The sequence below is a fragment of the Vibrio sp. T11.5 genome (genome assembly GCF_027587155.1).
GTDB classification, from domain to species: domain Bacteria; phylum Pseudomonadota; class Gammaproteobacteria; order Enterobacterales; family Vibrionaceae; genus Vibrio; species Vibrio neptunius.
Window position 1 is genome coordinate 115343 of sequence record NZ_JAPPTP010000009.1, and the last position, 57671, is coordinate 173013.

Genomic DNA, 57671 nt, shown 5'->3' on the forward strand with positions numbered 1-57671 from the left:
CTAGAAAATCGTGATGCGATAGCACTGCACGTTGATACTCGCATTTCTGAATTAGAAGTCATGTTGTACGCGTTGAGATAATGCCAATGGACTATTTAGACGAAGAAACACTGGTTTGGGACACAAATAAATCTGACTTCACCGACAAAAACAGCGACGAAAGTACCACGAGCTGGGCGTCGGTCAACGCCAGTAAAAATCATCATGAATTTCTGAATTATTTCGATAAAGCAGAGAATCAATTGATCAACATCAGTAGCGAATTACTGGCGACTACCCTGAAAGTCTCAACGTTGCCCGAACCCGAAGACGTCACAACGCTGCGCCATCAGCTTGTTAGTAACATCAATGATATTAAGGCCAAAGGTGCCGAGTTAGCTTATCCCGTTGCGGTGATCGATAAACTCTGTTTTTTGTACGCGGTTGTTCTAGACGAGCTCATTATCTACAGTGAATGGGGTGAAAAGCGAGGTTGGGAGAATAAAACCTTGCTGAGTGAATTGTTTGGTATGCGTAACGGTGGTGAGCTGTTTTTTACTGTCGCAGAAAAAGCAACACGACAGCCTCACAAACTTATTGATTTGCTTGAAGTAATCTACATTTTTCTCAATATTGGCTTCAAAGGTCAGTACAGAGAAACGGGTAGCGAGCAATTGAAAGCCTTCATTCACCAGCTCGAGCAAGTTATCAGCCAATACCGTCAAAGCAACAGCATTCATTGTCGCACACGGGTGAAGCAACCTAAAGCACGCAAGCCGACACGAAGAAAACGCTACTTATTAACCACACTGTTTTTTAGTACTTTGATTGCTTTAAGCATATTCTTAACCGACTTCTGGTACGACAAAACAATGCCCCAAAGGGCTCGTGATTTCAGCTTTTTACCCGACTTCAGCGAACGTTACATCTTATCTGGAGAAGTCAATGACATCGTTTTTATCAGTAATGATGAAGATTTGGTCAGCCCACCTCAAAGAGCAAGCAAAGTCGAAATGGTGGACGCAACACCGCCTCCTTCGATGATCACAAGCAAGTCGACATGGTTAGTACAGCTAGCAACATTTTCATCACAGAAGAATGCTGACGCTTTTATTAGTACACTATCGCCTTCAGCATACACGCCTTCAGTAGAACAATTTCACTCCTATTTTCGTGTCATTGTACACAGTGAGTCGGCTCAGCAAGCTCGTGAGATAAAGGCTTGGTATTTGGAGAAAGACGCTATCAAAGCCATCGTTGTGCAGAACAGAAAAACAACAAAAGACACTAAGAAAACATCAGAGGCTCCATAACAATGGCAGAATCAACTTCATCTAAACCCGCGAACCATAGACGAAGCAGCATACTTTGGACTCTGCTGTGTTTGGTTGTTATTTTTGTCATAGGTGGCGTTTTGACTTGGAAGTTCGCCTACCCTGCGCATACCTTAGTCGGTGTTTTGTCAACGCTGCTCGTCGCGATCATTTTAGGCGCGTTTTGCTACTGGTTACTCTCTAAGCGAAAAAGTAAGTCACGAGCACCAAGTCAGGATAGGGCCCTAATAAACAAACGTTGTAAGCTGCTGGCACAACATTTCAAGTTGATGCTCAATGTTCAGAAACGCAAAAAGCGCTTAATGAGCCGTTATGACCTCCCAATCTACCTCCTCCTCAGTGATGATCCACGAAAGGATAAAAGTATCATCACTCAAATGGGGTACGAGGCATACAAAGTCGACGATTTCGGCAACGACATAGAGTTCCCAATTCTTTTCTGGTTAAGTGAACATTCCATTCTGATTTCAGTGAGTCTTGGTGAAGATCAGAATCCCGCCTATATTAAAACATTATGTAATAGCTTGAATAAATGGCGCCCTCGCCAAGCACTTAACGGCCTGATCCTTACCACTGATGTCCGCCAACTACTCAATACAACTGAAGTGTTGACGCAAAAGGCAGATCAAATAAAGTCGGAAATTCAAAGCTTTAATCGCACATTCGGTTTAAACCTTCCCGTCTATAACATTGTCACTCAGATGGGTCAGATAAACGACTTCTGTCAGTTTTTTTCCGCATTTGATGAAACCAAACGCAACGAAGTATTCGGTGCGACCTCACCAATTCAAAAACATGGTGGGATTGATGGTGATTGGTTTAATGAAGAGTACGACAGCCTCATTAGTCAGTTGATCGCCAATATGAGTACGGCATTGGCTTCTCAGCTCAATCAAGACTACCGCAATGCTATCTGTGCGGCGCCATATCAGTTTGGACTGCTCAAACAGAGCTTGTGGCAGTTCCTGAATCGCTTGTATCGAGGTGACCAACTCCAAGATGGTCTAAATTTCCGCGGATTCTACTTTACCCATAGCGGTTCAGTTCAAAGCCAATTTGACGTATTAGCCAATGTTGTCAACCAATCCTTAGGCCACGAGCAATTCCAACAACACCAACAGATACCTGTACAGCAAACTCTGTTTGCGCAGCACTTGGTGAGCCATACCATAATCAATGAGCATGACCTAGTCGGAGTAAACCGTCGTAAGGAGAACATACTTCTCGCTATGCAAACTGCCTATACGCTGTTTTGGCTAGGTCTGTTTGTCAGTGTTTTACTTGTGATCAAACTGGATTTTGACTATCAAAGTCAGCGTGAAGCTCGGGCCGATAACATGGTTGAGCGCTACAAGGAAGCGATTGCAGCTCAACCTTATGACATAGAAAACATGTCGGATAACATACCGAACCTGTACTCTCTGAATAGAATCTATTCTCTCTACCTTGAGCCAAAACCTTGGTACACCCTACCCTTCATGCCAAGTTCTAGCATCATGAGCGAAGTACAAAACGCTTACTTTAGTGAGTTGCAACGCGTACTCATTCCTTCGATGGAAAACACGCTAGAAAAGGACTTGTTTGTCTACGTCAACCTTGAAGATCAATCTAAGACTTTGTCACTGCTAAACAACTATCGTCTCTTATTTAATGCAGATCGCACCAATATTGGCGAGCTCAAGAACTACTTTGTCACGACCTTAGAAGAACAGGGCGAAGCTGACAGTGTTAAATTGGCTCAGCTCAAAGTGCTGCTAGACGATGTGTTCGCTCAAGATTTAGTGCCAATCAAACCAAACTTCGACTTAGAAAGTTTAGCTAAGAAAGTGATTAACCAAACCGGTATTGAAACACTGCTTTATGAGCATATTGTCAATTCTCCAAAATACTCGAAGCGTATTGATGTCCGTCAAGAGCTCGGTAGCAATTTTGGTCAACTGCTGTCTTTTTCACCCGACTATGTCGGCTATCTAGTGCCTTACTTGTTCACGCCAGCAGGCTTTAGCGACATCGACTTGTCTGTTGATTCACCAGTACTGAAAGATGCACTTAAAGCGTATGAAGGTGTCGCGGGTTCCTCTCCAAGTGCATTAGAAATGTATCGTATCAGTCGCGATCTCAAACAAATGTACCAAGGTGATTACATTAACTACTGGCGTGATTTCGCATCACACATCGAGGTTAAAAGCTTAACCAATGCCGATGAGCTTAAACAAACGCTATCAGTACTCACAACAGCATCAAACAACCCGTTAGCTCAACTGTATAACACGATGAGTAAATACACGTCGGTTGAACTTGTTCAGCCAGAGACGACTAAGGAGGGAGAACAACCTCCTGAGCAAGATATCGATAAAAAAGAGTCTGCGCGACAGATCTCCATTGCATTCAACCAGTACCACAAACAGGTATCCGCTGATGAGCAAGGAACAAAGCCCATCGACTCTTTGCTAGGACAGTTTACCGATGCTGAAACTTGGTTAGGCAAGTTCTACGAAGCAGAAGATCCTCAGAAAGTCGCTTATCAAGCCCTGACTGCTGAAATTAAAACCAGCAATCCGGTTTCTCTACTTGCTCAGCAAGAGGCTTCACAACCTAGTATTTCTCGTCAAATATTGTCTCAGGTAACGCAGCAAGCCAATGATTTGGTCATGGGCCTAGCCCACGCCTACCTAAACAGCACTTGGAAAGTAGAAGTCTATCAACCTTATGAAACGACGATTGCTGCTTATTATCCGTTTAACAAGACAGCAAGCTTAGATGCAAGTACCGCAGACGTTGCGGCATTCTTTAAAGTCAACGGTACCATCGATCAGTTTTATCAAACTAAGTTAAAGAGTTTCTCCATTGAAGAGCGCTCACCTTATCTCTACGGTTTGTTACCAAACACGGGGTTCGCACTAGACCCAACTGTATGGCAAATGATCGAGAAGGCACGTGATATCCGCAGTGCGTTATTCTTAGCTGATCCGCAGAACATGTCTTTACAGTTCCAACTCAAAGCCAAAGAAATGAGTTCTGACGTTACAGAGTTTATTATTCGCGGTGAAAAACCCTTATTTACTTACCAGCATGGTCCACGGCTATGGAGTAAACAAAGTTGGAATTCATCATCTATCGAGCAAGATAGCTTAGGGTTCCAGATCATGGCCCAAGCGAACGCCATTGCCAACGAAAAGTTTGAAGGTAATTGGGCTTGGTTTAAGCTTATTGAGCCAAGAGTCGCCTCAACGACATCCCAACAAACTGAAGTCGCCATTAAATACGGAGAGAGTCAGGTTCAATTGAGTATCAAAACTCAGGGGCAAAACAACCCGTTTGTGCCGAACTTCTTCTCAGCATTCTCACTACCTTCGAGTATCTAAATGTGAACATGAACAACGAAGCAGGCCACAAAATAGAATCTTGTTTTAGAGTACTGGGCATCACCCAGTACTCACTGCTTCGTAATGCAACCTATCTTGCTACTCATCCTCAGTTTGGTTCAACCGTTGTAAAGTTCGCTCAAACTGTACCAGCAAAACAACAGCTCAAAACCGAAGCTGAATTCCTGCATCATCATTCTTCTCCCTACTGGCCCAAGTTTCTCGACTATGGATCCGACATGGGGATGGACTGGCTGATGCTGGAATTTTTTGAGTCTCTGTCAATCGATTATTCACAGTTAGACCTATGTCTAAAAAAAGAAATTACCAGTAGCGCTGAACAAGCTCTCATTGCCTTGCATGGCACAGGATACATTCATGGTGATATCAAACCTTCTAATCTTATAGTCACCCCATGCTACCGAACCCTATTGGTCGACATGGGGAGCATACTCCCCATAGGGTCCAACTACGAACACCAAACACACTCTTCTCTCTCTCCTATGTTTTCTGCTTTAAACCCCAATCTACGAACTGGCAAAATCTCCCCTCAGAATGATTTCTTTTCACTCGCCATTTCACTGCAGACAATGTGGGAACATCACCCTTTTTCAGAGCAGTCTTTAATCGAGTTTATAAAAACAGAAAGGCCCCCCAAATTGGGGAGCCTTTCGAGTTGTTATCAAATCCTCATTGCCCAACAAGTTAAACGGGCTAAGCAACTTGCTCCGGCCTCAAATACTGACTGATATCCACTTTATCGTTCTGGCTTTTAGGCAAAAACTTGTTGGCATACTCAAGATAAGCACCGCTTTGTAAAAACAATAAGAACAGATCCATATCGACATGTTTATCCAACGCCATTTTATAGAGGATATCTACCGCTACACTCACTGGCTTGGCTTTTTTGTACGGCCTATCGGCTGCGGTAAGCGCTTCAAAAATATCCGCTATGACCAGAATTCGTTCTGGTACCGACAAGTCTTCCGCCGTGAGTTTACGTGGGTAACCCGTCCCTTTTAGGGTTTCATGATGCGTTGATGCATAGCGTGGGACGCGGCTAAGCTCGGGAGGGAATGGTAACGCTTCCAGCATTTTGATACCGCTAATCATATGCTCATTAATTTTGAATCGGTCTTCCGCCGTTAGTGTACCCTTTGAGATCGACAAGTTGTACACTTCCCCAAGGTTGTACTGGTATTGCGGCACATCCATCTTGATGCCAAATTTGGGTTCAAACTCCAACGGTCTAATCCGATGCTGTATGTGTTCTGGTTTGTCATCAAGTAGCTTCTCTGTTGCTGGCAGAGTTCTTTGACACACTGGCTTATTCAGTTCTTCAAAGGGTGATAAACCTAAACGATCATCAAAATGACGCTGCCAAGTCATTTGACTTATCGATTTAATTCTATCTACTTGGTCTTTGCCAAAGAACTCTCCGCCTACATTCGATTTCGCGACAAATTCGAAATCCTCTTTCAGTTTGGCTTTCTTTGCACGCAATATCTGTAGGGCTTGCGCTTTCTCATCCTTTCCAACTAACTGAGATTGTAGAAATTCGATTTCAGCATCTCGCCAAAGTACTTCAAAGCGCATTCTTACTTCATGAATACGATTGTAGTTGGCTTCAAGTTTAGTGCCTTTATCAACGATGTGTTCAGGTGTCGTGATCTTGCCGCAATCATGTAGCCAAGCTGCGATTCGGAACTCCCGACGCTCCTGATTATTGGCAAACGAAAAGTCTTTCAGCGTGCCCGAATCACATTTCTCAGCCGCTTGAGCAAGTAACATCCCAAGCTCAGGAACTCGATTACAGTGACCTGCGGTATAAGGCGATTTGTCATCGATGGCTTGCGCAATCAACTTAATAAATGATTCGACAAACGCTTCCTGTTGCTGTTCATACCGTTTAATTTCGCGTGCCATATCATGAATCGAATGTGATAACGCCCAGACTTCCTTAATATTAGAGTCCACTATCTTTACATCATCAAACTTGCGGCATTTGATCTTCTTTGTTTCTTTCTGCAGTTGGCTAATGGGGTTCACAATCGGGTTACCAAATACCCAAGCCACTGGGAGTAACAGGCCTAAGACCACCACCGTGCCACCAATAGAGGTATACAACCTTTCCACTACCTGCGCCATTACCACACCTTCAGGCACGATCACCGCGAGGAACTCTTCGTTACTTTGAGCATTTTTCCCCAATACCTCTACATAAAAGAACTTACTACTGCCATTCACTTCACGTTTGTGGATTGTTCCTGAACCCGCCAAAGCGTCTAAGTCTTCGTAAGGCACTCGATGCTCTTTAACCTGACTAAACCAAGTATCACTTAGTGCTGTCAGCTCATCGGGTGTAATACTGTCAATAGCGCGAGCTAATAGTGGTTTGAGGGAGTGATACTTCTCACTAAGGGTTAGATAAAAAGGTGCCGATGCCTCAATCGTCAAGAATTGGAATTTGACACTACTATTTTGGCCTAAATATTCCAGAGTCTTCCGCGTGTCGAGCAAAAGCTGAATATCCCCTGTGATTAACGCCTGATACGCCTCTTCCCCGTCACTAAACACTATCGGGCTGATTTTTCCCATAACAGAACCTGTGGGAAAGCGATGGCCATTAATCACCCCAACTTTACTTGAGAACCAGTCAGGTGCTGTTTCCCCCAAATAAGCAAATGCTAGAGGTTCTTTAAATAAGAGTATCTGAGAGTATTCAGCATTCACATCAAGTTCCGGAAGCGAATGCACAATATCCAGCTGTTTTTGACCTAACTTACGATTTAACTCATCACTCGAAAACCCATTAATAAACTCAAAATGGAGGCCCGTCTTTTTTGCAAGTAGATTGAGTAGCGCGATAGAGTAACCCTGTGGTTCTCCGGCGAGAGCGTAGTCATATGGTCGCCAACCCAGTTGATTCGATACCAACAAAGATGGAGTTGTATCCACCAGTTCTTGTTCACTCTGGCTTAATGTTAGCGGCCTGATTAAAGATGGCATCTCGCTCACTCCATGCAGATTGGAAGCGATGATTTCACCCGTACGATGAAAAACAAAGGACTCTACACCAGCATCGGCTGGCAACCCCATCGCAGCGGCGGTAATTCTTGAACTGATCGAAGACAGAACGATATCAATACCCAATACCGCTTGCCGTGTCTTCAGTGAATAAGTCTGCCCAGTAATTTTCAAGTGCTTAAAGAGATAGGGTTCCGTTTTGTACACCTCATCTGCTGAAGCAGCCTGATACCAAGGTCGTTGTGTGGGGAGATAATTACTTTTTTTGGTACGGACACTGGTTTGTTCGAAATCAGATGTGTAATAAATCGTCTGGCGTATACGATTATGCTCCTGACCATTGATTTTTATCACCACCCACCTGTCATCTGGTCGAGCTTCAATACGCTGTCTGACGATGGGATCGGATTCTAAATTGATAATCTGGTAGAAATCCTCTTGGTCATTACCAAAATAAATGCTGTAGAACAGTGGGTTATCATTGAGAACTTGAATTAGTATGGCGCGAATTTCTTCTTCACTGAAATCATGATCGATCGTTTTTGAAATACTGCTGAGAAGACGAGCGCTACTTTTGGCGTTCAGATCGACCTCTTGAATATGTTCACTGACGCCAGCTGCCACTCTAGTCAGCTTGCTTAATACATGCTCTTCGGACATCTGACGAGTAAAAAAATACTGTAAGCTAATAGCAAACATGGATGTGACGACTGTAGCAATGATGAACATGGTTCCGACGGTAAAGCGTATCGAGTATGTGTGCTTCTTCAATTCGTCCAACTGCATGCCCTCCATGGCGAAAACTTCTAAACTTTGATGTGAACTCAACCAACAACTTATTAGTGTAGTAATTGCATATAAAGCAGAGGCCTATTTGTTAGGAGAATTTCGATTATTCGCGCTACGTCAACAATTTAGCTAGAGAACAGTGCTGATTATAACAATTATTCAGAGCTAGACCTTCGCCATGAACTTTATGAACAAAATCGTCACAATGCTCAATATTGTTTTTATCTACGTATTAGCGACAACTATTTAACACTCCATTAACCTTAATCGCATCTATTGACGAGTTTCCCTGCCTTGTTAATGGAAAACTGATAACGATAAGTGCAATCTCAATGAAGATGCACCTGAACATAAGGAACGTGAATCATGTTTAAGGTACTCAAGCCAACACTGGCAGCTTCAATCATCGCTGCGTCTTTTTCTTTCAACACTTTTGCAGCTGATCTTGAAAAAATACACTTCCTAATCCCCGGAGGTGCTGGTGGAGGCTGGGATATGACAGCACGTGGTACAGGAGATGTACTCGTCAAGTCAGATATTGTCGATAACGTATCATTCCAAAACTTATCCGGAGGTGGTGGTGGTAAAGCCATCGCTCACCTAATTGAAACCGCTAAGCGTCAAGAAGATACGCTAATGGTGAACTCAACTCCGATCGTAGTACGCTCACTGACAGGCATTTTCCCTCAGTCATTCCGTGACTTAACGCCTGTTGCAGCCACTATTGCCGATTATGGCGCCATCGTGACCTCTGTTGATTCCAAGTACAACACATGGGAGGACGTGGTTAAAGATTTCGAATCTAACCCTCGCAAGGTCAAAATTGCCGGCGGATCCGCTCGTGGCAGTATGGATCACCTAGTCGTAGCAGCGGCCTTCAAGGGCGAAGGTTTCGATGCGCGAAAAGTGCGCTATATCGCTTATGATGCAGGCGGCAAAGCCATGGCGGCTCTACTCTCTGGCGAAACGCAACTGCTCTCAACAGGTCTCGGCGAAGTACTTGAAATGTCAAAATCTGGGCAAGTTAAGATCCTCGCGGTCACAGCGCCTAAGCGCCTAGAAGCAGCACCAAATATTCCAACTCTGACTGAGTACGGAAACCAAACCGTTTTTGCTAACTGGCGTGGGTTCTTTGCCGCTCCAGGTACAAGCCAACAAAAACTGGATGAGTGGAACACTGCACTTAAGAAAATGTATAACACTGACGAGTGGCAAGTGGTTCGAGATCGCAACGGCTGGATTGACAACTACAAGGCAGATAAAGAGTTTTACGCTTTCCTTGAAGATCAAGAAAAGCAAATGGGTGACCTAATGCGCGAATTGGGCTTTCTTAAGTAATCCTGTCGAGGGCAAACTTGCACTTGCCCTCTTTTCCTTTTGCCGTACCTGAGATAACGACACAATCTCCTCTGTTTAGAAATAAACAGCTAAGCCGATTTGACTAGCAGCAAGTGGCTTATTGGTTAGTGATGTATGCTCATTAATCCCTCTTGTACGGCTTTTTTCTTCCTTCAATGTGAATGCAAATGGAGTTGGATATGTCGGACTTGCCAACGAATTCTTTCAACAAAGGTCAATTTTTCTCAAAAGAGAATTTGCTTTGTCGCGATCGCGTCGGCGCTATGATCTTTCTTTTAGTATGCCTTTGTTATGGCTACCAAACATCACAAATTCCTCTTTTTCCCGGTGACGAATATGAACCCTTCACGGCTCGCACCTTGCCCACACTACTGACCTTTATCGGTATTGGTTTATCTCTGATTCTTCTGGTAACAGGTCAAGCGGATAAACTAAGCGGCGCAGTAGTGGATTTTAACTGGAAACTGCTGATCGCTTTTCTTGCGTTAATGGCGTTTTACGGTTTAGGGCTGACTTACATTGGGTTTGTACTCGCAACGGGATTATTTCTACTCGCAGGTTTTTACCTGCTGGGTGAACGTCGGAAAAAAGTCTTGTTGGGAGCCTCTTTCCCTTTTGTCATCGCATTTTATCTGCTGCTCACCCAAGGACTGGATATTTATCTAGAACCGGGCGTCATTTTCACCATGTGGTCGTAAACAGTAAGGAATAGCAAATGTTAGATGGAATCTTACAAGGTCTTTCGACCGCAGTGATGCCGATGAACATCATGATGGTGATCGTCGGTTGTTTCGTTGGTACTTTCATCGGTATGTTGCCTGGCCTTGGCCCAATTTCAGCCATTGCTTTGATGATACCCATTACGTACGGCTTAGATCCTTCATCAGGTCTAATTTTGATGGCTGGTGTGTATTACGGTGCCGTGTTTGGCGGCTCGACCTCTTCTATTCTGATCAACGCTCCGGGTTGTTCTTCTACCGTTGTGACCGCTTTTGATGGCTACCCAATGGCACAGAAAGGTCAGGCAGGTAAAGCGCTGGCACTGGCTGCCTACTCGTCATTCACGGGTGGTACTCTATCCGCGATTATGCTGCTTGTCGCGGCGCCTGCTCTCGCAAGCGTGTCACTTAGCTTCCAGTCATCTGACTATTTCGCACTGATGCTATTAGGCCTATCAGCCGTTGCGGCCTTTGCTGGTAAGGGTCAGGTCATCAAAGCTTGGATGATGACCATTCTAGGACTGATGCTGTCCACGGTAGGTATCGACAAAGGCGTTGGTGTTGAGCGCTTCACGTTTGGACTGACAGACTTAATGGATGGATTCAGCTTCCTGCTGTTGGCTATGGCGACTTTTGCATTAGGCGAGACCTTAATGGGCATCCTTAAACCAGAAAAAGACACTCGCAACGAAGAACAAAGCAAAATGAGTGACATTGGCAGCATGAAAGTCACCAAAGAGGAAATCAAAGAGGTCGCGCCTGTTTCGATTCGTTCTTCCATATTGGGCTTCTTTACCGGCGTGTTGCCAGGCGCTGGTGCAACTATCGCAGCCTTTCTGAGCTATGGTATGGAACGTAACCTAGCACCTAAAGATAAAAAAGAACAATTTGGTAAAGGCAGCATCCGCGGGTTGGTTGCTCCAGAGTCAGCGAACAATGCAGCATCAAGTGGCTCATTTGTACCGCTTTTAACCTTGGGTATTCCGGGTTCAGGCACAACAGCGATCATGTTAGGCGCACTGATTGCTTATGGTATCCAACCGGGCCCACGTCTGTTTGTCGAGCATCCTGACGTCTTCTGGTCAGTTATCATTTCGATGTACTTCGGTAACATTGTTTTAGTGATTCTCAACTTGCCACTGATTCCTTATATTTCCAAGTTGTTGGCAGTCCCTAGAACCGTGCTATTACCAATGATTTTGTTCTTCTCTATTACTGGTGTTTACCTAGTGTCATTCAACACTATGGATGTCTTCATCATGTTGTTGATTGCGATGGGTGCCATTGCACTGAGGCTAGCTAATTTCCCTCTCGCTCCACTGTTGCTTGGTTTTATCCTTGGCGGATTGATGGAGGAGAACTTACGTCGGGCATTAATGATCAGTGACGGAGAACTCAGCTTCCTATGGGAAAGACCTATTTCAATGACCTTTACCGTGTTAGCCGTATTGGTATTGTTTAGCCCTATTATCGTTAAGCTGTTTCAAAGACTAAAACCTAGTCCTGTTAAAGCGGAGCAATAAACACCCATTCTAAGGAGGCAATTTAGCCTCCTTTGTTACCTCTATTTGCCAACAATATCAGTTAGAGTTTATACTCTAATTTTTACAAGTAGAGTTCATTGTATGTCGCTGCGTCCTATTGCCTTGATAATTGGCTGCCTTAGCTCATTCCCGTTTGCAGCCCATTCTGCGGCAATCAGTTTTAGTGAAGCTTGGCAACTATTGCAAAACGAAAACAATTCGTTAGCTGCACAAAGAGCGAATGTTGACCGATATCAACACTTAGAAAATGCAACGGCTAACCTGAACCTACCATCAGTAACGATTGGGGCAAACTACACGCGCTTAGATACCGATGTCACTCTATCGGGCAACCAATTGATTGAAAGTACGAATGGCACCTTACCCAGTGTTGGTAGTCTCTCACTCCCTCCGTCATTACTTTCAGGTCTCGGTCAACTGTTTACCGATCTAGGCAATACAACGTCTACGATTACCGAAAGGGACATTTTTACGTCTTCTATCAGAGCCATTTGGCCTATTTTTACTGGTGGTCGAATTACTGCAGCACAATCAGCCGCACAAGGTAAATCAGAGGAAGCGCAAAGCCAACTCGCTATGGAGACTCAAGCGCGATACGAAGACTTAAGCAAATACTATTTTAGTGTCTTGCTAGCGAAAGAAGTGGTCGAGACACGCCAGTTGGTGGAGAGCGGCTTAAAAACACACAGGAATAACGCACTTAAATTAGAGCAGCAGGGACAAATTGCTCGAGTTGAACGCCTTCAAGCGGAATCCGCTCTCGATCAAGCGACCATTGAGCGCAAGAAGGCACAAAAGAATCTTGATATCGCACAGACAGCGCTGACTCAAATACTCAGCCAATCTTCAACGGTTGAGCCACGCGACCATCTGTTTATCAACGACACACTCCCCCCAATGGACGCATTCATTAGCCAAACTCTCATCACCTACCCGGGTTTGTCGTTGCTTGATGCAAAAGAGAAGCAGGCTCGGAGTCTGATCAAAGCAGAAAAAGGGAAATATTACCCTGAAGTCTACCTGTATGGTGATTACAGCCTGCATGAAGACGACTCACTCGCTAGTCAGATGAAACCAGATTGGCTGATTGGCGTTGGCGTCAGTATTCCACTCATTGAGTCAACCGGTCGCTCGGATCAAGTTAAAGCGGCTCATAGTGCTGTATCTCAAGTGCAGTACCTCAAAGCACAAGCCAAACAAGATTTAACCGTGCTAGTGCAAAAGACTTATCTAGAAGCACAGCAAGCTCAGGAAGAAGTGCTCGGACTTAACTCCAGCATTGAGCTGGCTGAAGAAAACATCAAACTACGAGAGAAAGCTTTTTCTCAAGGCCTTTCTACCTCGACGGATGTCGTTGATGCTCAGCTTTACTTAGCCAGTGTCCAGACACAGAAATCAGCTGCAAGCTTTAACTACCTAATATCATTATCAAAGCTTCTTGCCTTATCGAGCGAAATGAACACATTTCAGCAATATCAGCAAACCTCTATCAACACTTCAAACCTTTAGGATACCAAGATGAAAAAAGCCAAACCAATTGTCCTGACTGTTGCCGCTTTAGCCATATCGTCTTGGATTGGGTACAGCTTCTATCAAGCCTATCAACCAAAGCCAGTACGCTTGCAGGGGCAGATTGAGTCGCAACAATACAGTATTTCTTCCAAGGTACCGGGCCGTATCGACAAGGTGCTGGTTCGCAAAGGTGACAAAGTAGAAAAAGGCGAGTTGATCTTCACTCTCCATAGCCCAGAAATAGAGGCTAAACTGGAACAAGCCATTGCTGGTCAGAAGGCCGCAGGCGCACTCGCTCAAGAAGCAGAAAAAGGCGCAAGAATACAGCAAATTCAAGCGGCAAAAGATCAATGGCAGAAAGCCAAAGCCGCCTCTCAATTAATGGAGAAGACCTACCTTCGAGTTAACAATCTCTACAAAGATGGCGTTGTCGCTGAACAAAAGCGCGATGAAGCCAAAACCCAATGGGATGCAGCAAAATATACCGAAAGTGCCGCCTATCAAATGTACCAGATGGCTCATGAAGGCGCTCGCGACGAAACCAAGGTTGCAGCTGCAGAAAAAGCACGTATGGCAGCAGGCGCCGTTGCCGAAGTCGAAGCTTATGCACAAGACACACAAATCGAAAGCTGGTTTGAAGGAGAAGTCTCACAAGTACTATTACAAAGTGGTGAGCTGGCTCCTCAAGGTTTTCCTGTCGTAACCGTCATTGATACGAACGACTCCTGGGCAGTACTGAATGTCCGCGAGGATCAGCTTCGTCATTTTACTAAAGGTCAGCGATTCAATGCTTATTTACCCGCACTTGGCCATTCACTGGAATTTGAAGTGACGCATATCGCCGTCATGGGTGACTTTGCCACTTGGCGTTCAACCGATGCCTCACAAGGCTTCGACTTACGCACATTTGAGGTCGAGGCTCGCCCATTGGCGCACAAGGATACCCTGCGCATGGGTATGAGTCTGGTTGTTGAGTTGTAAAATGGCTGATTTATTCGCCACGCAGTGGCGCATACTGCAACGAGACCGATGGCTGCTCTCGTGTCTGACATGGATACCGCTTGTTTTGGTCGTATCAATCTGGGCGATATTCTCTCAAGGTATCGCAAGAGACCTCCCCATTGGCATTGTCGATTTATCCCACAGTCAACTTTCAAGACAGCTTAGCCGCAACTATGATGCGACCTCCACGTTGTCTGTCGCTCATCAATTTACTGACATTTCCCAAGCAAAGCATGCATTGGTTTCAAGCCAAGTGTATGCATACGTGATTATTCCGAATAATTTTGACAAAGACATCTATCGCGGCCTGCCTCCAAAGGTGAGTGCATTCTACAACAGCCAAACGATATTGATTGGTAAGCTCATCAGCTCAGCGTTATTGCAAGCCCACACGACATTCAATGCGCACATTGATGCATCAAAAGCGCTTACCAAAGGAAACCATACCTTTGGCTCTGCAGTAGGCAATGCACTTCCAGTGCAAACGCAAATTACACCTCTGTTTAACAAAAACACCAACTACGCTCAATTCTTAGTCTCTGCCGTTGTTCCAGCGTTGTGGCAAATCATCATCGTGGTTTCAACCATATTAGTGTTGACCGCCAATCACAGAGACAGAGGTTTGGCTCATTGGTTAAACAGAGCCCCAACCACACAGTGGTTTTACACATTGCTGCCTTATTTCCCCGTATTTATGGCGCAAGGTTTCACTTTTCTTTGCTGGTTTTATCTGGGTTTTGATTGGCCAATGAATGGCAGTTTACTGGTGCTGATGTTTGCTCAAGGGTTGACAGTGATAGCCTGTATGATCATGGGCAGTTTTTTCTTTTTTTTGACACTCGACCCTGCGCGCGCAATGAGTTTTGCAGGTGCATTTACTGCGCCCAGTTTTGCTTTTATGGGCATCACTTTTCCAGTCACTGACATGAACCCAATCGCACAGTTCTGGCGAAGTTTGCTCCCTATCAGCCATTACATCGAGGCTCAAGTAAGCCAAGTCAGCTATGGGCAACTTGGGGTTACCACGGCGCTACATCTGCTACCAATGTTAGGGTACCTGTTGCCCGCATTACTATCGGTATTTTTGATCAACAAGCATCTATCTCACCATCACAGCCTCAATATAAAGGGGGCCAAATGACATTCAAAGAAGTGTTCTACGCTGAATTCAAAGCGCTTCTAACAAACCCGGTTGTAATGCTCACGGTATTTGGAGGTGTTGTGTTTTATTCTTTCCTCTACCCGCTCCCGTATAGCCAACAAACACCGAGAGAGCAAAAAATCAGCATTGTTAACCTTGATCAAAGCCAAATAAGCTTCAAACTGGAACGCATGGTGGATGCAACACCACAAGCCAAGGTTGTTCAACGAGATTACACCATCGAATCTGCGCACCAAGCTTTTCTAAGCGGTGAGGTCAGTGGTTTTTTAATCATTCCTGAACATTTCTATAAAGATTTGTTGTTAGGAAAAAGCCCAACGCTTTCTTTCGCCGGAGATGCTTCCTATTTTTTGGTTTACGGCACCATCGTTGAGGGATTGGCCCAAGCTGGTGGAACGCTGGCCGCGCAAACTAAGGTCTCTCGTTTGCTCTTGGACGGCACCCCTATGGCATTGGCGAGTGAGCAATATGCTGTAACCACACTCAATCTGAAACCGACATTTAATCCGCGTCTCGGTTATATCGATTACGTCGTTCCCGCGGTGTTTGTTCTCATTCTGCAGCAGACAATGGCGATGGCTTCTGGCTTGATGACAGGCAGCCAAAAAAACGGGACAGGTTATTGGAGCTCAACCCAACCCATCACATTGCTTCTGGTTAGATTCAGCCTGCTTATCGGTATTTACTATCTCCTGAGCATGTTCTACTTCGGGGAAAGTTTCTCGATGTATGGCGTCAACCAACTCGCCAATATCACTCAGCTAGCGGCGTTATTATTCCTATTTCTTTTTGCATCCTGCGCCATCGGCATCTGGCTCGGTACAATCGTTCCAAGACGAGAGCTCGTCACCTTGGTGGTACTCATTAGCTCTATGCCTTTAATTTTCAGTGCAGGCTTTATCTGGCCATTAGAAAGTATCCCAACACCGATAATCTGGATATCACAACTTTTCCCTAGCACTCCCGCTATTCAGGGGTTTCTCGCATTGAATCAAATGGGGGCCACTTGGGATCAGATTTCCTCCCAATGGACTTTACTCTGTCTCCAGTGCGTTTTATGGGGGGGACTCGCCTTAGTTAGCTATCGGAAATGGCGTTAACAAAGGTTTAAGTCATGTCAGCCCTCACTGCATGTGCAATAATAAACTCTGGCCGACATCAGATTTTGGTTAGTTAGCCATAAAATCGAACAGCTGATGCAAATGGCAGGTTATAATCTATGATCGGTTCTATATACTAGAATCCAATTAAGCCTCATCACAAGCAATATCCAATATGAATAAAACAGCACCTTTGCTCAATTTAACTTTTGAAACCAAATCACTGCTTGCTTATGTATTGATACCGCTTGTCATTGTCTTCCCTGCCTCACTTTATCTCGCCTATCAGGGAATTAACGACAGTCTAAAAAACATCGCTGTGACATTTCAAGAAAGAATAGAAGATGTCATCACTGAACTAAAAGACGAGAACGCTCAGGCTATGAGGTACCCTGAACGTTGTAAATCCATTCAAGAAGACCTTCTGTTTGAAAGCTACCTAAGAGAGTTAATTATTGTTCAGGATGGCATTGCAATATGCTCCTCTAAACGTGGCGAGCTTCACTTAGATTTAACAGGTGTCTTTCAGCGCAAAGAAGCGGCATCCGGCGTTTTTCTCTTCGATATTAAGGGGGATCCGCGTCAAAGAACAATGGTCGTTGTGACCGCACAAGATAACAGTGATAACAGTGGCGCCTTTGCCATTGTTGACAAAAACTATCTGGTCGAAAGACTGGGTAAGGTAGAGGATGATAAACTCAGTTTTATTACAGCTCGATTTGGCCAAAAAGTGTATCCTGCAGATAGAGTTTTTGTGTCAGATACGCTTCATTACATATCAACATCACCTCTTTATGGCTTCTCTCTTTTGGTCGAAGCAAGCCCTACATTCATCAAAAGACGGGCGATTTTTTATGGACTCAGCAGTCTCCCTCTTTCACTACTGATTTCAATCACTCTATTCGCGGTCATGTCTCATATACGAAATAGAGATAGTCTGGCCGATGATTTAAAGAAAGGATTAAAAAGAAAAGAACTGTTTCTCACCTATCAGCCCATTGTAGAGAGTCAAACAGAAACTCTGACAGGCCTTGAAGCACTTATTCGATGGCAGCACCCTACATTAGGATTAATCAGACCCGATGTTTTTATACCGCTAGCCGAGCGCCAACAGCTTATAAATAATATCACTGATTATGTACTAGAGCGGTCATTAGCTGATCTTCAGAGCATAGCGAATTTCAAGGGTATACATTTAGGAATTAATGTTCCTCCTTCCTATCTGCATGAAGACAGACATCTTACTAGCCTACAAAATTATGCTAGGCAATTCAGGCATATTGGGATTCAGTTAACCGTAGAAGTGACAGAACGTGAAATACTTGACGATAAAGGTCGCTCTGCGCTCGTTCAACTGCGTAAAAGCGGTATTCTCATCTCAATTGACGACTTTGGTACTGGTCATACCGCTCTTTCCGTCATTCAGAAGACCCAATTTGACTACTTAAAAATTGATAAATGTTTTGTCGATACTATTGGTGTAGAGACGGTTAATTCGGCTGTGTTGAACACTATTATTGATTTAGGTCATCGCCTCGATGTGAAAATGATCGCCGAGGGCGTCGAAACAGAGCAACAAGTTCAGTATCTCGGCGCAATGAAGGTTTCCTATCTGCAAGGTTACTATTTTTCTAAGCCTCTGGAATTAGAGACGCTAAAACAATCGTGGTTATAAAATGCGCCAGTGCTACACACGGGCGCTATTTTTAAAACCCTCGCCGTTTCCAAAACTCACCCTCATCACGGCTGTATATATCGAACGTTTTATCAGCGATGAGCTTGCCGCTCATTTCGATAGTCATTCGCCACTTGCCAATATTGGAGTCAAAGCCGTGAATCGGATCCAATAGTTGGATGGTATCACCGAGATAAAAATCCCAGTCGTTACTGCCAATGTGCAATTCACCTGTAAAAGGCTCCAACACTTGGCCCTTTTTCCCTAACACTCCGGGGTGTTCAATACAGTACTCGATAACTTGCCCTTTGGCTTTTTTGATATTGACAATCAAACCAAATTCAATATCCGAATCGGCTGGCACTTTTGTTGTAAATTCCTGTATCTTCGGTAGATGCTTTGCCTTCGAGTCCCACTTGCTATAGATGCCGTAAGACGTCAATTCTACTATGGCTGATCTTTTCGCCATTCTTGCCACCGTTTTTTCATTTGTTGAATAGTAACCGATGTTACCCCGTGAATATTGCCATAGTTATCTTTACACTCAATGATTTCAAACTCGGCACCGTATCGCTGTGCCATCTGATAGTAAGGCGCGATTTCCCATCTCATAACAAACGTATTCGACACGACCACACTTTGCCCATTGAGCAAGCTGTCTTGCGTCATGTACTGACACCAATCATGAGCCTCGGCAATATGTTCTGGTCTGAATTCATAATCACCGTTGTCATCAACAAAGTACATGTCCGCTTCGTAATGATTTACACCTAGGGTTTTAGCCAGAGTACTTTTCCCTGAGCCAGGCAAGCCGCGAACAATGGTCAGTTTTAAGGTCATAAAAATGGTTATATCGAATAATGAAGCGCTGATCTTAGCGTAAATAGGCATAAAAATGCTATCGACATCTCATTTCGTTTGAGTTAACTTTGGAAGTATAGACGTCCAAAAAAAGCTTAGGGAGAAAGCTGTGCCGATCAAGATCCCCGACCAATTACCTGCCAGTGATGTATTACGCCAGGAAAACATCTTCGTAATGCCTGAATCTCGGGCATCGACTCAGGAAATCAGACCACTCAAGGTATTGATTCTTAACCTTATGCCGAAGAAGATAGAAACCGAGACTCAGTTTCTTCGTTTACTTTCCAACAGTCCACTTCAAGTCGATATTGAGCTACTGCGTATTGATGACAGACCAAGCAATAATACGCCGATCGAACACCTTGATAACTTCTATCGTCAATTTGAGATGGTGAAAGGACGCAACTTCGATGGACTGATTATTACTGGTGCTCCTCTGGGCTTAGTCCAGTTCGAAGATGTTATCTACTGGGAGCATCTACAAGCAATCATGAGTTGGGCGAAGCAGCATGTTACCTCAACCCTATATGTCTGTTGGGCTGCGCAAGCCGGTTTAAAACTGCTTTATGATTTGCCAAAACGCACACGTAAAGAAAAACTCTCCGGAGTTTATCACCACCAAATTCATCAGCCATATCACCCGATACTACGTGGCTTCGATGATACGTTTCTTGCTCCCCACTCACGATATGCTGACTTTTCTCCAGAGTATCTAGCCGAGCATACTGATTTGGATTTACTCGCCACCTCAGATGTTGCAGGTGTGTATTTGGCCGCAACAAAAGACAAGCGAAATGTATTCGTTACAGGCCATCCCGAATATGACGCGTTTACACTTCATAACGAGTATATTCGTGATCTTGGTGAAGGTATGGAACCCGTCATTCCGGTGAACTACTACCCAAACAATAACCCGGATAACAAACCTATCGCGAGCTGGCGTAGCCATGGCCACCTACTTTTTTCAAACTGGCTCAACTATTGTGTTTACCAGCAAACGCCTTACGATCTGGATCACTTCAGTGAAGCAAACTTTACTAAGGACGATTGAAGTCAGCGATACTGATTAGTTGTTTGATCTCGTTAATCACCTTCGGGGTATTTTGCCAAAGAATAAAATGCCCCGCCCCTTGCACTTCTATGAATGTTTTCTCTGCCCCTGTTAAGCGCTGAATCGCAAATATTGAGTTTTTTGGATCGGCAATATTGTCTTCATCACCATGAATCAAAGTCACAGGCACTGAGTCCAGTAAGCCCCAGTCTTTATTGCTCAACTTGGAAAGCTCATCAGCCAGCGGCATCATTTCTCCATTTGACTTTTTCCAGTTGTCAGACAAAAACACACTGACCAACCAAGTATCTGCAAGCTCGTTATACCATTTTGGTTCCTCTAGTTTGGGATCGAAGGCAGGCGCCACCAGCACCATCCCCTGTACAAGATTGGGGAACATTAGTGCAAGGTTCAGAGCAATTGGACCACCAAGGGAATGGCCAATGAGAATGTTAACTTTGTCTTTAGAAAGTAAGGACTCTATCGACTTTGACTGCGAATCCAAATCCGCTGCGAGCGCTTTTGGAGACTGGCCATACCCTACACGATCCACAGAGATAAGCTCGGCATTTTCCAGCAACCATGCATCTTTAAGATACGCTTCATACACCTCTTTGTTACCCGGTGAACCATGTATGAAGATCAACCGATAATGACTGGCTTGGTTGCCCTTTGCTACATAAGCAACACCACTGCGAGCAAAATGAGTGGTGGTATCCAGATCTGAAGCAATGGACGACTTTATCGATAGCCCAGCGAGGAAGCTTAAAACGGTTGCACCAACGACCTGTTTTCTCACACTTCTTCTCCTTTATTTTCTAGCATAGTTACCAAGTCACTCGCATGATTACGTTCATTTTTACCAGACCGGATAAACCTCGTTATACATTCAGGATACTCGGAACTTTCTTCAGCTATGTTATGCGCTTCTTTTATCTCGTCGTTACCATGCTTTTACCCGCCTGTGTCACAATTGACACTCCATTGGTTACCTCGGATGCACAACATAAGGCCGATGCGCGAGTCACATTAGGCTTTGGTTATTTGCAACGAGGCAATAGAGTGAAAGCAAGAGAGAACTTCCAGCAAGCATTGGAGCACGCACCAAAATATTTTCGTGCTCAATTGGCGATGGCGCATTATCTCGACCAAGCTTCAGAGTTCACCCTCGCAGAATACTGGTTTCAAAAAGCGATTTCTCAACATCCTAATAATGGGCAGTTGCTCAACGATTATGGTCGTTTTCTGTGCAAGCAATCTCGCTATCAGGAAGCGAGCGTACTGTTCGAAAGAGCGGTACTGCAACCCAATTATTATTATGTTGCCGACAGCTATGAGAATGCCGCATTTTGCGCATTGAAAGCAGGCCAACTAATGACTGCCGCTCGTTTCTTTGAACGGGCGATCGCTCATGATCCGAGCCGGCCGCAGGCCATTTTAAATCTAGTGCAACTGGAAATAAATCAAGGAAAATATGAATCCGCGCAAAACCGTCTAACACAGTTTCATCAGCAGTTTGGCGTTCAGGCACTATCACATCGGCTCATGGTCGAGTTAGAGCTCAAAAAACGTCGACGTTCCGCTTTACCCAAGCCATAAATTTCTCGACAAGTTTATCGTTTTTTCCGTTGGGAGAGTGGAATCTTACGGCGATGGCGGACTCGCGAAGCGCGCTGAATTTTGAGATATTCTTTGTAAACAATATAAATAAACCCGAGTAGGCCAGAGGCAAACAGAAGCGCAAAAAATACAAGTAGACTGTCGCACAGCCAATCAGGTTCACAGGGCATATAAATTTCAAACTCCATATACCCTCCATTGAGTCTTCGACAAGATTAGCTCTTAAGTTTCAGCCACTTTTGGCGTTCGGCTTCCGCTTTAAATGTCCAAGCGATAAATCGGCTCACTTTTTGCCCTTGGCTCATTTCCACCACTTTCACCTCTTGAGCACCCGCTTTTTCGAGGTTTTTTCGCATCCATCGCACATTCTCTTTCTTCGAGATCAACGTAGAGAACCACAGGACTTGCTGCGCAAAATCACGGCTTTCAAACGCCATGCTTTTTACAAACGCGGCTTCGCCACCTGGACACCAGAGCTCTGCTTTTTGACCACCAAAGTTAAGTATAGGTGACGACTTAACTTTCATTTGCTCAGAAGGCTGACCACGCTTACTTTTACTGGCCGATAAGTTTTTGATCTTTCTTTCTGTGCCTTGCTGTGCTTCTTCTAGTGACTTATGAAAAGGCGGATTACAGGTGGTTACGTCATAGAATTCGTTTGGTTTGATAATACCTTTAAAGAAATGACGGCTATCTTTTTGCAATCGAGCTTCAACGCGCCCACTCAGTACCTTATTCGACTGGGCAATGTGATTAGAATTATCAACTGAAACAACATCAACATCAGAGCCTACATAGTGCCAGCCATACTGAGTCACACCAACGATAGGATAAATACAGTTAGCCCCAAGCCCGATGTCTAGTGCACGAACTTGATTATGTTTCAGGCTTTTGCTCTCTTTGGTTAATATCTCAGCGAGACGATGAATGTAGTCTGCACGCCCAGGAATAGGTGGGCACAAATAACCTTGTGGTATGTCCCACTCTGTGATCCCGTAGTGGTGAGCAAGCAAAGCCCTATTAAGCAATTTAACCGCTAACGGATCGGAAAAATTGATGCTCGACTCGCCCTTGGGGTTCTTCACGATATGCTTTTTAAGCTCAGGTGTCGCTGTTACCAATTGATTGAAATCATAACGACCATGGTGAAGATTTAGCTTATGGAGACCTGCTTTGTCTTTTATCATGGTCACTTTCATTTCCAAGCGAACAGTATCATTTGTCGTTTTTGAATGGGCGGCTTTTTTCTGCTTAGTCATAAGTTACTTATTTGCTTTCTCAACCACGTCTGTATAAATCATGAACAGGCGAGCATCCAACTCAAGTTGATGATAGTCAGGCTCCATATAGCAGCAGAGCTGATAGAAGGCCTTGTTATGTTCTTTTTCTTTAAGATGGGCAAGTTCGTGAACCACTAGCATACGAAGCAATGGCTCCGGTGCATTCTTAAACACACTAGCAATACGAATCTCATTCTTTGATTTTATTTTTCCACCATGAACCTTCGTCACATAGGTATGCAGCCCCAGAGCATTGTTGATAAGGTGAATTTTGTTATCGTAGATGACTTTGCTCAAAGGCGCCGTCTTCTTCATATAGCGGTTTTTCAGCGCCATTGTATAGTCGAACAGCGCTTTCTCGCTCTTTATGGTGTGGTTGTCAGGGTAACGCTGTTCAAACCAATTTTTTAAGCGGCCGGACTCTACCATCTGAGTCACAGGCGTCACAATATGTTCAGGGTAACCTTGGATGTAACGAAGCGCTGGGTTCATAGGATAAGTTTCAGTCAGCTAAATTGGAGACGAGTAAGTCTACCTGAATCATACTTGCCATTCACTGTCTTTTCATTACACTCTGCTGCAAAGAAAGAGGTAGGACATTAACAATGAAAAGACTTGTGCTGTATGTAAAGGATAAATGCCCTCACTGCAAAGATGCACAGCGGTACCTAGACGAAAAGGGTTATGCATACAGATTAACCAACGCAAAAATGCAACGGGGCAGAAAAGAGCTAGATGCTATTGGAGCACGTTCATTACCCGTGCTCAAAATTGGTGATCGCTATATGATTGGCTGGAACCCCAGAAATTTCGAGAAAATGTATAACTCGAAGTGATCATGCTTCACGCATCGTATTGGCTTCTATAGGTTTTAACGTTGCGTGAAACACTTCATCCAGTTTGTCAGAGCTGATAGGCTTTGTGATCACGTCCGCGCACCCCTCAGAAATCATCCTTTCTCTCGTCTGTTCGAACGCATCCGCTGTACAGCCAATAATCACCGGGGGATTGGCTAAATTGAGCGACATAATGGTCTTTGTTGCTTTCATGCCATCCATTACCGGCATATGATTATCCATTAAGACACAATCAAAGTGTTGTTGTTGAACTCTCTCAACCGCAAGTTCACCATTCTCAACCGCTTCATACTCAAAGCCTTTATTTTTAAGAAATTTGCCTAGGACCAGCGCATTAACTCGAGTATCTTCAGCAATTAACACCCTCAGTCCAGTACCATCAAAAGGAGAGAGTCGTTCTTGTTTATTATCGCCCTGAAGCACCTTTTTCAAACCGACAGGAACCACAATAGTAAACCTACTCCCTTTACCTACCTCACTGGTAAGATTAAGCGTGCCATTCATAGCCTGAACCAAGTCCCTCGTTATCGATAAACCTAAGCCAGTACCACCGAACCTTCTGGTTGTATCACTCTCAGCCTGTGAAAATGGGTCAAAAATTGCTGACTGTTTCTCTGGGCTAATACCTATCCCGGTATCGGAAACATCAATATGAAGTTCATTACCCTGATTCTGTTCTACCACATTTAAAGACAACACAATGCTACCCTCAGATGTAAATTTGAGGGCATTACTTAGCAGGTTCTGTAGGATTTGTAGTATGCGAGTCTCATCTGCCACTAGCGCACGTTCGCAAGATTGAGAGTACTCACACTTAAACTCCAGCTGTTTCTCTGCACACAATGGGGCATAAAGTCGAGCCAGCCTTTCCACCACGTCTTTCAGCAGAAACTCAACTTTTTCTAGATCCAGCTTACCCGCTTCAATTTTAGAGAAATCAAGTATGTCATTCAGCACGTTTAACATGTGTTTTCCTGAGCCGAGAAATGTATCCACATACTCCTGTTGTTCTTGGTTGAGTGGCGTGTTTTTGAGGAGGTCACCAACGCCAAGAATACCATTCATTGGTGTTCGCAGCTCATGACTCATTGCCGCCAAAAATTGGGATTTTGCGATGTTTGCCGCTTCTGCTTCAATCGCCTTAATCTTCAAAGATTCTTCCAATTCTACGCGCTGAGTAATATCCCTCTCAACCGCCATAAAACCCTCTATCTGACCATGCCTAGAGTATAAGGGTGTCAGTGCAATTTCTATCCAGTATGAACGTCCTTCCTTGTTGTAGTTCAGTAGCTCGAAGAATCCAGGTTCTCTGCGATCTATCATTTGTCGTATTTTTCGTGTAGTTCGCTTATCGGTTCCATCGCCTTGAAGCACGTCTCCAGGCTTTTTACCGATAATTTCTGACAGACAATAACCTGTAAGCCTCTCAAATGCCCCATTGACCCATGTTACCTTGGAATCGAGATCGGTGAACACCACAGCATCGCGCATATGTTTCACCACCCGAGCTAAACGGGCCGATTCCGCCTCACGTATTTTTAGCGACTCAGATTGCTCATAAAGCTGCTGTTCAGATTCCGCTAGCTTGCGAAATGGTGAGACTAAAATTCGTCGCCCAAAAACGAACATAACGAACAATGTCAAACTAGTAGCGATCACCATCCCTACAAACAGGCTGCCCGTTAAATTCGATTCTGCATCAATGACAAGTTGTGGCGAGACAGAATACAACAAAGACAAATCAGTCCCGGCAATAGGAAACCTATCCATCGTCCAATTGTTAGGAGCTTGCATGTTCCAATTAAGTCTGTTTTGGGCAATGCCAAACCAGTGCATACTGTCAGTGCCCAAGCTTTCGAAAAACTCACTTTCATTCAGTGACGTAACATAAGTGCCTAGCCCTTCAGCATAACCATTGTAAAAAATCGGCGAGCTAACAAGGAGGTAATCACTGCCAGCATGTTGGTAGAGTGAGTACGAAGGCTTTTCCATTAGAGCCTCGTTTTCGATACCGGTCGTGATGAAGGTATGCACAACGTCAGGCAATGTTATCTCCTGATAAACGTTACCACCCGAGAAATCATAGATGTTTACGTAAGCGGTCGAACCAGAAGACTTGAGCAGCTCAAGTTGATCTTTAAACGCACTCTGATCACTCACTCCCTCTAAGACTGCACCTTTAGTAACAGGGTGAGAGGTCACGCGCTCAAGTCTCTGCTCATGCAGTTTTAAAAACTCAAATACGTACCTCTCAATGGCAACGAACTTTCCTTTCAAGCTTTCACTTATCAAGATCTGAGCGGTTTCTCTGGCTTGATGTTGAACAAAAGCAAAGCTCGCAAGCATAAAAACGCAGGCACCAACGATGAGAAACAACGAAAACAGATGCATTCCATTTTTCTTATCAAACTTCAACATAGACCTGCGTTACCTTTGCGTTTTAGATGGACTTAGGAATCAGCTTGACTGCGTTTTTATCGTCATAAGTCGCCATACAGAAATCATCTGCACCCAAGGCCTCATGCGCGTCAAAATTATCTTCAGTGAACGGAATGAACGGAGTACGATACTCTTTAATCAGCCCCTGAACTGGCACATCCATCGACTCCAATGCTTGCTTTAGTGCAATTCGGTTTTCTTCAGCATCATCAGTTAGCTCCACTGTGCTAGCGGCTTGAAGAAATACCTTGGCCAAGTCGTAACCGTGAACAAAACCGGCAGGCGCTTCAATATTGGTATCTTCAAAGTAAGCCGGAAATAGGGTTTGCGCATCCTTGAACACATTCTGATTGAAACGGTTTGACTCTGAGCTGTAGAAATTGAAACACGATTGAATGAAATGAAGGTTAGCTTTTTCGCGAATAGTGAAAGGCACATTCTGTGCAAACTTACCGCCAGTAATGCCCCAGTGGCTATATATCGGCATTTCCACGCCAACGCTGGCCACACTCTCAACAATGAGCTTGCCTTCACGGCTGTTAGCCACCAGCAGAACACAATCGCCTCCGCTCGATTGTGCTTCACGAATCAAGATTCGCGCATCAACATCTTTGATTCCCCAATCAAACCAGCTGGTTTTTACGCGTTCGGCCAAATCTTCAGGTAAAGCAGACATCATCGCTTTGTAGTTTGACTTGCCCCACCCCGTGTTTTCTAGCATCAAGTGAGGCTGTTTGCACTGTTGGCTTAACGCGTAATTAACCAGTATTTTCCCTACTTTGGAATCATCAACCGAAAGACGGAATACATAGTTTTCCTCGGTAGAAGGATATCGAGTGATAGGCGTCCCTGCAGCCCAAGGGACCAAGGTCAACATTTTTGATTTATTGATGTACTCTCGGTATTTGATCAATGGCGGAGAATGCAGGCCACCGATGTAAACCAACCCGTCGCTGTCTTTGAGAAAACGGTCCATGTTTTTCTTACTGCGTAGGACATTTCCTCTATGGTCAGTGGTCACAAACTCTACTGGAATACCTGATATTTGGTTGCCTTGCTGAGAGAAAGCGACCTTGACTCCATGCTCAATAGAGAGTGCTGATTCCAGATGCCCTGTCCTGTCTGCATCAAGATAGATCTTAAGCACATCGGGTTTTGCAGCCTGTGCCACGCCGACAAACATCGCGACGACTACAATTAAAAATGTCCTAACCATATATATCACCAACCTAGACGTTATAATTTAGTTCTCTAGTTAGCCTAGGAAAGCATGCCGTTTTTTCCAGTAATTTGTTGACTTTAATAAACAAAAAAATAGATTTCATTCACTCTTCAAGATACAAGCCCGCGTTTACTGTATCAATGGTAATACTGTTACGATCACCTTGAAAAGAAACGTGCACTACACATATTGCTTCACAAACTCGATAAAGGTTCGGTCTGCAATTGAGAGGTAAGCATTCTTTCGCCATGCTAGGGATAAGGTAAGATTAACCGGTTGGTCAAAGGGAATAGCCACTACGTCTTTTTCATGCTCTGTCACCAGCTTCAAAAGTGCAGTGATTGCAAACTCATGTTTCACAATACTGAGTATCATTGGCAATAGATTCGTTTCAAATGAAAACTTCATTTCTTTGTCGTGTAAACGCGCCTTTTTCTCGACAAAGTCACGGTGGAAATAACCGGGCTTAAACATGACTAGTTCATGTTTGAAAAACTCTTCAAAACTAATGCTTTTTTTCTGTGCCAAAGCATGTTCCGGCCCAACAACAGCAACCATTTCTACATTCAATAAATGGTCTGTTTCCAGATCTTGCGGAACATTTTCATCATCAATCACGCCGATATCGAGTTCACCATCCAAAAGCATCTTTCGAATAGATCGGGTCCCCGCATCAATTAGCGTGAGCTTGAGATTAGGATAATGCGATTTGAACGCCATCAGGACTTGGGGAAAAAAGTAAGACCCCATCATACTTGGCGCACCAAGTCGAACTTCTCCTTTTTCAAGGCCTCTCAGTTCATCTATTGCTAACTTGGCATCATCAATTTGCTGCAAAACACGCTTGGCGTGTTCATAGAGCACCTTGCCCTCATCGGTGAGCGTGACACGCCGCTCTTCTCGTCGAAATAACTCTACACCTAATTGTTGTTCAAACTTCTTGATTGAAATACTCAGTGCAGGCTGCGCAATATGCAACGCTTTTGCTGCCATAGTGAAATGGCCATGCTCAGCAACGGCAACAAAGTGCTTCAAATGTCGAGAGTCCATGACTACTCCATAAATAAAATATATTACCGTGATATTTTTAATATATTTTATTTATCCAGATTTCACTGATATTTTGATCACAATAACTCACTGAATCACTAGAGTAGTTAACAATAATGATCGAACTCGGAAGCCAAGATTACCGACGGGTAACACTGAGCCTTGCCCTCGGCTCATTCATCGTATTTTGCAACCTATATTTGTTTCAGCCTATGCTGCCTTATATGGCTCAGCACTATGCCGTCTCAGAGACTAAGATTAACTGGCTGTTTGCTGCGAGTACGTTGGCGCTTTCTTTAAGTCTGGTACCGTGGGCAGTGGCGTCTGAGGCTGTGGGTCGAAAGAGGATAATGCTTGCAGGTCTTCTCGCCATGCCTGTCATTGGTATCGGAATGCTCCTCTCTCCTTCACTTCTTAGCTTGGTTGTCATGCGTACACTCATGGGAGTCGCTTTGGCTGCTTTCGCTTCTGTAGCAGTCGCTTACATGGTGGAAGAGCTGTCGCCTAACGCTTTCGGCCAAGCAATTGGTGGTTATATAGCGGCCAACTCACTCGGCGGCATTGTAGGGCGTATTGTCGGCGGTACTCTTACAGATGCCTTCGGTTGGCAACAAGCCGTGATTGCTATGGCGGTGTTTACCTTGATTGGTGCAATCAGCGTATGTGCTTTATTGCCAAAGCAGAAGCACTTTTCTCCCCAAAAAGGGATGCTTCGCTACCACAACCGTGCATTGGTTAAGCACCTTAAAAATAAAACCGTTTGGTTTGCCATGCTAATTGGTGGGGTAAATTTTGCTTTGTTCGTTAACTTGTACTCAGTAATGGGCTTTCGCCTCGTTGAAGCACCACACTCGCTCCCTATTGGCCTAACCTCATTGATTTTTCTCTGCTACTTACCCGGAACCTTGAGTTCAAAACTCACGTCCGTATGGAACCGATATCATCAGCCCATTTCAGGCATGGTTTGCGGCACAATCTTAAGCCTGATCGGTATGGTCGTTGCCTATGTCGATCGGATACCATTTATGATTATCGGGTTAGCACTTATCAGCTTTGGTGCCTTCTTTACACATACGCTGGCCTACGCCTGGGTTAGTCAAAAAGTAAACCAAGCGAAAGCCACTGCAACAGCTCTATACCTCGTCCACTACTACGTTGGTGGTAGTCTAGGAGGCTTTTTCTTAATTTACTGCTGGCAACATGGTGGTTGGGCGTACGTTATCGCAGGCGGAATGCTGTTGTATCTAATGATTTTTACGCTGTGCTACAAACTGAATGTGATTCACCACAGTTCATCAGAGCTGGAGAGTGAGGCGACAACTGGTTCAACATCTGAGTTAAAGACAACACATTCCTCTCACTAGAGTTATTTCGACGCTTACAGCCCCAAACCGAATCTGGTATTCTTGCTTCCAAATTGAAAATTGGAAGTAAGATGACAACCCCAAGCTCAACCCAAACCATCGCAGAGCATGTTAATCAATGGCTTAACAATGTGGTAATTGGTCTAAATTTGTGCCCATTCGCTGCTAAACCACAACGCAATAAACAAATAAAAATATTTGTCAGTGAAGCTAAGCAAGAAGAGACATTGCTGGAAGACATCCTCAGCCAACTCATGGAGTTAGAATCTAAAACCGCTGAGGAGTTAGAAACCACATTGGTCGTTGTACCAAACATGCTTGAAGATTTTTATGACTATAATTTGTTCATTGACTGGGTTGAAGCATTAATCCGGCAGCAAGGCTGGGAGGGAACCTACCAGTTAGCGACATTCCATCCAGACTATTGTTTTGGTGGAGCACAGCCCGACGATGCAGAGAACCTGACTAACCGCTCTCCTTACCCTGTGTTCCATCTTATTCGAGAAGAAAGTATGGAGAAGGTGCTCAAACATTATCCGGACCCTGAATCTATCCCCGATACCAACATAGCTCGCGTTGAATCCCTTAGTCAGGCCGAGTTAGTGAAACTTTTCCCTTACTTGTTTAAGCGGTGATCGCAACATGAGTGGAGACCTGTCTCTACTCATCATTTATGAGGTTCTAGAGCACGGGTCACAACTCGGTTTCGTCCCTGATTTTTAGCCTGATAAAGCGCTTCATCAGCCACTAAGATGAGCTGGTCAAGTGTTCCCTTCTGGCTATCAACCTGCGACTCGATTCCAAAATCAAACTCACACACACCAATGGATACCGTTATAGGGACCCCATCGAGGAGAATTTCGTGGACAGATTGATGAAGTTCTTCGAACAGTTGACGCCTTTCAAGTTCGGTTCTCTCGGGCAGCCAAACGACAAACTCTTCTCCCCCGAACCGAGCAATAAAGTCTCTTTCAGACAAACAGGACTGTAGTTGTTGCGCGGTTTTCTTTATAACGTCATCACCGATTTGATGACCGTAAACATCGTTGACCTTCTTGAAGAGATCAATATCAATCACGCCCAATGAACCTTTACCTGATGCGAGTTTCATACGTTCGATATCAAGGTGGATGGTTTTGAACATAGATCGGCGGTTGGCGATGTTGGTCAATGCATCATGATAGGCTTGATACTCTAGTTGGCTATTCAACTTTCGCAACCGCTCTTCCTGCTTACGGCGGATCAACTCCACTTCCACCCAAGACGCCATTAGCTTGAGTACATCAATGTCGATATCTTTGAACTTCCTTGGGTAAGGAGATGCAGATGAAAAATTCAGCGTACCAAAAATTTCATCGTCAACAAAAATTGGAATACCAATGTATGACTCCAATCCAAACGCTTCGTAAGCGGGGTGTTTTGCATACTCATTGCTTTCCCCCATATGCTCAATAGATACTGGACCAAATGAACCGCAGGTGATTTGGCAATAAGTAGATTCATAGCTAAACGTATCGCCGGGTTTTAGCTCTACCCCCTCCGACGTCACACAATATAGTACAGTATATAACTCGCCATCAATTCGGGATAAAATACCAATATCCAGATTAAAACGTTCCAAGCCCATCATGATGAGCTGGGTGATCTGAATATCAAATCCTTTCTGATAATCGTTAGTAATCTGATAAAGTCGTCTTATGATCTTTTCACTTTCACTCGTTACAACCATATCCTGTCCTGATATCTAGTATTTCTTATAAAGAAGATAGACTTATCCCGCTAATGATATCAATAACCTGACGCACAAAACGTTCAACATTTAGACCTCAAAGCATTTATTTTCTTGCTGTAATGGCACGTTTCATGACGCTTTGTTAGTATGTCGTGATAATTACCAAATGCAGGTTAAGTGAATGCACCTATCCAAACTTACTCAAGAAATCTTTGACCATCTTTACCGCGACATTACTGAGTTTCGTACTACTTTCGACTTGCCTGTTGCCTCACCAGAAAGCTTAGACCAAAAAGCGGATACACTGCATACCTCTTTAGCAGTAGAAGAGCTTACCGAACTGGCAGAAGCGGATAATAAGACAGAACAAGCGGATGCTATCGTCGACAGCGTTTACGTTTTGATGGGCCGTCTAGTTCATTTGGGTGATGACAAGGTTGAATCGAACCTTGCGATCAGTTATTTGATTGACCTACTGCTTAATGTTGCCGTTAATCGTGGCATCAACTTTATCCCATGTTGGGACGAAGTCCACTCAAGCAACATGAGCAAGGTTTGCCGCAACGAAAAAGAATACGCAGAGACAGAAGCCCATTACGCTGAACAGGGCATTCAATTAATGGCGGTGCAAAAAGGTGATTACATCATCGCAAAATGTGCCGAAGATTTTGTTTCTGAAGCGAAAACTATCCGCCAAGGCAAGGTATTGAAGTCTGTTTACTACCGACCTGCTGATCTGGCGCCGCTAACGGCATAAACCTCCAGATAAAAAGCCGCCACCTTCGGAAGTCCTTAGGTGGCGGAAGCTGCCATAGTCATAAAAATGGCTTATTGTTGTCAAATGTCCGGTTTCCCTTCACATTGACTAAGCCTAACAAGAACGAGAATGTATCGTTTTTATTAAAGCTAAACTTATGCCAAGTTTTTACAAACCGTAACTTGTTGATTTTTATAAGAATGACATTTCCAGCAATTTACGTGGAGTTGAGACGTGCTCAAATATAGTGCGTAACGCACTATATTTGAGAATTGTCTAATGGGGCGATTACCTGATTAATCAAAGATTAATACCGGTTCTCCGTTAAAATCCGTTTTTTGAACTCGAGTTTTGAATACTTTAGAAAGCTCACTTGGCTCGAATACCTGCTCTACAGAACCTACTTTCTGAATAACGCCTTTATCCAATAATAAAGCCTTATCGGCATGCTTAAGCGTTCGATTAAGGTCATGATTAGACATCAACACAGTGATACCCATATCAGCAACTTTACGAATCAGTTTATAGAGTAACGCTTCCTGACCTATATCCAGTGGCGCCGCAGGCTCATCCAATATAAGAAGCTTCGCATAGGGATTTAGAGACGGCCAGATTTGCAGGCATATTGCACATAACCTCACTCGCTGCCACTCGCCTCCAGACAATTGGTGAATCGAACGATGAAGCTTATCCTCCAGTTCAAGTACACCCACCAGCTCTTTGACGACTTGTTCCACCGTATCATCCAAGTTCTGCACAGAGCTTGGGAGTGACAGGGAAAGATATTGTGAAACCTCAAGATTGAAAGCAGGACGATCACTTTGGTTCAAAAATCCGCGATAACTTGCAAGGCTCTCAATGGAACTACTTTTAACGTCTAAATCAAAAATCGTCGCGTCACCCTCAAAGTCTAACAAGCCAGCAACCGCCGTCAGCAAGGTGCTTTTACCACTGCCATTTGGACCAACAACATGAAGCACTTCACCTTTGTCTACAGAAAACGAAAGCGGCAGCAAACGTGAGCCAACCGATAAACTATTAACGTGAATCATGATGTTTCACCAGCATCCAGATAAAGACAGGAGCCCCGATGGTTGTAGTGACTACTCCAAGGGGCAGCTCAGCAGATTCTAGGGCGACTCGAGCAATGATATCGGCAAACACCAACAGCATCGCACCAGACAATGCGGAGATAGGCAGCAAATATCGATTCTCACTACCCAATGCAAGCCTGAGAAGATGAGGAACGATCAAGCCAATAAATCCAATCACACCACCAAGTGCAACTGCGCCGCCAACCAGAATCGACACGGCTAAGATTAACTTCCAGCGCACAGCTTCCACGTCAACACCAAGCTGCTTAGCATGCAACTCCCCCATCATCAGTTTGTCTAGTGTCTTACCTTTCATGCATAGCCAAACAAGTACAGGGAAAAGAGTCAGCGTCAATACGTGGTGATACCAGCTTGCACCACCAATGCTGCCCATTAGCCAATACATTAACTGTCTTAAGCTAAGATCGTCGCTGAAATAGAATGCCCAGGTAACAATAGCGCCTGTCAAAATGCCTAACGCCACCCCAACCAACAAGAGTCTAGTAGTACTTAAACGCATGACTTTCGCCATTGAAACCAGCAACAGTGTAAACACCAATGCGCCAATGACAGCGGCGATCATAAACCCGATGGGTGTTGCAAGCGCAGGAAGGAAAAACAACACAATGACCATCATGACACTGGCGCCACCAGAAATGCCAAGTACACCGGGTTCTGCCAGAACATTACCAAGTAAAACTTGCAGCACAGCACCAGAAACCGCCAACGAGGCGCCTATGGCAATCGCGGCAAGCAGTCTTGGTAAACGAAGTTGAGTGATCAGTTGCTGTTGAAGATTTGTCAGCTCAGAAAAAGGAGAAATAAATACTTCGCCAACCATCAGATGCGTCGCTGAGAACAGAACAAGCGCAGATAGGATCACAATATAGTAGCGCTTCCAGCGTTGATGCCTACGGCTTAGTAATTGACTCAGTTCCATGCAGCTTAGATTGGCCTTAAACGGCTAAAGTTATCGGTATAATAAAATAATGGCTTAACGATACCGTTAAGCCATTAAAATAGAAAGCGTCTGTGCTGAGTTTAGACCGTAAACGCCTTAATCGTAGACAAGTTGGCCTTCTTCATAACGCGTTTTCACTGGGCACACCATGAGGGCTGCACGCTGACCAATTGCGACATGGCGATTAGGGAATACAACCGCTTCTCCCTCATTTTTCGCCATCAGCGGTTTGTCACCATCGTGACCAAACACTTCGCCGTGCTTAAATGAGGTAAAGTTTTCAACGTCATCATCAAACATGAAATCAAAGTCATCATGTAGACGCACAATAGTTCGGCTGACACGATACATCATAGGAGCACGTGGCAAGTGCTCCGCCTCGCTGGAAGCGATCAAATCCCGCATCGCCAAATCAAAGGCAACCAGCTTATCTAGGTCATTTTCACCGATGCGGGCAACTCGCCCTAGCTCAACTGTCAATGCCTGCGCAGCAAAGTTTTCGGCACTGAACCAACTGAACGTGCTCGATGGTGCGTTAGAAAACATCACCGCATCAATATGTCCGCTTGCGACAAACTCCATCAACGCCTTACTGCGCACTGGGTGGCGTGTTTTCGGGCTCACGACAAAGGTGTAGTGTTTGGACAAACGGATCGCACAATGCAGATCGAGGTGCCAACGTTGATCAGACGGTGTGTCCTGATAGAAATCAGCAACAATACGTTTCAGATTCTGCGCTATCGCCAGCTCTTTCGTCGGCTCATATTCTTTATCATCAAACAAACGGTTAAGGTTCATTTCAAGGAAACGGGTATGAGCATTGGTTGACTCAGGGTGAGCAATGATGAACAACAAACGTTCTGTTACCGGTTGGAAACCAGATTGGATATCAGAAATGATTTTATCCACCAGTTCCATAGGTGCGGTTTCATTGCCATGCACACCACAAGAAAGAATGATGTGTTTGCTGTTCTCATCCAGCGTTGATGGGATGACTTCCAGAACTCCACGTTGATGCAGCTTGAACACAGTGCCATTGGCAACGGTGATTTCCCCTGCTGGCATCTCTTGTTCTAAGTTCAGGCTGTCAAAAAGAAAAGATTGGCGAAAGAGGTTTTTCGTCATGCGCTACTCCTTTATTGCACAGCGGGTATGTTAGTGAATTGTTCAGGCAATTTATGTAGCCACGATCTCACTTATCGAGAGAAAACCGGCACTTCATTGTAAAAAACTCAATTGCCACGCCCGATACCATTTTTTGTTCGGGATAGAATGCTTTAGCTGTACATAAAACAACCGGGCAGACTCCCTGCCCGGCTTGTTGACTATCATATCATATTTGTGGTGAATTTATTCGGAATCCAATAGAGATTCAAACATATCAATTTTGTGTTTTACCATCTCGACACTTTGTTGCCAAAACGCCTCGTTGCTCAATGTCATGCCTAAATGTTTATCGACCACATCTTCAGCCATCATCGATCCAGTATCACGCAGGAGGTTGACGTAATCTGAGTAGAAACGTTCACCTTTTGCTTCCCTTTGCGCATACACACCTTTGCTAAACAGATAGCCAAACAAATACGGATAGTTGTAGAAACTGACTTCCGAGATAGAGAAATGCAGTTTACTCGCCCAGAAATAAGGATCCGCTTCCGTCATTGATTCGCCGTACCACTCTTTCCAAGTTTGGCTCATTAAGTCACACAGCTGCTCAGCGCTGAGCTCGCCTGCCATTCGCTGCTCATAGAACGCTTTTTCAAATTCGAAACGCACCGGGATGTTAATCATCAACGCGTAGCAACTCGAAAGTTCTTCCCAAAGCATCTCGAGTTTATCTTCGCGATTCTCCACTTGCTCAAAGAGATAATCACGCACAATATTCTCTGCGAAGATCGATGCTGTCTCTGCTAGCGTCATGGGATAACGTGTTTGACACAGTGGCATATCTCGCATCACCCAGTTATGGAAAGCGTGGCCTAGTTCATGAGCAAGTGTCAGCAGATCCGAACGACTCCCACCCCAGGTCATAAACACCAATGGAGAGCGCGTTGCCGCAAATTTAGTACAATAAGCCCCAAGTCTTCTGCTGGCAGAAGGCGCGGCATCAATCCAGCCATTTTCCACCATCATGGCAACAAATTCCGCCATCTCCTCATCCACTTGGGCAAAGGCTTTAGTGATGATGTCAATGCCTTCATCAAAACTGTAGACCTTCGGCTCGCTGTCTGTCAGACTCGGCATTCCTGCTAGGTGGTTCCAAGGTTTCATTTCATCCAAGCCGTGAACCCGAGCCATAAGTAGACCGGCTTTCTGGCCTATGTGACGATTATTTTTAGCGACTTGCATCATAACCGTTAGTGTCTCTGGTTGAATGCGGCTGTCATGAAGACTGTTATCTAGGAAATGAACGTCTTTTGCGTAAGCGCGTTTTTGGTTTTCTGTGTGACGCCACCCCGCTAACGCGTTTAATATTCCAGCAAAGCTTTGCTGATGAGTTCTCATCGCTGTTTGAATACCACGCCACGCCGATTCCTGATTGTTGAAATCAGTGCCATACAAAATACTGGCAGCCTGAGAAAAACCAATACGGTTCTCTTCCCCTTCTCCCAGCTCGACCTCAAGTGAGCCTGTGATATTGTCGTACATTCGCCCCCAAGCATCACGGCCATCCACCTGCATGGCTGACAATAACTGCTCTTCAGCGACACTGAGCTTCGTATCTGCCAGCTTTCGCGTACATTCGATCTGGAACGCCTGGCCAGACACATCGCCATGTTCATGGTTTAAAACTTCAGAGATAAATTCTTGGGGCGCGTTAGTTAGAGTGTCTTGATAAGGAGTAAATGCTTGCGACAACTCTGAGCTCAATTTCGCAACTCGGCCAATCATGGCTTTCGCCTCACTGTCCATCGCATCGACAGACGCGTGACAAGTGGCAAAGGTGTTGATCGTCGCAAGCAGCTTGCCCGCCGCTTCGCTGGTCAATATTGCGTTTTGCATCACCGCAACCGAACTGCGTTTTTCTACGTTCAGTCCTAATATTTGAATGCATTGTTGAACCAAAGCGACATCTTGCTCAATTTTACTATCATCTAATCCATGGTAAGCAATTGACAAATTCCAACTGGGTGTCGTCATGTTTTAATCCTTTATGTTAAGTGGCGTGCCAATAGAGCACACTCGCTGATACAGACTGTCCGCTCTACTTGCTTATCTGTGAACTGCGTACAGCGCAGGGAACGACAAAAACTGTGACGCTGTCACCTTTGCATTATTCTGAATCAGTACGAAATGATAGGTGGCTGCTTCAAGCTGCCCAAGAGCACCCAGTGGTTTAGTTTTTTGATTAATTCGATGCCAAATAGCATCTGAATAAGATTGATCTAGCATACGACTTTATTTCGGTCTGGCAACGGTAAAGGTTTGGTCTAGGTTGGCGTATTGACTGCCACCTAAACGAGAAAGAGGGTTCACTTTTAGTGCGTCAATAACTAAACGTTCTTGGTTATCTCCAATCACTTCCGGCGCAATGTATATGTCTTCAATTTGAGCAAAGACTAGGCTTTGAGGGGTTTCGCCAATTTCTCTAACTTCACACAGCTTGCACCCAAAAGCAATTGGGCAATCTTTGATTCGGGGTAATTCGAACCCTTCAAAATCGACCAGCTCTAGTCCCGCTAAACCAACTTCAGATTCACCGTGTGGCAAGCTTGCTGAGGTCTGAGTCACTTGCTCAGCCAGATCAGCATTCGCGATATGAACTACCATTCTACCTGTTTCGAGTACATTGCGGGTTGTATCTTTTATTTCTCCAGTTGGCTTCTTACCTACAGAGAACATCAACAAAGGCGGACTGCTAGAGATAGGAGTGAAGTAGGAAAATGGAGCTAGGTTGTATTCAGCTTGACCAGATTCCGTCAAAACCCAGGCGATTGGCCTAGGAATCACAGCCTGCGTCATTAGGTGGTACATCTGAGTAGGAGCGAGCGTGCTAGCGTCGATATTCATCTTGTTGATCCTTTTGGTATCGCGAGTCCCCTGTGAGTCTCAGAGTGTAACGTGAAATCAGTCAGTTAACACCCTCAACTATCAATGGAAAAACACTAATCTCTTGTCATTTTTGCAATCAAATTGATACCAAAAATGAAATTTTTTTCATTTATCACCTATCTTATTAAGTGGGTACAACCTAATCGAAAGCTAACTTATTGAATTACCACAACCTGAATTTTAGACGGCACAAAGACTGCATGTTATCAGCCGTGATGAAGTTTACCCAACTTTGATAGTGCAAGGAGGTTTGTATGTTTGCCAATCAAAAGTCAAAGAAACAGAAGCAACACAAGTCGAATCCAAAGACTCAAAAACGAGTCCCTCTCTCTCTAACTTGACAACTCCACCATCAGATTTGGCCTCAATAAATGAGGCCAAACGTAATCCAATTTTACTCACAACCTAAAAGGTTGATCACAGACTTTATGCATTTGTTGTTAGATGCTCTATTCGTCAAGATTTACGAAAGGAATCCAATTTGTCTGAGTCTAGAGAGCTGATCGTTATGGTCGCCGGAGCAACAGGGTTAATAGGTACTGAGCTCATCAAGCAGATGTTAGAAGAAGATCCTATCAGGCATATCTATGTACTGAGCCGACGCGAGCTGCCTTTTTTCCATCCTAAATTGGAGGTCATTCAAAATAAACAGCTTCAAGTACAGGAATGGGATGACAACAAACTAACACCCAAGTATGGATTTATCTGCCTAGGCACAACCATCAAGCAAGCCGGTTCTAAGCAAGAGCTAGAGCGTATTGATTATGAATTGGTGTGCGATGTCGCCCAGACGATGAAAGTACTTGGTGTTACCCATCTAGCGGTTGTGTCGAGCTACGGTGCCTCCGTACGTTCTCTCTCCCACTATCTTCGCTGTAAAGGGAAGATGGAAATGGCGATTGAACGTCTCGGTTTTGAACATATCACCATAGTTAGGCCAGGTCCCTTAGTGGGCTTAAGAGACAAACCGCGTACCGACGAGGCTGTGGTACAAGTAGTGCTTAAATCTTTGCGTCCACTCATGTTTGGAAAACTCGCAAAACTGATACCGATTCAGGCAAATGAAGTGGCGAAAGCAATGCAATATGGGCTCATGGCTAATACTAAACAAAAACTTCAAACATTGGATAGCATGCAAATGCGAAGCTTGATTAACAAATACAAATAATGCGTCTATTTTCTCCGCTGATTGAGCAAATTCAACACAGCTCACATCTTTTAATAACTAAAACGAATACTAAATATCTTTTTTTCATTTCTATCCTACATTTCAAATCATTATCGTTTGTTACAGAATTTAATCCTGTAATCAATTTTATCAATAAATAACTTACAAACTCTCAACAAGGACTATTAATTATGTCAGTAGCGGCTATCGCTTCATTGGTGGTATTTGTCGGCATTATGTTCTTCCTCTATGGCCAGCAGCAAAAAGAGAAGACTCTATCACGACTTGTACTACTCGGTTTGGTACTAGGTAGCTCATTTGGCCTGGTGCTTCAGCTTGTATTTGGAGAAGGCAACCCTGTCATCGCGCAAACCCTAGAGTGGGTTAACGTGGTTGGACGTGGTTATGTTGGCCTACTTAAAATGGTCATCATGCCTCTGGTCCTAGTATCCATGATTGCAGCGGTTGTGAAACTAGACAAAGGTGGTTCACTGGGCAAAATTTCAGGTCTGACGATTTCAGTGCTACTTGCGACGACCGCAATCTCAGCCATTGTTGGTATTGTCATCACCCAAGCATTTGGTCTATCTGCTGAAGGACTCACAGAGGGCGCACGTGAAACTGCTCGTATCGCCGTGCTTGAAAACCGCGTAGATACTGTTGCCGATCTCACTATTCCACAAATGCTGGTCAGCTTTATCCCTACTAACCCATTCGCTGATCTCACAGGTTCTCGCTCTACTTCGATTATTGCTGTGGTGATCTTTGGTGTTTTGACCGGTATTGCTGCACGTAAGGTGATGGCTGAAAAAGAACAGTTAGAAGCACCAATTCGTACTTTTGTTGAAGCAACTCAATCTGTTGTGATGCGCTTGGTGAAGATGATTATGGCCCTCACACCCTATGGTATCGCAGCGTTGATGGCGAAAGTTGTCGCGACATCCAGTGCAGGCGACATCCTAAATCTATTAGGCTTTATCGTTGCCTCTTACGTTGCAATCGCTCTAATGTTTGTGGTTCACGGTATTTTGGTGTCCTTCGTTGGTGTTAGCCCGAAAGAGTACTTCCAGAAAATTTGGCCAGTACTGACATTCGCATTTACCTCACGCAGCTCAGCAGCCACCATTCCACTCAATGTGGAAGCGCAAATCAACAAACTGCGCGTGCCTCCAGCGATTGCAAACCTTTCAGCTTCGTTTGGTGCAACTATTGGACAAAATGGTTGTGCAGGCATCTACCCTGCAATGTTGGCCGTGATGGTGGCTCCAACCGTCGGCATAGACCCAACAGATATCAACTTCATTTTGTCTCTAGTGGCGATTATCGTGGTCAGTTCATTCGGTATCGCAGGCGTGGGTGGCGGTGCGACGTTTGCAGCACTCATCGTGCTTCCAGCAATGGGATTACCAGTAACCATTGCCGCATTGCTTATTTCCATTGAACCTCTGATCGATATGGCTCGAACTGCACTCAACGTGTCAGGTGCTATGACTGCGGGTACTATTACCAGTCGTCTGCTTGGTGAGAAAGTGACGGACGAAGAGGAGGCGCTTGATTGCTAGAAAATTGAGCGGATAGAAAAGCCCCGAGTTGTTCACACGGGGCTTGGTCATTTTAGACTTGTTGAGCCTCCTCACCCTAAATTTGTCTTCTTTGATTATTAAGCCACTACATCATAAGTGACTAAAAATTAATATAAACGCATCAAACTATACATTCTGCCAATATATAAAAACGAGCTTGCGCGTTATCACTTTTTAACCGAGCGTGTTATCTTAGCAAAAATAGCGACAATCCAATTAATAACAATAATTTATAAGCCCTAGCGGCTAAATGAGACTGGGTTGTCGGAAAACAAGCCTTTTCATATTCAAACCGATCCTAACCCCAATAGCGATATAAATGAACAGCACAAAGGCTAGAGCGAACGCCCCACTCAAAACTTCGCTAATTCTGTACCTGCTCGTTGATAGCCAATTAACGCGAGGTGAGAATTTGCTCTGCCTTAAGCGTTTTAACGATGCCATCTCGCTGACTATCGCTCAATGGAAACCAGCGGTTCTTCTGGATCTGCGGTTCAGACAGTACCTCAAGCAGTGCATCTGGGCTCAGTTTCGCCTTCCCGTGCGCCACCAGCTCGATCGGCTGTGCACACAAAGACTGCAAACGACAAATACATTGGTCGACATCTTGGGTAAAACACAAATTATAAGCGTTTTGGTTCTGCATCTTGATTAAACAAAGATCGGGAGTGCCAGGAGATGGGGAGCAGTGCTCAGTAAAGCGATTGAGTTGCGCTTGTCTAATAAACGCTTCGAGCCAGCTATATTGGGACGTTTATTTAGGGTCGGCCCCATTGAGCAGCGTCGATAAATCTCGCATATGGGATCGCATCGATTCAGGCTCGGTGTGAATACGATAGCAAATAGAGTTGAGGACTTTCAGAACATGATCGGCCGTGAGCTTTGGCATGGTAACCTCCAACAGGAAAACATTTCCATCACCACACAGAGGCCCCATAACAAAGGGTGGTGAACTGAACAAGGTTCGTACTACCGCTCACTAGTAAACGGCCAGCCTAGGCTGCCTCGCCCAGCTCACCGTAATACCAACCGGATTGTTCAAACAAAAACCAATCCGTTTTCTACAGGTGCGCCAAGGCAGCACATAGAGAGCAGCGTTTTGCTGACGCTCTATGCGACTAGTGAATTGAGGCGGGGTACGAATCCCGACACTGGATTTTGCCAGTGCTGTTGCAGGATATCGCTGGGGTTTAGAAGAGTCAACGCTTTCAGCACGCAGGCCGATTAAGTGGTCAAAAATCAGTACCTTGTAAAGAGGTGTGTTAACAATGTGTCGAGTAAAGGATGGGGTTTAGACAAGTCCGTCACAGAAGACGGCTGCTATTGTTTAAGGCTGTAAAGAGATACCCGATCAAGAAAGTAAAGATTACCAAGATGTGACGAACGATTTAGGGCGCTTTTGTACAAATATGAGTTTCATCAAACCTATAGAATCAAAGACGTTCAATTTGCATCTTCTCTACAAATTGAATGAAGTTATCTTTTGCAAAGCTCTCTAACTGCTCATTCCAAATTAGGCCAACATCCCAAGAGCTATTTACCCCAGACAGCTCCCAAAAGGCAACATTCTCATTCGCAATATGCTTTACACTTGCAGGGACAATAGTGAAGCCCAAATTTGCTGATACGAGTGCCAACAATGTTTGAATATCATCGGCCTCCTGAACTACATTCAGTGTTTTCTCATGCTCTTCCAATAGCATGTTTATTTGTTGGCTTAGCCCCTTACCTCGCTCAGGGTTAAGCTGTAAATAATCGATTGAATCTAACAAAAACCACAGTTTGTTCTTGTCTATAATTTGACTTTTATGCGTCGCAAGCACTAAGTGATCTGTACAGAGCTTCATGCCTTTCAGCGGATCTACAGTTGGTAGTCGACTAAAACTGAGATGAAGATCGCCCTGAAGTAGCAATTCTGACTGCTTTTGAGATGGTATATCGTTAAGTGTAATGTGGATCTCTGGGTAGTATTTTTTAAACTTGGCTATGTAATCTGGTGCAAGGTAGTAGGAAGATATACCAAAACCTATATTGAGAGTTCCTGCAACTCCCTTGGCGACTCGTTGAGTTAGAGACTTATACGATTCAAAACTCGATACAATTCGTTGCGCTTCAGGTAAAAGAGCTACGCCTGCCGCAGTTAGACTGGCCCCTTGTCTTCCTCTCTCAAATAAAACTACTCCACAAAAAGCTTCAAGGCGCTGAATCTTCTTAGTTAAAGCTGACTGAGTGATGTGTAAGTGCTCTGAAGCTACTCGATAGTTACCATCCACCGCTAGCTGGCAAAATGTGCGTAAATCGACAACATCCATTCCATATGCTCATTAATTATAGGAATTTTATTCATTATACGGAATCAAAAGAGCTTTTTAAAATAGTTGATATTCACTAAGTAAAGGAAAAATTATGAAAGATATCCGTGTTGCTACTGTCCAATTTAACCACCATGCGAACGACAAAAACTACAACTTATCGGTCATTCAAAGTTACGTAGAAGAGGCAGCTAAACAAGGGGTAAAAATTATCGTCTTCCCTGAAATGTGTGTGACTGGTTATTGGCATGTTTCGAAACTCAAGAAATCTGAGATCAATGATTTGTCCGAGTTCATTCCACAAGGAGAAACGTCTCAACGCTTGCTAAAAATGTCTGAGCAATACCAAATCAGCATCGGCGCAGGTTTAATTGAAAAGGACAAGCACGGAAATCTCTACAATTCTTACGTAATGGCAATGCCTGATGGCCAGATATCCAAACACAGAAAGCTGCATACCTTCGTCAGCGAACACATGAAAATTGGCAATGAATACACTGTATTTGATACACCACATGGATGCCGTTTAGGAATCCTGATTTGCTGGGATAATAATTTAGTTGAGAATGTTCGAATAACAGCATTAAAAGGGGCTGATATACTAGTCGCGCCTCATCAAACAGGCGGAACAAACTCTCGCAGCCCTAATGCGATGGGGTTGATTGATCCCGAACTTTGGTATAATCGTCACCAAGATCCAGATTCGATTCGTTCTGAAATGCAAGGTTCTAAAGGAAGAAAATGGTTGTTGCGTTGGCTACCCGCGCGTGCCCATGACAATGGTATGTTCCTGATATTTAGTAACGGTGTTGGGGTTGATATGGATGAAGTTAGAACGGGGAACGCGATGGTGCTCAATCCCTATGGTGAAATTATCGCTGAAACTGACTGCATCGATAATGATATGGTTATTGCCGATCTCAATGGGAAAGATCTAAATATGTGTACAGGCAGACGCTGGATCAGAGGTCGTAGACCTAATCTATACGCTCCCTTAACGATGGAAGGGAGTGAATTAACGCCTTATCAGGCAAGATTCTCGACACATAAATAGATGGCGTAACTTATTGAGTGGTCGCCAACGAATAATACGTTGGCGCTTGTGAATAGATTTTTTCGTACAGAGCCCCTAAATTCAGGACATAAATTCAGGACATAAATTCAGGCATAAATTCAGGACACACACCAAAAGACTAGAAAAAGAACTGAAGCCGTGCCTGTCCACCATTGGTCGCGCCTTGAATCGACGCTTACCACCAGTAGTAGTCTTGAAATTCGTTTGGGTCATGAGGTAAGGATGATAACCCCTCTCGATCTTGCAGGTAGAGAGAGGAAAAACGACTGCGTTTTTGCCTCGGCGCAAGATTGACCACCTGATCCATCAGTGCGGAAAGTTTTGGATCAGATAAGGGCGTACTGGCCACCACCAACTCTTGAATTTTCGGATAGAGCTTTACATACTCGGCGTTTGATAACCATCTCATTACCATTGGGTTATTTGTTCGCGTTCGGGCTAAGGATATCGCGGTGTCCCCTTCTTTATCTTTGAGCCCGGTGTCGGCTCCTGCCTTAATCAGCGCTCTCACGACATCCGCTTTTGAACGATCACTGGCTTCCATAAGCGCGGTTCTTCCGTCAGCATCTTGTCGATCAATATCCACCTTGGCATTGAGAAATTCTCTGACTGCTTCGAGGTGACCACGGGCACTGGCGATAAAAATAGGCTCTCGACCATGGCGATCGGTAGCGCTTGTGTTGGCCCCGAGTTTAAGCAGTGTTTCAATCGCCGATGGCCACCCGTAGAGACTCGCCTCCACTAACGGGGTTTCTCCATCTTTGTTAAGCGTCTCGATATTAACCCCTGCTTGTACGAGTAGCTCAATAATCTCGGCAGCGCCTGCTCTTGCGGCTTCACCAATAGGAGTACTGCCGCCGTTAGACAACGCTTTCACGTTTGCCCCTGCCTCGATCAACAATTTGGCAATGACGGCATGGCGCTGTAAACTGGCGGCCATCAGAGCCGTTCGACCATACTGATTGGTGACTTCAGTCTCTGCGCCTTCCGCTAACAATGTTTTTACTGTCTGGGCGCAGTCATTGTCAACCGCATAAATGAGCGCAGGTTTTTCTTGTTGAGTGCGGGTATGACGACAAATTTCTGGTTCGACTGGCAAGTTTTTGATATCAATGGATTGCCTGTATTGGCTAAAAAGCGCCACTATTTTGCGACTGTTGTTTATTTTTGCATAATCTAAAGCGGAATAGCCCGTCGAATCCCGTATATAGGTTTTCGCATTTGCTTTCAGTAACGCGTCTACAACATCAATTTTTCCGCTGTAACTTGCAAGTATCAAGGCCGTACGTGCAGCGCTTTGATTGTCTTTGATATCAAGATCTACATTGGCTGCAATTAGCTTTTCTACAATCTCAGTCCGCCCCTTTTGACTGGCATACATGAGGGCTGTCCAGCCTCTATGATAGTCCTGAATCGTTAAGTCAGCGTTCGCATCAATCAGTTGCTCTGCAATGGCGGCGTCCCTTTGTGTGCTGGCGTACAGCATGGCCGTCATGCCCGAATGATCTTGCACATTGAGATCGGCCTTAGCGGCAATCAGTTTCTCGGCCACATAAGCATTATTCTCGAGGGCGGCATACATCAGCGCCGTTACACCATCGTTATCCACTAAATTGAGTTGCGCTTTCGCCTTGATCAAATCTTCGATCAGTAAGGGGCTCTCTCCTCGGTGTTGAAGCATCGTGGTGGCGCTATGTCCTCGAGCCGCATGCATCAGAGGCGTGATGTTGTACAAATCTCGATTATCAGGGTTGTCGCCCAGTTTGATAAATTCTTTAGCTTTATCTAAACAACCAAATTTAACCGCAATCGGTAAACGAACGAGCGGATCGTTAAACAGTTTTTCCTTTTGGCAGTGGTAGGACCCGGCGTGAACTTGGCTAATAGTAGTGGCGATTAAACATGCCAAGGCCTTCTTAAGCATGAACTTTCCTTTTTTGGGGAGGGGGGAGACATACTAAATCGAAATCATAAAAACTGTAAATAAAATCAACTAGATTCATTTAAAATCCATGTTGACTCTAAAGGTACGTTCATTCACCCCACCCCACAGGCGCCATCAATGGGGTTTTGAACGAGACCGTCAAAGGTGCCCGGATTTCGCCAACACCTTACTCACCTTGAAAATAAATTCAGGACACAGAAAATAAATTCGAAAATAAATTCAGGACACACACCAAAAGACTATCTTGAGGAAGCTTTCAGGGTTCTTCAAAGTTAGGGTGGAAAGACACTAAAGATAGTTGGAAGTCAATAACAACGCCGACAGGAGCCCAGGTGATGGTTAATTGTGGGGTTAACCATAAGTTTATAGTGCCTGTCCCTAAATGACTTTGACGAAGTCTGTTTCACCAGTTAAGGCAATTTCAGGGTTTCTGCCCTCTTGTTTCAGCTCAAGCATCCTTTTGTGGATTTGCCTTGCATTCTTAAGGCTGATTATCGGATACTTCCCGATACGGATGCGTTTGTTTTTACCATTGAACCTGCAACGGTATTGAAAGTGATGTTTGCTTTGGGCGATATTTTCGCAATGAGCCCTTCACCGTCACTCAATTCTGCTCGGCCGCTATACTCAGATTGCTTAGCAATCGCCTTTAGTTGCTTATCTGTGATGCTCAATTTGTATGCCTTAAAAATTAGGACACAGCACTTACAGAATTTGGACACATATTTAGACGCAAGTGCAAATGTAAAACGTGCAAAAACTAAAATATTCAAATCAAAATACAGCAACATGACTAGCGCTAATCGACTGATTTACAAGGCTTGATTTGAAGAATTACCAACAAAATAATAATGCTATGAACAATACCGAACAGCCCACATTCTTCTTTTTTGATTATGAAACGTGGGGAACCAGCCCAGCAAAAGACAGACCGTCCCAGTTTGCGGGTGTACGCACCGATATGGACTTCAATATTATCGGTGAGCCTCTTGTTATCTACTGCCAACCACCTTCAGACTATCTTCCATCGCCTGAAGCTGCGCTTATTACTGGTATCACGCCTCAAACAGCAGTTAGTAAAGGGCTACCAGAGCCGGAATTTATTGCCAAAATTCATGAGCAGTTGTCTACGCCAAACACCATCAACTTAGGCTACAACAGCATTCGATTTGATGATGAAGTGACACGCTACACCTGCTACCGAAATTTCATCGATCCATATGCATGGAGCTGGCAAAATGGCAACTCTCGTTGGGACTTACTTGATGTTATGCGCGCCTGTCATGCGCTTCGTCCAGAGGGCGTTACCTGGCCGGAGAATGAAGAAGGCTTTACTAGTTTCAAGCTAGAGCACTTATCGGTGGCCAATGGCATTGAGCACGAGAATGCACACGATGCAATGGCCGACGTTATAGCAACGATCGAAATGGCCAAAAAGGTCAAAGCTGCTCAACCTAAGCTGTTTGATTATTTCCTTAGCATGCGCCACAAACGTAAACTCAACGAACTGGTTGATATCGTCAATATGACGCCGCTTATGCACGTATCGGGGATGTTGGGGCGTGAATGCAATTACACCAGTTGGGTGGTGCCAGTCGCTTGGCATCCAACCAATCAGAACGCAGTGATTGTTGTCGATCTAGCGAAAGATCCTCAGCCGTTATTGGATTTGGATGTCGAACAGTTGAATCAACGCCTCTACACCAAACACTCTGAGCTTGGCCAAGACGAGCTACCTGTGCCAGTCAAACTTATCCATCTCAACAAGTGTCCTATTTTGGCGCCAGCTAAAACACTAACGGCCGAAAATGCAGCTAACATAGGCATTGATAGAGAACAGTGTTTGCAAAACCTTGAACGACTAAGACAACACCCAGAAATTAGAGAAAAGCTCAATTCGCTATACAGCATCGAGCGAGAATACGAGAAGAGCGATGATGTCGACACCATGCTTTACGACAGTTTCTTCTCTCCTGCGGCAAAAAAATCAATGGACATCATACGAGAGACTGAACCAAACAACCTTTCTGCCCTTGATATAGCGTTCTGTGATGAAAGAATTGCTCCACTTCTATTTCGTTACCGGGCAAGACATTTCCCGGGGACATTAGACGAGATGGAACAAAAAAAATGGGCGGATCACTGCCGCGAGTACTTCGAAAGTCGAATTGAAGACTACATGCTGAATTTAGAAAACTTAGTTCACGAACATGAGGGTGACGATAAAAAGATAGCTGTCTTAAAATCGGTTTACCAATACGTTCAAAAACTAGTATCTTAACAACTTATTGCCTGCACCCTATAACATCTAGGCCTCATCATACAATAACAACTACCACCTTGATCGAGGCCTGTGAACATACTGAACCGGAGGTTCAGCGATTTCACATACGCAAACGTTGATAAAATTTGGACGACACTACCTATGGCGAAAACCTTGCTTAAATACGTCGTATCTATGGGGCTGATTTTACTCTGTCTTATGGCAGGCATGAACCTTCAAAACCTTCTAGATATCTCTATTCCGGGAAGCATTATCGGTATGCTTATCCTATTCGCTCTCCTTGCGAGTGGCCTAGTACCTGTTGAGTGGGTACGCCCAAGCGCCACGTTGTTTATTCGCTACATGGTACTTCTGTTTGTACCGATCAGCGTCGGACTCATGGAGCATTTCGATCTGCTTTACAACAATGCCCTGCCTATTCTCGCTAGTGCCGTTGGAGGCACATTGATCGTCATCGTTGTGCTTGGACTGATGTTGGATAGAATGCTAAAGCGAGGTAACCAATAATGTGGCTAGTGGTGACGATTATCGTTTTCCTATCTGCGCGCTGGCTATGCCAAAAGGTCAGTAGCCCTTTTATGAACCCTCTGTTAATCAGTTTAGCGGTCATGATTCCGTTGCTCACCTATCTTCATGTGCCGTTTGAAACTTATTACGATGACAATAAATGGATTAATTTCCTACTTCAACCTGCTGTGGTTGCTCTCGCTTACCCTCTGTATGAACAACTGCCACAGATACGCGCTAACTGGCGGATCATTATGTTGGCGTGTGGTGTCGGCAGCATCATGTCGATGCTAACAGCCACCGTTATTGCCTCCTACATGCAAACGGATCTCTCTTTGATCGCTAGTTTACTTGGCAAGTCGGTTACGACTCCCATCGCAATGGAAGTGTCGAGCCATCTTGGCGGGGAGCCAGCTATTGCCGCTATTCTGGTTTTGCTGGTCGGCCTGTTTGGCGCCATCTTGGCTTACCCTATATACAACTGGCTTAACATTACACATCCTATTGCTAAAGGGTTGACTATGGGTACGGTCTCACACGCCTTAGGTACCGCAACTTGTGCAGAAAAAGATGCTCAAGATGCCGCCTTCAGTTCTTTAGCACTGGTAGTTTGTGGTGTGATCACCTCCATCCTCGCCCCCTCATTCTTTGCGCTGGCTATCTGGCTAGCAGCATAACTATTGCGTCGGGTTGCTTATCCTCGCATTCCGACGCACATCACTTTATCGAAGAGTGCAATCGTTATCATGTGTGAGCTCACTCTAATTATGAAACAACAAAATTCATTGCAAACTTTTATGTGATACAAATCTCAGAAAAGTTCTCCGTTTTACATAAAATGTAATACCAGTATCAGGGCAAGCCACTCTAAACAGGTAACTCAGGCAAGCCCCAAGATACCTATTATTGCTTAAACAAGGATTCAATATGAGAAGCCGCATTGAACAAGCGCTGTCTGAAGCGCCAGCTAAAGTCGCAGAGTTCCTTTCTCCTATTTTGTTAGCGGATGATTTTGACGCGACGCTCTCTTCGGAACAATTTGCAGAGCTATTGACGATTTCCGGCTTGGAAGACGATGAACTGCGTGTCTCACTACTTCCTTTTGCCGCCGCTTACTCTTATGCGCCGATCTCGAAATTCTACGTGGGTGCCATTGTTCGCGGTCTTACCGGACGCCTGTACTTTGGAGCAAACGTAGAGATCTTAGGGGCCCAACTCGGCCAAACGGTTCATGCAGAACAATCTGCCATCAGCCATGCCTGGATGAAAGGCGAGCAAGGTATCTCTGACATCACAATCAACTTTAGCCCATGTGGCCACTGCCGACAGTTTATGAACGAACTGACGACGGCGGACAGCTTGGTAGTCCAACTACCTCAACGTGATGAAAAAACACTAAAAGAGTACCTACCTGAATCCTTTGGTCCATCTGATCTTGGCATCAAATCCGGTTTGATGGCGACTATAGATCACGGCAAAAAGTGTCAAGAGTCTGATGAAATGATACTGAAAGCCCTGAGTGCGCTCAATAAGAGTCACGCGCCGTATACACACAACTTAAGTGGCGTGAGCATCAAGCTGAAAAACGGCAAAGTGTATCAAGGTGCCTATGCTGAAAACGCAGCATTTAACCCTAGTCTTCCACCTCTACAAGTGGCACTTATTCAACTCTTACTTGATGGTGAATCTTTTGACGATATTGCAACAACCGCGCTAGTTGAAATGTCTGAAGGTTCTATTAGTCACCTCGCCGACACGCAATCAACTCTGGAAGCAATTAACCCAGATATTCCTATTGCGTATCTGGCCATCTAAGACAATAAAACTAAAAGGCGCTGAAAAAGCGCCTTTTTTGCAGTCTGATCAAACATCAAAGAAGGGAGTCGGATCGACATTTAGGTTAGACGGAGCAATCGCTCTCTCGATTTTATACTGGCTATTTTTAATATCGACAAAGCTAACGTCAACAAAGCGCTTGTATTTACGCGAATAAAAACACTTCACTTCTGGTTTTAAGGGCTCATCTGGGTTCGATGTCCAAACAATACCTACCCTGCCATCATTGAGCTCGACCAATGCTCCCACAGGATAAACACCGATACAGTTGATAAACTTATAAACCAAGTCCCGATCAAGATGAAATGGCGTTAAACTCAATATTATCTTGAACGCTTCCGCCGAACTCATCCCTTTTTTGTAACAACGATCGGCAGTCAAGGCATCGTAAATATCAACAATACAACTCATTCTACCATGCAGCGGAATTTCCTCGCCTTTCAGGCCTTTAGGGTAACCATTACCATCTAACTTTTCATGGTGCATCAAACACACATCTCGGCTGATGTCTCCTAATCCCTCCACCGTTAGGATAATCTCTTCAGCAAACACCTGATGAAGCTTCATATGATCAAACTCCTCAGGTGTGAGTTTGCCAGGTTTATGCAGAACTTTGTCATCGACCTTGATTTTACCAACATCATGAATGATGCCGCCAATTGCAAGCTGTTTAAGCGTGTCCTTTGGCAAATCAAGATGCTTACCAAAGGTGACGAGTAAGGTTGCAACATTGACTGAGTGTTCAAGCAAGTATTCGTCTTTGTTGCGCAAAGCAGAGACACAATGTAACGCATCTGAATCAATCAATACGGTTTCGATAAGGTCGTCGGCCCACCCCTCCAATTCATCGACATGAATCGACTTATCATCAAACGTTTGGTTGAGGATTTTTTGAGCCAGATCTTTCGCTTCACGGATGATCTTTGAAGCTCGCTTTTGCTTGGAAAACCGGCTCATAGGCTTTCGCGTTACCGGTGTGGTCGATGCACTTTCTTCGGGTAGGGCCTCCTCAACCACCGGCTTAAAGACACTTCCTTTGACAGAAAGGTTTTGGTCCACCCACGCAAATCTAATTCCATTTTTGATCAGCTGCTGAATAGCTTGCTGGGAGGAGACTCTACCAGCATTGGCTAAATTAACGCGTTCGTTATCTTCGATTGCGGTAACAAACATTCCAACCGTCAACGTATCAATTGGAACCTTTATGGAGTTGCTTGGATCGTATTTCATCTATCGGCTAAGGCTACTATTGTTAATTTTATAGTTTGAGTGAATTATAAGCTCAAACTCATCATTCTACTTAAGTATTCTCATTATTGATACAAATCACAATAACAATTTGTTTGTTACATCAAAGTTTCACTGGTCTCAAAAGCTCTAACTTATTGATGAAATTCGGTAATAAGGAAAGCAGCATCCTTCAAATTTTTTTCCGCTATGGCTGGCTGAGCGAGGTTTCGTGGTCTTGCACTGTATCCTCCCGACACAAAAAGCAAACGTTTGCTTTTTGTCTATATATGCGTATGATTCGAGTCAACTTCATATCCGCGTATTTAAAGGTTATCTATGTTTGGTACTGCAACTCGCACCAATGCGACACGAGTTTTACTCCTAGGCTCGGGAGAGCTTGGAAAAGAAGTCGCTATTGAATGTCAACGTTTGGGCTTGGAGGTCATCGCTTGTGATCGATATGAAAATGCCCCCGCAATGCAGGTAGCACACCGTAGCTACACACTGAACATGCTTGATGGTGATGCACTAGAACAGCTCATCGCCAAAGAAAAACCCGATTATGTAGTACCTGAAATCGAAGCAATTGCTACAGATAAGCTGGTTGAGCTTGAAGCCAATGGCGTCAATGTGGTCCCGACAGCGAATGCTACTCGCCTAACAATGAATCGAGAAGGAATTCGGCGAATGGCAGCAGAACAACTTGGCCTCAATACTTCCCCTTACCATTTTGCAAGCTCCTATGAAGAGTTCACCCAAGCCATTGAATCTGTTGGTATACCATGCGTGTGTAAACCGATCATGAGTTCTTCAGGCAAAGGTCAAAGTGTCATTAAATCAGCGACAGACGTAAAAGCAGCATGGCAATACGCTCAAGAAGGTGGCCGCACAGGCGCAGGGCGTGTCATTGTTGAAGGCTTTATCGATTTTGATTATGAGATTACTTTATTAACCGTCAAAGCGATTGATGGCATCCACTTTTGTGCTCCGATCGGACATCGCCAGCAAGACGGTGATTATCGTGAATCTTGGCAACCTCAAGCGATGTCTCAAGCCGCCCTATCTGCCGCACAGCATGCCGCTAGTAAGGTGGTTAATGCATTGGGAGGCCGCGGCATCTTCGGTGTCGAACTGTTCGTCAAGGGTGACACCGTCATTTTCAATGAAGTCTCCCCTCGCCCGCACGACACCGGCTTGGTCACTCTCATGTCTCAAGACAGTTCTGAATTCGCACTGCACGTACGCGCTTTCACTGGCTTACCTATTTCAGGTATCACTCAATACGGTCCAACCGCATCTGCCGTGATTTTAGGGCAAGGTCAATCCGAGAATATTCAGTTTGAGGGAGTCCCCGACGCTCTAGCCGAGCCGCAAACTCAGCTACGTTTGTTTGGCAAACCTGATATCAACGGACGAAGACGCTTAGGAGTGAGCATTGCTCGGAGAGACACGATTGAGCAAGCAATAGAAAGCGCTGTCGCCAGCGCAGCTAAGGTAAACATCGTTTATTAAAATAACAGCCCCTGCGCTCAAACACAGGGGCTGTTATCATTCGCTCTCGATCAAATACACTTCTTCTGCAAAGTGGGATAAGCCTTTCTTCGCTATCTTCGGATGCTTCTCATCAGCATCATCACGATACAGTTTGGAAATTTTATATTCTGAGAACAGTTGGCGAACTTCAGACTCGGCGACTGAAAATGGAGGACCCGCCATTTCAGCCTGTGGGTAATCCAGAGTGACCAACAGAATTCTACCGCCAGGTTTAAGCAATGATTTGATTCGTTGAGCGTAGTCAGTGCGCATTTCTTCTGGCAATGCGACGAGAGCAGCGCGATCATACACAATCTCGACAGGCTGAACCGGCGCAGTAAAGATGTCTCCGTTGTAAATAGACAGCTCATCAAACTGATACAATTCATGCTGCCCACTTATTGAGGTCACCGTAGGCGTATAAAAATGTTCAGAAAAAAAAGAGCGTACAGCAATTTTACTCAGTTCTACGCCTTGAACATCGTCATGCTTGGTCGCCAACCAGACAAGATCTTCTGTCTTGCCGCATAGTGGGACAAACACTTTATCCTCTCTGTTCGGTTTTGTTTCGGACCAATACTGAACCAGCAATGGATTGACATCTTCGCGGTGAAAACCAATTTGGTTTGATGCCCATTTACTGTGCCAAAATTCTGGATCTTTCATTTCTATTCCCTACCTGACGTGACTGACTCATAGCCTATACCAAAGCATTTCTGAGTGGTATCCCTCAAGCTGTATAAAACGTTCAGATTAGGTTCAGGTTGGGTGTTTATACTTATTTACAACTTGAGAATGAACCATAAGCGAATCAGACGCTCAAATAAATTGAAAGAGTTCAAATAATTAAATCATGGGGTAAAAACGATATTGTAATTCGTCAGCAAGCCCCAATATAAAGAGTAGAGATAAGTACGTTTTGGCTGTTGAACCTTTTCTTGCACCATTTATCCAAGACGCTACGAATCTAAGGAGAGTGAATGAGCCTATTTTTGCGAACTACGGCCCTGATGCTTTTAATGCTCAGCCGCGCACCAGCTTTCGCCGCTATTCCAACAACACCCGGTAGTGAAGAAAATCGTTCAACGAACCAGAACGAAGTCTGTTCCAAAGCATTCAAACATAACCTAAGTGGCCTGTATGGTATCCAATCCACGCCAACAACTCCTCTTCAGCCCTACTCTGACTTCGATATTCTTTACAGCAAAGCACACCAAGCTCAAGCTGAACTAGAAATGCTCTGTAAGAGCACCGCTATGTTGACCTCAACGGACGCTTACTTTGCCGGAGTGAAGTCGGCAGACAGAGCAAAACAAAAAATCGCTTACGAATTGGATGGGGATACAGAACGTATTACTGACCTCGCCCGTGCAACGATTGTTGCCAATGACATCGAAAGCTTGATGTCCGCTTATGAAGTGTTAAACCGTGAAACCACTGTCGTGAAGGTAAAAAATCGCTTTAAGAAACCCGGCGCTTCGGGCTATCGTGACTTGAATCTGTTAGTTCAGCTTCCAAAGACCAAAATAGTGGCTGAAGTCCAGCTACACCTTAAAGCCATTGCTGATGTAAAAAGCGGTCCAGAACATGACCTTTACGAACGTATTCAGAAAATAGAGCGTCAAGCCGCTTCAGAGAGTCGAGACATCAGTGAGTTTGAATTCGCCCAAATTAATACAATGCGAGCTCAATCAAAAGCGCTTTACCAACAAGCATGGCTGCCTTATATTACCACCCATCTTAGTGCCGCCTAGGCGCAACGAAATAGAATCCCCCTCTCCGATTGAGAGGGTGATTGTTCAAGGAAGACAGTGTGACCCCACAACAACAAACATACCTAGACCAATATCTCACCACTTTGACACCTCAGCAGAGAGAAGCGATACCAAGTACCATCGCTGAATACTTTTGCGCTGATGAGTTTAATGCCAACGAATGCGCCAGATTGATAAACGAAGGTGTGAAGAGAGCAAGTTGTAGTCTGAAGCAAGGCTACGATATTGAACAAGAGCCCCTTCCTAAGGTTGGTCGAATCACGGTGGTGCTTAACTGGCAACAGGAGCCAGTGTGTATCATTCGCCTGACAGATGTTTCAGTTTGCCCTTTCGATCAGGTTAGTGCAGAATTTGCTCGCTCAGAAGGAGAAGGTGACCTCAGCTATGAATGGTGGCGTGAAGCACACATTAAGTTCTTTACTCAATACGCAGGTGAAATTGGCGCCGAATTCAATTTACAGTCAGAGTTAATACTAGAACGGTTCGAAAAAGTATATCCATTGTAACAACCCTATTCAGCCTTCAGCCACGGTGGGCCGGATTGACGACATCTAGCCCATGTCCGATCACAAACTATGCACACGACAAAATCATAAACTATAATTTTATCAGTTACATAAGCATTTGAAATGACTATATGATCTTTTGTCGGCAGTTTTTGTTATCTCTCATTCCCCTAATCATCGCTAACACTGCGTGGGGCCAAAGCGATTACGGACCTGTGCAAAGCTATACGCAATCACCTTTTCATACCAACAGTTTGTCACCTCAGCTCCGTTCTGGGTTTTCAATGGATGAAAACGAAGTTGAAGTCTATGGTACAGGTATCATTTCAAGTATCTGGGCTGTCACTCCAGATTACGAATTGGACTATTATCAAAATCAAATCGCCGTAGGTGGTAAATGGCAGGTCGCTTCAGAATGGCAATTAGAATTAAGCTATCGCTGGAACTACGCTGGCAACAACCACTTAGATCGATTAACCATCGCTTTTCATGATTGGGTTGGCATTGATCAAAATGGCCGGGAGGATGTGGCAAACGACCGATTTGTCATCAATATGCCTGAGTATGGCATAGAGTTGCAAGACTTCCGTGGAGAGAGTCTAAGTCACGCGATCACAAGCTACGTACAATACCAACTGATCAACAAAGAACATCACGGGCTTTCTGTTGGTGGGTCTCTATATTATAACGACACCAAGCACGGCATTTTCAGTTCTTCAGAATTCGAACAAGGCATCCAGATGAACTATGGCTATCGCCGAGACAAGCATTCTCTCGATACCCTACTCGCCATAACTTTTCGCAACACGCCAACCGTGTTCAAAGATATGCCCTATCGTTCAAGTACTTGGACAGTCGGAGCAAGTTATCGCTACCAGTTATTGGAAAAACACCACCTGATCGGACAAATTGCATTTCATGAGGGCGTATCAAACGGAGAAGATGAGTTTTCCAAGCCATCGACTGAGTTCACCTTTGGCTATCGCTATCAGATGGAAAACTCGGCAAT

At 44.6% G+C, this 57671-nt stretch carries 52 protein-coding genes and 1 pseudogene (2 of these 53 running past the window's edge); 29 read left to right on the forward strand and 24 right to left on the reverse strand.

The window, feature by feature from the left end:
* The 4 genes in view from tssK to OH455_RS11610 are tightly spaced (at most 8 nt apart) and all read left to right on the forward strand, a layout consistent with a single transcriptional unit that may run on beyond the window.
* On the forward strand, positions 1-81 hold the 3' portion of the coding sequence (gene tssK / locus OH455_RS11595; RefSeq protein WP_269981482.1) for a type VI secretion system baseplate subunit TssK. The gene continues 1251 nt to the left of window position 1, outside the view; the window shows 81 of its 1332 coding nt (coding positions 1252-1332); its start codon lies off the left edge, out of view; the stop codon is at positions 79-81.
* 5 nt (positions 82-86) lie between these two features.
* Positions 87-1292 carry a type IVB secretion system protein IcmH/DotU gene (icmH, locus tag OH455_RS11600; RefSeq protein WP_269981483.1) on the forward strand — a complete coding sequence of 402 codons (1206 nt, stop codon included), beginning with the start codon at positions 87-89 and terminating at the stop codon, positions 1290-1292.
* 2 nt (positions 1293-1294) lie between these two features.
* Entirely contained in the window at positions 1295-4678 is a 3384-nt protein-coding gene (gene tssM / locus OH455_RS11605; RefSeq protein WP_269981484.1) for a type VI secretion system membrane subunit TssM, read from the forward strand.
* Between the two features lie 8 nt (positions 4679-4686).
* Complete coding sequence (locus tag OH455_RS11610) at positions 4687-5427, forward strand: protein kinase domain-containing protein (protein WP_269981485.1); 741 nt, start codon at positions 4687-4689, stop codon at positions 5425-5427.
* On the opposite strand, the gene OH455_RS11615 is transcribed toward OH455_RS11610, so the two are convergent.
* Positions 5393-8491, reverse strand: coding sequence for an HD domain-containing phosphohydrolase (locus tag OH455_RS11615; RefSeq protein ID WP_269981486.1), 3099 nt, complete (start codon positions 8489-8491; stop codon positions 5393-5395). The two genes, OH455_RS11610 and OH455_RS11615, sit on opposite strands and share 35 nt — an antisense overlap.
* Before the next feature lie 369 nt (positions 8492-8860).
* Between OH455_RS11615 and OH455_RS11620 the strand changes: the two genes are divergently transcribed.
* From OH455_RS11620 to OH455_RS11655, 8 genes are all read left to right on the forward strand, one after another.
* On the forward strand, positions 8861-9832 hold the full coding sequence (locus tag OH455_RS11620) for a tripartite tricarboxylate transporter substrate binding protein (RefSeq protein ID WP_045976052.1): 972 nt from the start codon (positions 8861-8863) through the stop codon (positions 9830-9832).
* A 200-nt stretch (positions 9833-10032) separates the two neighbouring features.
* A complete protein-coding gene (locus OH455_RS11625; protein ID WP_269981487.1) occupies positions 10033-10551 on the forward strand; it encodes a tripartite tricarboxylate transporter TctB family protein in 519 nt (172 codons plus the stop codon).
* A 17-nt stretch (positions 10552-10568) separates the two neighbouring features.
* Positions 10569-12095, forward strand: coding sequence for a tripartite tricarboxylate transporter permease (locus OH455_RS11630; RefSeq protein WP_269981488.1), 1527 nt, complete (start codon positions 10569-10571; stop codon positions 12093-12095).
* A 102-nt stretch (positions 12096-12197) separates the two neighbouring features.
* Complete coding sequence (locus tag OH455_RS11635) at positions 12198-13625, forward strand: TolC family protein (protein WP_269981489.1); 1428 nt, start codon at positions 12198-12200, stop codon at positions 13623-13625.
* 9 nt (positions 13626-13634) lie between these two features.
* Entirely contained in the window at positions 13635-14609 is a 975-nt protein-coding gene (locus tag OH455_RS11640) for an HlyD family secretion protein (protein ID WP_269981490.1), read from the forward strand.
* 1 nt (position 14610) lies between these two features.
* Positions 14611-15771 (forward strand): ABC transporter permease, encoded by a 1161-nt coding sequence (locus tag OH455_RS11645; RefSeq protein ID WP_269981491.1) that lies wholly within the window; start codon positions 14611-14613, stop codon positions 15769-15771.
* Positions 15768-16892: an ABC transporter permease gene (locus OH455_RS11650; protein WP_269981492.1), complete on the forward strand. Its 1125-nt coding sequence runs from the start codon at positions 15768-15770 to the stop codon at positions 16890-16892. Before OH455_RS11645 ends, OH455_RS11650 begins: the two co-directional genes overlap by 4 nt.
* Positions 16893-17067: 175 nt before the next feature.
* Positions 17068-18567, forward strand: a complete 1500-nt coding sequence (locus tag OH455_RS11655) for an EAL domain-containing protein (protein ID WP_269981493.1) — start codon at positions 17068-17070, stop codon at positions 18565-18567.
* Between the two features lie 31 nt (positions 18568-18598).
* Here the strand turns inward: OH455_RS11655 and OH455_RS11660 are convergent, their stop codons facing one another.
* Both OH455_RS11660 and OH455_RS11665 read right to left on the reverse strand, forming a co-directional pair.
* Complete coding sequence (locus OH455_RS11660) at positions 18599-19036, reverse strand: DUF3859 domain-containing protein (RefSeq protein WP_269981494.1); 438 nt, start codon at positions 19034-19036, stop codon at positions 18599-18601.
* Positions 19015-19458: an ATP-binding protein gene (locus OH455_RS11665; protein ID WP_269981495.1), complete on the reverse strand. Its 444-nt coding sequence runs from the start codon at positions 19456-19458 to the stop codon at positions 19015-19017. Before OH455_RS11665 ends, OH455_RS11660 begins: the two co-directional genes overlap by 22 nt.
* Positions 19459-19537: 79 nt before the next feature.
* Here OH455_RS11665 and metA point away from each other — a divergent pair, with 79 nt between their 5' ends.
* A complete protein-coding gene (gene metA, locus OH455_RS11670; protein WP_269981496.1) occupies positions 19538-20479 on the forward strand; it encodes a homoserine O-acetyltransferase MetA in 942 nt (313 codons plus the stop codon).
* Here metA and OH455_RS11675 read toward each other — a convergent pair.
* Positions 20466-21278 (reverse strand): alpha/beta fold hydrolase, encoded by an 813-nt coding sequence (locus tag OH455_RS11675; protein WP_269981497.1) that lies wholly within the window; start codon positions 21276-21278, stop codon positions 20466-20468. The two genes, metA and OH455_RS11675, sit on opposite strands and share 14 nt — an antisense overlap.
* A gap of 44 nt (positions 21279-21322) precedes the next feature.
* On the opposite strand from OH455_RS11675, the gene pilW reads away from it, so the two are divergent.
* Complete coding sequence (gene pilW / locus OH455_RS11680) at positions 21323-22078, forward strand: type IV pilus biogenesis/stability protein PilW (RefSeq protein ID WP_269981498.1); 756 nt, start codon at positions 21323-21325, stop codon at positions 22076-22078.
* Between the two features lie 236 nt (positions 22079-22314).
* Here the strand turns inward: pilW and rlmF are convergent, their stop codons facing one another.
* Both rlmF and OH455_RS11690 read right to left on the reverse strand, forming a co-directional pair.
* The gene (rlmF, locus tag OH455_RS11685; RefSeq protein ID WP_443088600.1) at positions 22315-23358 is read right to left on the reverse strand and encodes a 23S rRNA (adenine(1618)-N(6))-methyltransferase RlmF; all 1044 of its coding nucleotides are present in this window, start codon (positions 23356-23358) and stop codon (positions 22315-22317) included.
* A gap of 3 nt (positions 23359-23361) precedes the next feature.
* Positions 23362-23871: a M48 metallopeptidase family protein gene (locus OH455_RS11690; RefSeq protein ID WP_269981499.1), complete on the reverse strand. Its 510-nt coding sequence runs from the start codon at positions 23869-23871 to the stop codon at positions 23362-23364.
* A gap of 113 nt (positions 23872-23984) precedes the next feature.
* On the opposite strand from OH455_RS11690, the gene OH455_RS11695 reads away from it, so the two are divergent.
* The gene (locus OH455_RS11695) at positions 23985-24215 is read left to right on the forward strand and encodes a glutaredoxin family protein (protein ID WP_045976037.1); all 231 of its coding nucleotides are present in this window, start codon (positions 23985-23987) and stop codon (positions 24213-24215) included.
* Here OH455_RS11695 and OH455_RS11700 read toward each other — a convergent pair whose 3' ends face one another.
* The 3 genes from OH455_RS11700 to OH455_RS11710 all read right to left on the reverse strand — a co-directional run bounded on the left by OH455_RS11700 (position 24216) and on the right by OH455_RS11710 (position 28947).
* Positions 24216-26654 (reverse strand): hybrid sensor histidine kinase/response regulator, encoded by a 2439-nt coding sequence (locus OH455_RS11700; RefSeq protein ID WP_269981500.1) that lies wholly within the window; start codon positions 26652-26654, stop codon positions 24216-24218.
* Between the two features lie 22 nt (positions 26655-26676).
* Positions 26677-27891, reverse strand: a complete 1215-nt coding sequence (locus tag OH455_RS11705) for an ABC transporter substrate-binding protein (protein WP_269981501.1) — start codon at positions 27889-27891, stop codon at positions 26677-26679.
* Between the two features lie 186 nt (positions 27892-28077).
* Complete coding sequence (locus tag OH455_RS11710) at positions 28078-28947, reverse strand: LysR family transcriptional regulator (RefSeq protein ID WP_269981502.1); 870 nt, start codon at positions 28945-28947, stop codon at positions 28078-28080.
* A 116-nt stretch (positions 28948-29063) separates the two neighbouring features.
* Here OH455_RS11710 and OH455_RS11715 point away from each other — a divergent pair, with 116 nt between their 5' ends.
* Positions 29064-30311 (forward strand): MFS transporter, encoded by a 1248-nt coding sequence (locus OH455_RS11715; RefSeq protein WP_269981503.1) that lies wholly within the window; start codon positions 29064-29066, stop codon positions 30309-30311.
* A gap of 71 nt (positions 30312-30382) precedes the next feature.
* Positions 30383-30946 (forward strand): DUF1415 domain-containing protein, encoded by a 564-nt coding sequence (locus OH455_RS11720; protein WP_269981504.1) that lies wholly within the window; start codon positions 30383-30385, stop codon positions 30944-30946.
* Between the two features lie 32 nt (positions 30947-30978).
* Here OH455_RS11720 and OH455_RS11725 read toward each other — a convergent pair whose 3' ends face one another.
* Positions 30979-32040 (reverse strand): sensor domain-containing diguanylate cyclase, encoded by a 1062-nt coding sequence (locus tag OH455_RS11725; protein ID WP_269981505.1) that lies wholly within the window; start codon positions 32038-32040, stop codon positions 30979-30981.
* A 184-nt stretch (positions 32041-32224) separates the two neighbouring features.
* On the opposite strand from OH455_RS11725, the gene OH455_RS11730 reads away from it, so the two are divergent.
* Complete coding sequence (locus tag OH455_RS11730; RefSeq protein WP_269981506.1) at positions 32225-32800, forward strand: nucleoside triphosphate pyrophosphohydrolase family protein; 576 nt, start codon at positions 32225-32227, stop codon at positions 32798-32800.
* Between the two features lie 296 nt (positions 32801-33096).
* On the opposite strand, the gene btuD is transcribed toward OH455_RS11730, so the two are convergent.
* The 6 genes and pseudogenes from btuD to OH455_RS11760 form a co-directional block, all read right to left on the reverse strand.
* Positions 33097-33852: a vitamin B12 ABC transporter ATP-binding protein BtuD gene (gene btuD / locus OH455_RS11735; protein ID WP_269981507.1), complete on the reverse strand. Its 756-nt coding sequence runs from the start codon at positions 33850-33852 to the stop codon at positions 33097-33099.
* Positions 33839-34834: a vitamin B12 ABC transporter permease BtuC gene (gene btuC / locus OH455_RS11740; RefSeq protein ID WP_269981508.1), complete on the reverse strand. Its 996-nt coding sequence runs from the start codon at positions 34832-34834 to the stop codon at positions 33839-33841. The genes btuD and btuC overlap by 14 nt, the downstream gene beginning before the upstream one ends.
* Before the next feature lie 117 nt (positions 34835-34951).
* On the reverse strand, positions 34952-35980 hold the full coding sequence (locus OH455_RS11745) for a succinylglutamate desuccinylase (protein WP_045976027.1): 1029 nt from the start codon (positions 35978-35980) through the stop codon (positions 34952-34954).
* A 225-nt stretch (positions 35981-36205) separates the two neighbouring features.
* A complete protein-coding gene (locus tag OH455_RS11750; RefSeq protein WP_269981509.1) occupies positions 36206-37996 on the reverse strand; it encodes a M3 family oligoendopeptidase in 1791 nt (596 codons plus the stop codon).
* A 126-nt stretch (positions 37997-38122) separates the two neighbouring features.
* Positions 38123-38248 (reverse strand): annotated as a pseudogene (locus tag OH455_RS11755) (nicotinate-nucleotide--dimethylbenzimidazole phosphoribosyltransferase); the annotation flags it as partial.
* 6 nt (positions 38249-38254) lie between these two features.
* Positions 38255-38866, reverse strand: a complete 612-nt coding sequence (locus tag OH455_RS11760) for a flavin reductase family protein (RefSeq protein WP_269981510.1) — start codon at positions 38864-38866, stop codon at positions 38255-38257.
* Positions 38867-39389: 523 nt separating this feature from the next.
* Between OH455_RS11760 and OH455_RS11765 the strand changes: the two genes are divergently transcribed.
* Both OH455_RS11765 and OH455_RS11770 read left to right on the forward strand, forming a co-directional pair.
* The gene (locus OH455_RS11765) at positions 39390-40076 is read left to right on the forward strand and encodes an NAD(P)H-binding protein (RefSeq protein ID WP_084720229.1); all 687 of its coding nucleotides are present in this window, start codon (positions 39390-39392) and stop codon (positions 40074-40076) included.
* 191 nt (positions 40077-40267) lie between these two features.
* Positions 40268-41638, forward strand: a complete 1371-nt coding sequence (locus OH455_RS11770) for an L-cystine transporter (protein ID WP_269981511.1) — start codon at positions 40268-40270, stop codon at positions 41636-41638.
* 415 nt (positions 41639-42053) lie between these two features.
* Here the strand turns inward: OH455_RS11770 and OH455_RS11775 are convergent, their stop codons facing one another.
* From OH455_RS11775 to OH455_RS11785, 3 genes are all read right to left on the reverse strand, one after another.
* Positions 42054-42305 (reverse strand): hypothetical protein, encoded by a 252-nt coding sequence (locus tag OH455_RS11775; protein ID WP_269981512.1) that lies wholly within the window; start codon positions 42303-42305, stop codon positions 42054-42056.
* Between the two features lie 108 nt (positions 42306-42413).
* Complete coding sequence (locus tag OH455_RS11780; RefSeq protein ID WP_269981513.1) at positions 42414-42548, reverse strand: hypothetical protein; 135 nt, start codon at positions 42546-42548, stop codon at positions 42414-42416.
* Between the two features lie 544 nt (positions 42549-43092).
* Positions 43093-43971 (reverse strand): LysR family transcriptional regulator, encoded by an 879-nt coding sequence (locus OH455_RS11785; protein ID WP_269981514.1) that lies wholly within the window; start codon positions 43969-43971, stop codon positions 43093-43095.
* A gap of 91 nt (positions 43972-44062) precedes the next feature.
* On the opposite strand from OH455_RS11785, the gene OH455_RS11790 reads away from it, so the two are divergent.
* On the forward strand, positions 44063-45025 hold the full coding sequence (locus OH455_RS11790; RefSeq protein ID WP_269981546.1) for a nitrilase family protein: 963 nt from the start codon (positions 44063-44065) through the stop codon (positions 45023-45025).
* 196 nt (positions 45026-45221) lie between these two features.
* Here OH455_RS11790 and OH455_RS11795 read toward each other — a convergent pair whose 3' ends face one another.
* The 3 genes from OH455_RS11795 to OH455_RS11805 all read right to left on the reverse strand — a co-directional run bounded on the left by OH455_RS11795 (position 45222) and on the right by OH455_RS11805 (position 47665).
* Positions 45222-46970 carry an ankyrin repeat domain-containing protein gene (locus OH455_RS11795; protein ID WP_269981515.1) on the reverse strand — a complete coding sequence of 583 codons (1749 nt, stop codon included), beginning with the start codon at positions 46968-46970 and terminating at the stop codon, positions 45222-45224.
* Between the two features lie 399 nt (positions 46971-47369).
* Complete coding sequence (locus OH455_RS11800; RefSeq protein ID WP_333482728.1) at positions 47370-47567, reverse strand: Arm DNA-binding domain-containing protein; 198 nt, start codon at positions 47565-47567, stop codon at positions 47370-47372.
* Positions 47483-47665, reverse strand: coding sequence for a hypothetical protein (locus OH455_RS11805; protein WP_240457222.1), 183 nt, complete (start codon positions 47663-47665; stop codon positions 47483-47485). The genes OH455_RS11800 and OH455_RS11805 overlap by 85 nt, the downstream gene beginning before the upstream one ends.
* Before the next feature lie 182 nt (positions 47666-47847).
* On the opposite strand from OH455_RS11805, the gene sbcB reads away from it, so the two are divergent.
* The 4 genes from sbcB to cdd all read left to right on the forward strand — a co-directional run bounded on the left by sbcB (position 47848) and on the right by cdd (position 51597).
* Positions 47848-49272: an exodeoxyribonuclease I gene (gene sbcB, locus OH455_RS11810; protein WP_269981516.1), complete on the forward strand. Its 1425-nt coding sequence runs from the start codon at positions 47848-47850 to the stop codon at positions 49270-49272.
* 144 nt (positions 49273-49416) lie between these two features.
* The gene (locus OH455_RS11815) at positions 49417-49782 is read left to right on the forward strand and encodes a CidA/LrgA family protein (RefSeq protein WP_045977890.1); all 366 of its coding nucleotides are present in this window, start codon (positions 49417-49419) and stop codon (positions 49780-49782) included.
* The gene (locus OH455_RS11820) at positions 49782-50459 is read left to right on the forward strand and encodes a CidB/LrgB family autolysis modulator (protein WP_045977884.1); all 678 of its coding nucleotides are present in this window, start codon (positions 49782-49784) and stop codon (positions 50457-50459) included. Before OH455_RS11815 ends, OH455_RS11820 begins: the two co-directional genes overlap by 1 nt.
* 250 nt (positions 50460-50709) lie before the next feature.
* A complete protein-coding gene (gene cdd / locus OH455_RS11825; protein ID WP_269981517.1) occupies positions 50710-51597 on the forward strand; it encodes a cytidine deaminase in 888 nt (295 codons plus the stop codon).
* A gap of 48 nt (positions 51598-51645) precedes the next feature.
* Here the strand turns inward: cdd and OH455_RS11830 are convergent, their stop codons facing one another.
* Positions 51646-52848, reverse strand: a complete 1203-nt coding sequence (locus OH455_RS11830) for an HD-GYP domain-containing protein (protein WP_269981518.1) — start codon at positions 52846-52848, stop codon at positions 51646-51648.
* Positions 52849-53184: 336 nt separating this feature from the next.
* Here OH455_RS11830 and purT point away from each other — a divergent pair, with 336 nt between their 5' ends.
* Positions 53185-54360 carry a formate-dependent phosphoribosylglycinamide formyltransferase gene (purT, locus tag OH455_RS11835; protein ID WP_269981519.1) on the forward strand — a complete coding sequence of 392 codons (1176 nt, stop codon included), beginning with the start codon at positions 53185-53187 and terminating at the stop codon, positions 54358-54360.
* Positions 54361-54396: 36 nt separating this feature from the next.
* On the opposite strand, the gene OH455_RS11840 is transcribed toward purT, so the two are convergent.
* Positions 54397-55047: a thiopurine S-methyltransferase gene (locus OH455_RS11840; RefSeq protein ID WP_269981520.1), complete on the reverse strand. Its 651-nt coding sequence runs from the start codon at positions 55045-55047 to the stop codon at positions 54397-54399.
* 314 nt (positions 55048-55361) lie between these two features.
* Here OH455_RS11840 and OH455_RS11845 point away from each other — a divergent pair, with 314 nt between their 5' ends.
* The 3 genes from OH455_RS11845 to OH455_RS11855 form a co-directional block, all read left to right on the forward strand.
* Positions 55362-56135 (forward strand): phosphoribosylglycinamide formyltransferase, encoded by a 774-nt coding sequence (locus OH455_RS11845; RefSeq protein ID WP_269981521.1) that lies wholly within the window; start codon positions 55362-55364, stop codon positions 56133-56135.
* A 59-nt stretch (positions 56136-56194) separates the two neighbouring features.
* Positions 56195-56662 (forward strand): ASCH domain-containing protein, encoded by a 468-nt coding sequence (locus tag OH455_RS11850; RefSeq protein ID WP_269981522.1) that lies wholly within the window; start codon positions 56195-56197, stop codon positions 56660-56662.
* Between the two features lie 131 nt (positions 56663-56793).
* Positions 56794-57671, forward strand: the 5' portion of a protein-coding gene (locus OH455_RS11855; RefSeq protein WP_269981523.1) for a DUF3187 family protein. It continues 91 nt past the right edge of the window; only the first 878 of its 969 coding nucleotides appear in the window; its start codon is at positions 56794-56796; its stop codon lies off the right edge, out of view.

Excerpts from the sequence above, each read along its gene's own strand:
- icmH (WP_269981483.1), top strand. The coding sequence starts at position 87 with ATGGACTATTTAGACGAAGAAACACTGGTTTGGGACACAAATAAATCT.
- tssM (WP_269981484.1), top strand. The coding sequence starts at position 1,295 with ATGGCAGAATCAACTTCATCTAAACCCGCGAACCATAGACGAAGCAGC.
- OH455_RS11610 (WP_269981485.1), top strand. The coding sequence starts at position 4,687 with ATGAACAACGAAGCAGGCCACAAAATAGAATCTTGTTTTAGAGTACTG.
- OH455_RS11615 (WP_269981486.1), bottom strand. The coding sequence starts at position 8,491 with ATGCAGTTGGACGAATTGAAGAAGCACACATACTCGATACGCTTTACC.
- OH455_RS11620 (WP_045976052.1), top strand. The coding sequence starts at position 8,861 with ATGTTTAAGGTACTCAAGCCAACACTGGCAGCTTCAATCATCGCTGCG.
- OH455_RS11625 (WP_269981487.1), top strand. The coding sequence starts at position 10,033 with ATGTCGGACTTGCCAACGAATTCTTTCAACAAAGGTCAATTTTTCTCA.
- OH455_RS11630 (WP_269981488.1), top strand. The coding sequence starts at position 10,569 with ATGTTAGATGGAATCTTACAAGGTCTTTCGACCGCAGTGATGCCGATG.
- OH455_RS11635 (WP_269981489.1), top strand. The coding sequence starts at position 12,198 with ATGTCGCTGCGTCCTATTGCCTTGATAATTGGCTGCCTTAGCTCATTC.
- OH455_RS11640 (WP_269981490.1), top strand. The coding sequence starts at position 13,635 with ATGAAAAAAGCCAAACCAATTGTCCTGACTGTTGCCGCTTTAGCCATA.
- OH455_RS11645 (WP_269981491.1), top strand. The coding sequence starts at position 14,611 with ATGGCTGATTTATTCGCCACGCAGTGGCGCATACTGCAACGAGACCGA.
- OH455_RS11650 (WP_269981492.1), top strand. The coding sequence starts at position 15,768 with ATGACATTCAAAGAAGTGTTCTACGCTGAATTCAAAGCGCTTCTAACA.
- OH455_RS11655 (WP_269981493.1), top strand. The coding sequence starts at position 17,068 with ATGAATAAAACAGCACCTTTGCTCAATTTAACTTTTGAAACCAAATCA.
- OH455_RS11660 (WP_269981494.1), bottom strand. The coding sequence starts at position 19,036 with ATGGCGAAAAGATCAGCCATAGTAGAATTGACGTCTTACGGCATCTAT.
- OH455_RS11665 (WP_269981495.1), bottom strand. The coding sequence starts at position 19,458 with ATGCCTATTTACGCTAAGATCAGCGCTTCATTATTCGATATAACCATT.
- pilW (WP_269981498.1), top strand. The coding sequence starts at position 21,323 with ATGATTACGTTCATTTTTACCAGACCGGATAAACCTCGTTATACATTC.
- rlmF (WP_443088600.1), bottom strand. The coding sequence starts at position 23,358 with ATGACTAAGCAGAAAAAAGCCGCCCATTCAAAAACGACAAATGATACT.
- OH455_RS11690 (WP_269981499.1), bottom strand. The coding sequence starts at position 23,871 with ATGAACCCAGCGCTTCGTTACATCCAAGGTTACCCTGAACATATTGTG.
- OH455_RS11695 (WP_045976037.1), top strand. The coding sequence starts at position 23,985 with ATGAAAAGACTTGTGCTGTATGTAAAGGATAAATGCCCTCACTGCAAA.
- OH455_RS11700 (WP_269981500.1), bottom strand. The coding sequence starts at position 26,654 with ATGTTGAAGTTTGATAAGAAAAATGGAATGCATCTGTTTTCGTTGTTT.
- OH455_RS11705 (WP_269981501.1), bottom strand. The coding sequence starts at position 27,891 with ATGGTTAGGACATTTTTAATTGTAGTCGTCGCGATGTTTGTCGGCGTG.
- OH455_RS11710 (WP_269981502.1), bottom strand. The coding sequence starts at position 28,947 with ATGGACTCTCGACATTTGAAGCACTTTGTTGCCGTTGCTGAGCATGGC.
- OH455_RS11715 (WP_269981503.1), top strand. The coding sequence starts at position 29,064 with ATGATCGAACTCGGAAGCCAAGATTACCGACGGGTAACACTGAGCCTT.
- OH455_RS11720 (WP_269981504.1), top strand. The coding sequence starts at position 30,383 with ATGACAACCCCAAGCTCAACCCAAACCATCGCAGAGCATGTTAATCAA.
- OH455_RS11725 (WP_269981505.1), bottom strand. The coding sequence starts at position 32,040 with ATGGTTGTAACGAGTGAAAGTGAAAAGATCATAAGACGACTTTATCAG.
- OH455_RS11730 (WP_269981506.1), top strand. The coding sequence starts at position 32,225 with ATGCACCTATCCAAACTTACTCAAGAAATCTTTGACCATCTTTACCGC.
- btuD (WP_269981507.1), bottom strand. The coding sequence starts at position 33,852 with ATGATTCACGTTAATAGTTTATCGGTTGGCTCACGTTTGCTGCCGCTT.
- btuC (WP_269981508.1), bottom strand. The coding sequence starts at position 34,834 with ATGGAACTGAGTCAATTACTAAGCCGTAGGCATCAACGCTGGAAGCGC.
- OH455_RS11745 (WP_045976027.1), bottom strand. The coding sequence starts at position 35,980 with ATGACGAAAAACCTCTTTCGCCAATCTTTTCTTTTTGACAGCCTGAAC.
- OH455_RS11750 (WP_269981509.1), bottom strand. The coding sequence starts at position 37,996 with ATGACGACACCCAGTTGGAATTTGTCAATTGCTTACCATGGATTAGAT.
- OH455_RS11760 (WP_269981510.1), bottom strand. The coding sequence starts at position 38,866 with ATGAATATCGACGCTAGCACGCTCGCTCCTACTCAGATGTACCACCTA.
- OH455_RS11770 (WP_269981511.1), top strand. The coding sequence starts at position 40,268 with ATGTCAGTAGCGGCTATCGCTTCATTGGTGGTATTTGTCGGCATTATG.
- OH455_RS11775 (WP_269981512.1), bottom strand. The coding sequence starts at position 42,305 with ATGCAGAACCAAAACGCTTATAATTTGTGTTTTACCCAAGATGTCGAC.
- OH455_RS11780 (WP_269981513.1), bottom strand. The coding sequence starts at position 42,548 with ATGCCAAAGCTCACGGCCGATCATGTTCTGAAAGTCCTCAACTCTATT.
- OH455_RS11785 (WP_269981514.1), bottom strand. The coding sequence starts at position 43,971 with ATGGATGTTGTCGATTTACGCACATTTTGCCAGCTAGCGGTGGATGGT.
- OH455_RS11795 (WP_269981515.1), bottom strand. The coding sequence starts at position 46,970 with ATGCTTAAGAAGGCCTTGGCATGTTTAATCGCCACTACTATTAGCCAA.
- sbcB (WP_269981516.1), top strand. The coding sequence starts at position 47,848 with ATGAACAATACCGAACAGCCCACATTCTTCTTTTTTGATTATGAAACG.
- OH455_RS11815 (WP_045977890.1), top strand. The coding sequence starts at position 49,417 with ATGGCGAAAACCTTGCTTAAATACGTCGTATCTATGGGGCTGATTTTA.
- OH455_RS11820 (WP_045977884.1), top strand. The coding sequence starts at position 49,782 with ATGTGGCTAGTGGTGACGATTATCGTTTTCCTATCTGCGCGCTGGCTA.
- cdd (WP_269981517.1), top strand. The coding sequence starts at position 50,710 with ATGAGAAGCCGCATTGAACAAGCGCTGTCTGAAGCGCCAGCTAAAGTC.
- OH455_RS11830 (WP_269981518.1), bottom strand. The coding sequence starts at position 52,848 with ATGAAATACGATCCAAGCAACTCCATAAAGGTTCCAATTGATACGTTG.
- purT (WP_269981519.1), top strand. The coding sequence starts at position 53,185 with ATGTTTGGTACTGCAACTCGCACCAATGCGACACGAGTTTTACTCCTA.
- OH455_RS11840 (WP_269981520.1), bottom strand. The coding sequence starts at position 55,047 with ATGAAAGATCCAGAATTTTGGCACAGTAAATGGGCATCAAACCAAATT.
- OH455_RS11845 (WP_269981521.1), top strand. The coding sequence starts at position 55,362 with ATGAGCCTATTTTTGCGAACTACGGCCCTGATGCTTTTAATGCTCAGC.